Here is a 57,671-nt window from a genome sequence, read left to right on the forward strand (position 1 = left end):
TCACTCGATCTCCCCTCCCCACCTTTTTGTAAGCGTTTTCATTACAATTTTAACAAAAGAAGGAGAGAAAGACCTCCTTCTTAACTACTATATTCCTTCTGTCTCATCGAGTTCACTTTTCCTTCTTAGCCATTTCCTTGAAGTGTTCCTGAAAAAGCTGATCCGCCCATGCAATTGCCTGGCCGTACACTTCAAACACTTCCGTGAATTCCAGTCCCCAGTGAATTAAGTTGTCCTCCAGCCACTCAAAATCAGCCTCTTCCATGCTGACAGCGATATTTAGTACATGGCGGTACATATTTTCAAACCCCTGAAGCGCTTTTTTTATATCGGTGTCCAGTGGCAGCGATTCAATCACTTCACAGACAGGACGTTGAGTAATCACGTCTATCAGTGACATAAATCCTGTCAGGAAATATCCATCCGACTTTTCTTTCGTCCGCATCCTTATGGCAATTTGTTCACACATCTTAGCACGCACTAAACTTGTCTTCACAACCAATTGAGACTTGGAGGAGACAGGAGCTGCCTGTTCAATAGAAAGGACGTACAGCCATTTTTTTAATGTTTCTGTACCCAACAGCATAACCGCCTGCTTTATCGATTGGATCGGAACTCTAGTACGCTGTTGGGAAGAATTAATCAGCTTTAGAAGTTTATATGTAAGAGCGAGATCCTGTTCAAGAATCTGTGTCACTTTTTCAATATTAATCCCATAATCTGTATTGGATAATTCCTTAATCATTTGTACATATGCCGACGTATAAAACGGGACATCCACACCTTTAACGATATCCGGTTTACTAAAATAAAAGCCTTGAAACAGTTCAAATCCTTCTTCCAGACACCGCTGACGCTCTTCCGTTGTCTCTACCTTCTCGGCTAACAATGTGAGATTATACTCTTTCGCCAGCTGTATGATTTTTTTTCTGTTCTCATCTGTCACCAGGCGAATATCCACTTTCAATATATCCACATAATGAAGCACTTCATATAAAGAAGCACGATCAACATCAATGACATCATCCAGGGCAATAGAATACCCTTTTTGCTTAAGTTCCCGACATACACGGATTAAATCAAGACTAAAGGAAACATGCTCCAATATCTCAACAATGAGTTCTTCTGAATGGAAGTATTCCGGTACCTTATCAAGAAGCAGATCCTCAGTGAAGTTAATGAAGCAGGGTTTACGATTGGATAACCGCTCTAACCCAATCGTGACAAAACTATTCATTAATACTTCCGAAGTCGCTTGATTCGCATCCATAGGGATGAACCGGTTTTCTTTTCCGTTTCTATAGAGAAGTTCATAGGCAAAAACTGTATCATCTTCCCTCAAAATTGGCTGCCGCGCCACAAATACTTCCATTCTGTTTACCACCTTCGCCCTTAACTATCCACTAAAATAATTATACTACAAAGCAGCTTTACTTGTTAATTTCCTCAAAGAAAATACATGAAATGGTAAGGTCAGGAAAGACTGAGAGAAAAGAGCCATTCAGGAGGGATCATATGGAACAACATGAAAACTGGACGCAGCCAGAGCCACTGTGGAGAGAGAATGCATCCTTGCCGAGTTATGAAGCTTTAAAGGAGGACACGGCAACAGAAGTAGCCGTTGTAGGTGGAGGAATCACAGGAATTACGACTGCCTACTTATTAGCCAAAGCAGGAAAAAAAGTTACCCTGCTTGAAGCCGATGAACTATTGAATGGTACAACAGGACATACGTCTGCGAAAGTAACAGCACAGCATGGTCTCATCTACCATGAATTAATGAACCATTTCGGTGAAGAAGAAGCTTCCCTTTATTACCAAGCACAGACAGACGCCCTGGAAACGATGCAGGAATGGGTGGAAAAGTATGATATATCATGTGAATGGGTGAAAGAAGATGCCTACTTATTTGCCACTACGAAGCAGGGTGCCCATAAGCTTGAAAAGGAATTTGAAGCTTACCAGGCTTTAGGAATTCCAGGCCAGTTAAGCGAAGCCCTCCCTTTTCAAATGGACGCAACAAAAACTCTCTGCATGAATAATCAAGCCCGGTTTCATCCAATCAAATATTTAGCTGCATTACTTTCAGAGTTCATTAAACTGGGTGGGGAAATATTTGAGCACACCAAAGCTACGGATGTTAAAGAAGGGGATCGAATGGAAATTCAAACAGGAGAAGGATATACGGTTGCCTGTGAAAAAGTAATTTCCTGCAGTCACTTCCCTTTTTATGACGGCAAAGGATTTTATTTCAGCCGGATGTATGCAGAGCGTTCCTATATTATGGCGATTGAACCGGAAAAAGAAATACCCGATGGGATGTATTTATCCATCGACGAACCTAAGCGTTCCATTCGAACCGCCGAATATGAAGGAACCCCTATCTTATTGATAGGCGGAGAAAGTCACAAAACCGGCCAGGGAGTTGATACCTCGTTCCACTATCACGCTTTAGAGGAATTCGCCGCTGAAACCTTCGGGGTGAAGCGAAAACTATTCCAATGGTCGGCTCAAGATTTGACGACACTTGATAAAGTTCCATATATCGGCCCAATCACACGAAAAAATGACCGCATCTTCATTGCTACAGGATTCCATAAATGGGGGATGACAAGTGGAACATTGGCGGCCAAACTTCTCTGTGACTACATTACAGGAGAAGAATCGCTTTTCCATCAACTATTTAAGCCGACAAGGTTTAAATCAGATCCAAGTATGAAACAATTCATTTCCCAGAGCTTCGATGTAGCTACCCATCTTGTCGAAGGAAAACTTGAGTTAGTAGCCGACCGTCCTAATCGACTAAATAAGGGGGAGGGAAAAATTGTCCAGTGGAAAGGAGAGCGTGCAGGTGCTTATCGGGATGATAAAGGTCAACTCCATGTACTGGACACCACCTGTACTCATATGGGATGTGAAGTAGAATGGAACAGTGCTGAACATACGTGGGACTGTCCTTGTCATGGTTCCAGATTCTCCTATGATGGTTCTGTGGTTGAAGGGCCGGCGGATCAACCACTCATGAAAATTGCAATCGAAGAAAATTCAGAGGTACCTCCTCGGATTGAAGAGAATGAATTTGAGGAACCTCAGGATTCTCAATAAAAAAATGCATGGTCATCAGGCCATGCATTTTTTCTGCGTCTTCATCCAATCGGTGCTATAATGAATCGAACTGAATACTAAATATTGTAAGGAAAGGATCCTAAAAATGTTACATGAGCAGAAGATCGGTATCCTATATACCGCTGCTTCTTATATTCTGTGGGGAATACTCCCCGTTTATTGGAAGCTCATTCAGCAAATTTCAGCTTTTGAAATCCTGGCTCACCGCATTGTTTGGTCATTTGTATTTATGGGCATCATCGTCCTCCTTACAAAAAAACACAGAGAATTTGCTCTTGAATGCCGCTCCATCTTGAAAAGTAAAAAGCAGCTGATAGGCATTTCACTTGCTTCGGTAGCAATCAGCGTCAACTGGGTCACCTACATATTAGCAGTCAATACCAACCACGTTGTTGAAGCGAGCCTTGGTTATTATATTAATCCTCTTGTAAGCATCCTGCTTGGAATGATTGTTTTAAAAGAGACATTTTCCAAAGCTCAATGGCTGGCCTTCCTGCTCGCAGCGCTTGGTGTTCTCTACATGACAATAAACTTCGGTTCTGTCCCCTGGCTTGCGTTATTGCTGGCTTTCAGCTTCGGGTCTTACGGTTTATTAAAGAAGCTCGTCCCTTTAAATGCCATGTTTGGTCTGACTATCGAAACGCTTATCGTCACGCCGGTTGCTCTCCTTTTTCTTGTTCAACAGCAAAGTGGTCAGTGGTCATCCATAAGCTGGCTGTCACTTACTTCCGCTCTCGTCTTTGGTGCAGGTATTGTAACAGCTGTCCCCCTATTGCTTTTCTCTGCAGGGGCTAAACGCATTCCACTCTCAATGGTTGGATTTCTGCAATATTTTGCTCCAACAATTATGCTCATCATCGGTGTATTTCTATATGATGAACCATTTACGAGCGTTCATGTTGTATCCTTCACTCTGATCTGGTCAGGTCTTGCTGTCTACACGGTCACCAGGGTGAAACGGTTGAAAAAGTATGAAGCAAAAGCAAGCTGATGCAAAAAAGGCTTCCCTTACAGGAAGCCCTTTTTTGTACATATATTTAGTGAATACACAGGACAAGGAACATCCCACGCCTTTTCACCAACTTAAATAAGCCGCTGCATCCCGGCCGGATAAGTAAGCACTCTCAAATCTTGTACGGCCGGCTTCGTCGTTCGGTCTTAAAAACGCATCCCCGGCAACAACTAATCGTCCATCTCCCAGAACATCAATACACGATTCTTCGAGTACGTCTCTTGCCTGAGCATAGCGCCAGCGTTTCAACTGCTCGGATTCCATAACGTCCCAGTCAAAATAGGATTCTACCTTTTCCTTAATCAAAGACATTACGTAATCTTCTCCGTAATACTTTCTGGACCAGTCGCCTGTCATATATACGCTGACAATGGTGTCATCAGAGATTCCTTTCTTTTTATGGTCAACAATCCGCTCCACTCCCTCCGGAAGATTCTGATCTACATGACCATTCTCTGGTAGGTTTGTGGATTGTTGAAAATGATAGATCCCTACATAGGTCGGTTCAAAAACAATGCTTTTCAGCTGTTTTAGTGTAGGTGCTGACACATTCACCGGACTATTTTTCAATAGCTCTACAATTTGAGGCACCGGCATCGTCATCAATACTTTATCAGACTGCCACTCTGATCCATCTTCACTATAAAGTCGATATCCTCCATCAGTTTCTATCATCTTTACCACTTTTGTATGTAGGGAGGTTTGAATATCTCCTGCTAGATGTTTGGCTAGTCCATTCATTCCATCAATGGCTGTATACCGCGGATAATGATCGCCAAACCACTCCTTTATCCAGCCCTTGCTGAGCCAATCACGAACTTCTTCTTCTAGTTCTTCTGTTCTTACGGTGAAAAATTGAGCACCATGGTCCGCTTTTCCGTTAGCTACCCGCCTGGTTGCTAAACGGCCTCCTACACTCTTCCCCTTATCTGCCAATAGAATATTTGTGCGACCTTGTTTGATCAGGCGTCTTGCTGCTGTAATACCTGCTAAACCTGCCCCAATAACCGTAACTTCATAATGGTCCATCCTGACACCTCCATCTAACTTCATGTACGCGCTCTAAGAATCATAGAGGCGCATCTATCTACGCTTGCTCCGCTTCCACTACTTCTTCCAATATTGGATAAACCGCCTCGACCCCTTCCTCAGCTACCATACAGGCTACTCCAAGCGGCGTTTCCCAAAAGGAATCGGGGATGTATGGATTTTTCAACCCGGCCGGCTGGTAAAGGGAGCGATAAATACGGTTTAAATGACGCTGCGTTTCTTCAGGATCTCTTTCCCTTTCACCTCGAGCGAGTAAAAAGACATAGCGCATCGATTGAAAGAGGTTATCCCCCGGCATAAATGTGTATTCTTTAAAGAAATTCAACTGCTGTTCTGCTTTCTCTTTCAATCCGGACTTCACCGCCAAATCTTCCATGTGTTCAATTAAATGACGGTAAACTTGTTGAAAAACTCTTCTCTTTTCATCCTGCATGACTTTATCTGTATAAATTTCCTGTAGTTTTTGAAAGGCTGATTCTTTTGACCATTCCATAATTCCTCACCTCTTTACTACAAATTCGATCTTTTTCTTTTTAATCCTTCTTATACCCAAAGGTCTCTGCTTCCATTTCTACTGCTGTATAAAACAACGGGAATTCACTGGTGCTCTCTTCCAAGTGCATTCCTAGATGAGGGACGAGTTTATTCCAAACCATCGGATTCGCTGCAATGGATTGAAAAAGAGCGACTTCATTTACTGTCCATTTTTTCAAGGAATGGATATAATCCAGGGTTAATTGAAATCCTGGAAGAAGCTGCTGATCTCTTTTATCCTCAAACTCCTGCATCGCCTCTGACCAAGTCATACCTTCATCTATCTCTTTGATGGCATCGGCAAGGAGATAAGACTGCATAAACGCATCGTTTATCCCAAGTCCTGTACTTGGGTCCTTACTATGCCCAGCGTCCCCCACAAGTGCCCAGCCGTTTCCAAACGCTTTGCGGAAAAAATTAGGCATACCAGGGGTTCCGATAATTTTACTTTCGAGATGAGCTTGTTCCATTCTTTCTTTCATTCCATAAAACTGATGAAACATGAGCTCAAAGTTCTCTTTAGGAGACTTCATCATTTCTTTGAACTCATCAGGATGGATCTCAATTCCCAAACAGTCTCTCCCTTCTTCCATTGGAAAAACAAAACCAATCCGACCATCGTGAAGGAATATTTCTGTTGTAGGGGTCTGGAGAGGCCGGACTCCTTTATAGTACCCATATAAGACCGGACGTAAGGGATTCGTCTGATTGTATGTTTCAGCCTGAACCCAATGGGCGATGTTCGAGTTCTTGCCGTCCGCTCCTACAACAAGGTCACTATAAACATGATAGGATCTCCCCTTCTCCTCAATTCTGAGACCAATCACCTGATTCCCTTCCCACAAAAGCTCCCTTGCAGTAGTCTGGGATTTAAATGTGACAGAAGGATATTTCCGTGCCTCTTCAAGCAAAGCATAATCCAACTGGTCACGTTTAGGAATGATTGTATATGAAGCTCGAGGTCCTTCAATAAAACTTTCACCAATATAGGTCCGCATACGTTGTATTTTTCTTAAGCCAGTATCCTCAAGTTGGGAAAGGACCCCCAATTCTTCTAAGAATTTCGTATGAGACATAAAATGAGTGGACAAGGTATCACTTGGAAAACCTGCTTTATCTAATAATAGGACACGCTTTCCCATCCTTCCTAACCAATTAGCTAAGCTGGATCCAGCTACTCTGGCCCCTACGATGATGACATCGTATCTATTTTCCATAACCCCACTCATCCTCACTGTTCTTTTTACACCAATCATAACGGGTTTATCAGTAAAAGACTAGAAGGACCATCGTCTGATTACAATGGGAAAACCTTATCTGGGTGACGATAGTTGGGACACCTGATTACCTTCGGTCCACAAAAATGCATTAAAAAAACTCCCTCATAGGGAGTTTTTTGTTAATATGTTCTTTCTTCTTCAACTTCATGGTTTTGGTTTAAAATAGAAAGTTTGCTTGGTGTGTTATCTTTTGCAATTTCCTCCGCCTTCTCAATGGCTGTATCACGCTCATCAAAAAGATCAGTAGGAGCCACATCCTCAATTTTCACAAACCATCCGGTTACATCTTTATTTGGTACTACACTATATTGTTTCATGAAATTCACTCCTTCATCATAGACTTAACTATCCATTCCCATCAGCTGGGTAATTCAAACGTTCTTATAATTTTTCATTAATAATTGACAATAAGGAGGGTCCCCTTTATAATTTCAAACAAGTCAGATAATTAAATAGCATAACTCTTATCTAGAGCGGCAGAGGGACTAGGCCCTACGACGCCCGGCAACCTTCAAGGTCATACCTTGAAAAGGTGCTACATCCTACAGGTCAACAGATCTGAAAGATAAGGGGAGGTATAAATACATAAAGCCCTCTTCTTTCTTACAGAAGAGGGCTTTTCATATTTTTTACTTACCTGAAGGGATTCCTAGAACATATCTATTGAGGAGGAGTAAATGTATGACGTTACCTTACCACACATATGGCCCTGAAACACAGCTGCTTCACGGAGGACAGGAACCTGACCCTGCCACAGGTTCAAGAGCGGTCCCTATATACCAGACAACTTCTTACGTCTTTAATGACACAGAACACGCCCAAAATTTATTTTCCTTAGCTGAGCCGGGAAACATTTACACCAGAATCGGCAACCCGACCATTGATGTATTGGAGAAAAGAGTTGCCTTGCTGGAGGATGGCGTTGCAGCTGTTGCAACAGCTTCAGGGATGTCCGCCATCACAATGGCTGTTCTCAATGTTGCAGAAGCAGGAGATGACATTGTCGCATCCACCGATCTTTACGGAGGGACCTATAATCTATTTGTCCATACCCTTCCTCGTTATGGCATCCAGGTGAATTTCGTTGACGGCAATGACCCGGAAGCATTTGCAGAGGCCATCACCCCTAACACAAAAGCTATATTTGCAGAAACCATTGGCAATCCCAGTTTGAATGTCCTGGACATCGAAAAAGTGGCCGATGTCGCTCACGATCACCACATTCCATTGATTATTGACAACACTTTCGCTACTCCTTATATATGTAAACCTATAGCCTGGGGAGCGGACGTAGTCGTTCACTCCGCAACCAAGTGGATCGGCGGACACGGAACGGCTATTGGCGGAATTGTGGTAGACAGCGGGCGATTCGACTGGAATCACGAGAAGTTTCCTGGTTTTACAGAGCCTGATGAAAGTTATAACGGCATCCGCTTCTCAACAGATGTAGGACCTGCTGGTTTCGCAATAAAACTGAGGGTACAACTGCTCCGTGACATCGGCGCATGCCTCAGTCCGCAAAATGCTTTTTTACTACTACAGGGATTAGAAACGCTGCACCTCCGCATTAAAAAACATTCCGATCAAGCTTTGGAGATTGCGGAGTACCTCAAACAACATGGAGGAGTTGACTGGGTGAACTATCCTGGTCTAACCGATCATCCAACCCACCCCCTGGCTAAAAAATACTTGAATTATGGGTTCGGATCCATGGTCGTTTTCGGAATTAAAGGCGGACGCACATCAGGTCGTCAACTGATTGATCATACAACCATTTGGTCTCATGTCGCCAACGTAGGGGATGCCAAATCATTAATTATCCACCCAGCCTCTACGACACACCAGCAATTAAGCGAAGAAAATTTAATTAAATCCGGAGTATCAGAAGAACTTGTACGTTTGTCTGTGGGGTTAGAAGCAGCAGAAGATTTAATTAAAGATCTCGACGCTGCGATATCTCATGCTACCGGCGTAAGCAGACCCTATGGCAAAGAAAAGCATATAACAGAGACTATTTTATCCTCTTCCCTGGATCGCTCGAATGGAGATATTAGAAAGAAAACCATCGGTATAGTTCCTTCCTTGTCCAACGGCTTACAAAGCGAACGAGCCAAATTAGAACGGTTAGGTTTTAATGTAGAGGTTCTAACACAGGTAGAAGATGTACGAAATTACTCATCCGGCACATTTGATGTAATTTATTTTGAGGAGTTAAACAAAGAAGGCCTGCAAATCGTACAGTCTATTCAACCCGGCCTTATCTGGTCGAAGAAAGTTTATCCGGGTGAGGATGAGCAGGTCATATCAGGAGTAAGTCTCTATGAGACAATTATTGCGATCCGCTCTGGAGAAGACATTACAAAGTCTCTCATTACCGTATAAACAACAGAAAGGAGAATAAAAGCATGTCATTAAAGAATCCCACCAGCCAACCACTTGTAAGCAAAACGATTTCTATCGGTTCGTTTACTTGTGAATCAGGAGAACAATTAGAACAAGTCGAGCTGGCCTATGAACGGTTTGGTCCCCATGACGCGCCTGTTATTTTAGTGTGTCATGCTTTAACAGGGAATCACCTTGCCATTGGCTCCAGAGAGGAACCTGGCTGGTGGGCGGGTTTAATCGGAGAAGGCTGCCCAATAGATACTACAAAATATCAAATTCTAACATTCAACGTGCTGGGTGGATGTCACGGATCCACAGGTCCAGCCAGTGTCAATCCAAAAACAGGAAAAAAATACCGGCAATCCTTCCCTAAGGTTACAATCCGGGACATGGTTCATGCACAGCATAAAGCCCTGCAATTGCTTGGCATCAGAGGGGTTAAAGCTGTCGCAGGCGGATCATTGGGCGGCATGCAGACGTATGAATGGGGTTTACTTTATCCAGACTTTATGGAAGACCTGTTTATTCTTGCTGCCACCCCCTATTTAAGTGATTATGGAATTGCCTTCAATCACATCGGTGCACGCGCTATTAAAAGTGATCCGTCTTTTAAACAGGGAAACTATGAAACCAATCAGCAGCTGAATGGTTTCGAAATTGCACGAATGACAGGGATGGTGACCTATCGGAGCCGCACCTTATTTGAAAAAAGGTTCGATCGCTCGAACGAAGGCACATCTTATGACATACAATCCTATTTGGATTATCAAGGGGACAAAATAAAGCAACGGTTCGATGCTAACAGCTACCTTTATTTATTGGAAGCTATGAACAACCATGATATTGGCCGGGACCGCCAAGGCTGGAAAACAGCTGCCAAAATGTATAAAGCTACAGTCCATACGATAAGTTTTGAACATGACCTCTTATATCCGGAGCAGCTCATTCGAAAGTTTGCAGAATACCCACCCGATGCCTCCCACCATCACATACCGACTGATTATGGGCATGACGGATTTCTAGTGGAATTTGATAGGTGGAGCAGTATATTTTCCGATCAATTATAGATATAAAAAAAGAACCGCTTGTTTTCAAGCGGTTCTTTTCTATTCCATTAAATCACTGACAGCAACAAACTGATACCCTTTAGATGATAATTTATCCAAAAGGATCTTCACGGTCTCCACCGTATTATTTTGAAGTTCATGAAGAAGGACAATTGAACCGTCTTCCACTTGGGAAAGAATATCCTGCGCTATCTTCTCCGGACCTTGGCTGCTCCACTTCTCAGAGTAAACTGTCCAAGGTACAGCTTCCACTGAATGGTTATAAGAAGATACCGGTGCCTCTCCAAATGGTAGACGAATCAACTCTGTCTGTTTCCCGGTTACCAGCTTGATCATCCTCTGTGTGGAAGTGATCTGCTCTTCCACCTGATGTGCACCTAACCGACTCAGACGGGGATGATTCCAAGTATGACCCCCAATTTCATGTCCACTGGCCGCTACTTCCCGGGCCATATCAGGATAAAAACTCACTCTTTTACCAATCATGAAAAAGGACGCTCTTGCTTCATGACGATCCAGCAAGTCAAGGATTTCATCGGTGTATTCAGGGTGGGGACCATCATCAAAAGTGAGGGCTACTTTCTTACCTTCCTCATCTAATCGCTCCGATTCAAAGTTAGGTGTGGGTTCAAAAGCTTCCACAGATTTATGATCCTTCTCTATGTTTAATGATTTCACAAGATCTTCCACATATTGAGAACGCAGTAACGGGGTAACCTGCTCCATTTCTAGTAAGACTTTATCGTAAACGGATGGGCCGGAGGAATCGAGAAAAACAAGCAGACCTTCTCCCGTTATGGCTGTATTTTCAAACGTAGAAGCAGTTGCTTCTAAATCATCGGCTGCTGTTCCGCCCTTCATTTCTTCACTTTCAAGCTTTTGTATCGTCAATTCATACAAACGCTCTACATAATAGAGGTCATCTTTAAAAAGCTCCTCCATAGTCAGGAGCTCTCCATTTTGTTTATCGAAGTTCATAACCGTTTGACCAGTCATCAGTTCATCTTCTCCAACATCCATTGTTTCTGTAAAATGAACCACAAAGAAACGCTGGTCCTGATGAATGACATCAAAGTCAATATGCAGCTCGTGAGATTCTGTTTCTTCCGTGTTTTGTTTATTCTTATAACTTTCCTGTTTAAAGGAAGCCTTCTGCTGATTAACATAATCTACAATCGTCTGGTTTATCCGGTTATTCGGTGTCTGCGGATAATGGATTGTAATATGGTATTCCTTAAACTCTACAAGATCTGTTTCCATGGTAATATCGTACATCGGCTGTTCTTTTACTTTATCTTTTTCAGCTTCTTCATTGGCACTTGCAATGAAAGAGCATCCGGAAACAAATAATATGACCAACAATAATGTATATATAATAGGTTGTTTCATTCAATTCCCTCTTTACTCATAGTTACACAACCCATTGTAACACAAATGTAACAATCATTTAATTACTTCGATATATTCATTATTTTCAGTCAATTACAGATTCGTACGTACATCCCATAATTCCGGAAAGAATCTGTGATCGAGTACTTGTTTTAAATACCCTACACCAGAAGAACCTCCCGTTCCCTTCTTATGACCAATTATTCTTTCAACAGTCTTCATATGCCTATAACGCCATTGTTGAAGACTGTCCTCGATATCGACCAGCTTCTCGGCAAGCTGATACAGCTCCCAATAGTTCCCTACATGTTTGTACACCTGTTCCCAAGCAGCTTCCACCGATGAGTCCGGCTCATAATTCTTAGTAAAATCTCTGTTAAGGAGGTCGGTTTTTATCGGGAAACCAGCTTCTGAGAGTTTTCTGACTGCCGCATCATATAAACCAGGGGCCTGATAAGCTGACACAAGCTCTTTATACAATTCAGGGGTTTTTTTGTAGATTTTAAGGACGTGACTTGTCTTGTACCCTAAAACAAACTCTATCATCCTGTATTGATAGGACTGAAATCCAGATGCCTGTCCAAGTTGACCTCTAAATTCCTTATATTCAGCTGGAGTAAGAGTCGATAACACATCCCACGCCTGAATGATCTGCTTCTGTATACTTGACACACGGGCAAGCATCTTAAAAGCTGCCTGCATGTCATCCTGGCTAATAGCATCTATAGCCGCCTTTAATTCATGCAGAATCAGTTTCATCCACAGTTCACTCACCTGATGGATAATAATAAAAAGCATTTCATCATGATGAGAGGACAGTCGTTGTTGAGCATTTAAGAGGTCATCCAACTTTAAATACTCCCCATAAGTCATTCGGTTCAAAAAATCCGTATAAATACTTTCATTCTCATTGGAAGGATGCTGAGACACGACCTCTCCTCCTCTACTCTATAACCCCTCGTTCAGGGATATTGTTATAAGTCATCGGTAAAAATTCTGTATGCACTGCTCCTTCATACATAAGCAATGTACCAAACAGAGGGTGTTCGACATGGACATGGACGCGATATGCTTCTTCTTCCTCATCATAATGCTCATAGACGGAGGTTTGGGGCGCATTTACGACTAAGCTTCCATAAATATTAACAGCTTTTGAGTCCATATATAATCCCCCCTCAGAGGTTACATGAAGGTTTAGTTCAGTCTGCACGTTCCCTGATTTCCCTAAATCATCTACAATGCACTGCTTATCCTCATCATACCGCATAGCTGCATCAAATCCTCTGATGGAATATGGAAAAAAGAAGCGCCGAATCCAACTAACCGTTTCCCGCCCCTTCTCATCTGTATATACATAATTTTCAAGAGTAAAAGGGACATCTTTCCCTCTTTCGCCAAATACAAGATGATCTTTTATTCCAATCTGAAAAAGGGGGCGCAGGAGTGGATGTGCTCCTCTAATTTCCGTCATCCTTCCCTGACCAAGCATCATTAAATTCTGCTTGCTCGTAAGACCGTACTTTTTCTGCATTTCAGGATGAAGGCGATGAAACTCTTCGCCTAAGGCTTGGTGATAAATTGACTTCATATCTCTACTCCTTCCAAAAGACCAAAATTCTATTGTCTATATTCGTTCTCTATATCATGAGTTATGAATAAGAATTCATTTAGAAACCTTTTTCACATGATGTATGTAAAGGCATTATAGCATAAGTAACCGCTTTCTAATTAGAAAACAAGGAAAAGAAGACCTGCCATTTCAGCAGGTCTTCCCTCTATTACATGACCTCTTCTGCATCATCACTGATGGAATATCCTTTTTGCTGTTTCATTAACCACCCTTGTTTCTCTAATTGAGTGAACAGTTTCTGAATATGTTTCTCAGGCCAATTGGATAATAAGCCAAACCATCGCGTTTCGTGCAGATATAAGCTTCGAAGTTTATTTGTCGCTTTTCCGGCCAGCATTTGCACAAGGGTGTGAACGGGATAATCTGTACCATAGTAATAAATGAAATCAAGAATCTGCTGCGTATAAGCATAGGTTAATGAACGGCCTTTCACAGTAATGATTACATCATCATCATGATAGCGGACTTCTTCAAGTTTAACTTTTAACTCTTCAAGGACATGGCTTGTGATTGGGTAGACGTGTTCTGGTACAATAGTCTGCCACTCCGCGAGTTCTTTTAAGACCCTGACATCATCCATCTGTACCTTCGACAGCCACAGGAGTTCAGAACCATCCTTACGCTCAGGTATATACGTCCGGCTTAATTTGTCATACATGTACAAAAGAGGGTAGGATGTAAGCTCTTCCTGCTTCCTTTGGTACCTTTCTATTTGTTTAATGATGGTTAAGCTTTCATCTAGTGTTTTTCGTGCTGTATTTAATTGTTTCTTCAGAGCCCTCAGTTGACCTAACTGCTCTAATAAGCGCTCATTCTGCTTTGCAATATCATTGAATTGCTGCTCAATCGTGTGAATCCGTTTATTAGCCCGCTCCGTATCAAACTCTTCTGTAAAGCTTACGTCATTTTCATCTACATGATAATACAGACAGAAATCACAAACTTCACAGTAGCAGCAAATACAACGGCGGGCAGAATCAAACTCCAGAACTTTTTTATGAGAACAGCATTCCTGCGTCCCTCTTAACCAGTCCGCCGGCAGAGAACGAAAAGGCCGCATAACAATATCAACTCTGTGCCTCCAGTAAGCCACATCTTCCGGGTAGTTCAAAACAGAGAGTAAAGATGATTGATTCATCACCTCAACCGCATCAATCACTTCCCTTTTCTCATGGAATAATTGAACGAGCGGGTGTTTATGAAAAGCCTTGGCTATTTTAGAAAGCCAATATTCCCGGCTGTGTTGACTTATATGAGATAAAAACAGATAATCTTCCATTACTTCCCCTACATGCTGATTCAGCTGTTCAGAGGAAAGATGAGTGAAATCTGTCGGATATAAATAATCTTCTTTCATGGGTAGTCCATGTTCTTCCGGCAAGGACCTCCACAAGAATAATTCTGGGCGGAGCAAGTGTGGATGAATTGTCTCCTCTTTTTGAAAAGAAACAGGCAGGACAGCTTTTTCTGATAACCCCATATAGGAACGAATGGATGTAACGTCAAGATTCTGATTGTTTATTTGATCCTCGATCGCGTCGTTTAACCTGGATAGTAAACTGCGTTCAAATTTATGTCCGATGGAACGAATCTGTTTATTTTTCTTCCCTATCGGTGCAAGTACAATATACGGGTATCGTTGATCTTGATAAGCAATCCTCTTTGGCAGTCCCATAATGATTCCCCTTTAAACTAAGGATTTACTACTATTATAGAAAAAGTATTACAAAGTACCAATAAATATAAGTAAAATGGGCGTCAAACTGTCAAAATTTCCACGGAATACCCAATGAACAACCCTGTTTCAATGACTCCAGGGATGGCACTCAACTCTTTCTCCATGTCATTTGTAACATTTGTGACTTTCATATCCATTAATACATTTCCTCTTTCTGTAATGACGGGGCCGTCTTTCGATTCAGCCATTCGTAACTGGATATGATCAACAGGAAATTCCGCCAATTTCATTTCCACTAAATGAATAGCATCAGGATCCACTTCTACCGGAATAGCGAAGTTCTCCCCGAGTCGCCCGACATGCTTACTCTTATCTACTAAAATATACGTTTTAGGGGAGCTTGCCATCACGAGTTTTTCTGCAAATAACGCTCCACCCCTGCCTTTTATAAGACGATTCTGCTGATCGACTTCATCTGCTCCGTCAAATCCCCAGTCGGGCTTAGCGGAGAGGAGCGAGGTTGTTTTAAGTCCAAAGTATTGACAGTTCATTTCAGCTTCTTTTGATGTAGGAACTGCAAGTATATCCATCTCACCCCTGTGGACTCGTTCCGCGATTTTCTCCAGGGCAAGGAAAGAAGTAGATCCAGATCCTACGCCGATTGTATCCCCGTTCTTCACTAGATGACTGACTTGTTCGGCTACTTGTTCTTTTGCTTCCCGGTTGGAAATTTCGCCGGACCATGTGGGCTGTTTTGCTATTTGGTTCATCCATTCCACGTGTATCACCTCTATCTATTTGTATTCCCAAAACGATACCAAAACAAGCATAAGTATTAGAGAAAGTGTATCAGAAGCTGAAAGGGCATCACTACGTTTTTCTGTAAATTTTGTCATTTTTAATGAATTCTTCACGTAAAATTAATGAAATATCTTGTTTAAAGAAGGGATGTCCATGAAGAACATTTATTGGAAATTAATTATCTTCTACCTCATCCTAATTACAGCTTTTATACTAGTTACAATTCAACCATAAAAAAACCTCGACAGCCGCTGTCGAGGTTTTACTCTATCAAATCATGTTTAAATGCATAGATTACGGCTTGTGTCCGGTCGTCCACCTGCAGCTTTCCAAGAATATTGCTGACATGAACTTTCACAGTCTTTAATGCTATAAACAGTTGTTCAGAAATATCCTGGTTTGTTTTTCCCTCTGCCATTAATAAAAGCACTTCTTTTTCACGGACGGTTAGCTGCTCATGGAGATCCTGCACATTCGGATTGCGCATTTTGGTCATAATTTTACCCGTTACTTCAGGTTCCAATATAGACTGACCTTCATGCGTGGACCGTATGGCATTTGCAATTTCTTCTGCCTTGGATGTTTTTAACATATAACTTGTTGCCCCTGCTTCCAAGGCTGGATAGACTTTATCATCATCTAAAAAACTTGTCACAATAATAATTTTGGCATCCGGCCACTTTGCCACAATACGCTTCGTAGCTTCAATTCCATCCATCTGATCCATCACTAAATCCATAAGAATAACGTCCGGGCGGAGACTTAAGGATAATTCAACAGCTTCTTCTCCGTCATCAGCTTCTGCCACAACCTCAATATCAGGCTGAGCAGATAAGTAAGCAGACACGCCGATACGAACCATTTCATGGTCATCAGCAAACAAAACAGTGATCATTAGGCTTCCCCTCCTTGGTTACGATAGGGGACTTTCACTTCAAGCCTTGTCCCCTGTCCTTTTACGCTGACGATTTTTAACGTTCCCCCGATTTCAAACGCTCGTTCCTCCATATTCTGCAGCCCATAAGAACTTGCTTTTCCTTCTTTTACATCAAAGCCAGTCCCATCGTCAATAATACGAAGAATAATGAAACGATCACGTTCAATTAACATGACATTTAAGCTGGAAGCCTTGGCATGTCTGAGAGTATTCGAAACCGATTCCTGAAGAATTCTAAATAAATGATCCTCGACGCCTTTGTCTAACTTCATCGTTTCAATGGACCAATGGATATCCATCGGTACTTTTTGGGTTAACTCATCAAGCAGCTCTTGAGCTCCTTCAGCTAGTGATTTATCCTTTAGTGCCACAGGTCGCAAATGAAGCAGAAGGGCTCTCATTTCCAGCTGTGACTGGTGAATCATTTTCTCCACCATCTGCAATTGTTTAGGTGCGGAAACTCTGTCCGATTCTTCCGCCTGGTTAATAGCTGAGATCATCATAGACGCTGCAAATAATTGCTGGCTGACAGAATCATGAAGTTCCCTAGCCAACCGGTTTCTTTCCTGGACAACGACTTCCTGTAAGCTTTGTTCCCGCTCTTCTGCTCTCTCTGTTACCATACGTTGGGCAAGCTCCGTTTGTTTCACGATCTTAGCCTCTATCCGCTTCATTTTCTCTTCAATTTGATTAACCTCAAGTATTTCTGCCTCACCATAACTGAGTTGAGTTCCTTTTTCCAGCTCACTTAATTTATATTCAATTGTATACAGCTGACGACGCCAAAACCAACCTTGAAGGATCCCTGTTACCAATCCAGCAGAAAGTGAGACGACTAAAATTAAAAAACCGAATGGTAAATCCAAGACTTGCTGACTCCAGAGGTCCGCCCACGAATTTATGGGAAAAGCGAAAAAAGTAATACCTAAAAGAACAGCGGAGAATAGGAAGAACGTAAATAGACTGGAGAGCAGTTGTCTCTGCCATACATTCATATCCTCTTCACCTCAAGATCACCGGAGACAATGGAAGTAATGATTTTAACTCTTGGTTTTTTCGGACCATATTCAGAGGTTTGAAAAGATACAATCTGGTTGAACATGTTTGTTCTTTTATATTGAAAGATAGAAACTCTGCCTATAAGAGCACTATGATGAACATTTACTTCCACTTCATAAGGGATATAAATAATCATATTGCCGGCAAAATGTCGAATAGATATAACCGCTTCATCGTGAGGAAGAACGGTCTCGCTTAAGTCAATCACCCGGTCGCCAATTCCTCCGTGAATGTTAATATCTTTCCATTCATAGGAGTGATCCGGCGTGGACTGATTTCCGAAGAGCTTCTGGACCATCCATTGTTCACTCTTCGGTATTTCCTGTTCGTTGTCGACCACTAAAGGGGAGATATACTCTGGATTGTCTCTGGACTTTAAATAGTTTCTAATAAATATAAAAAGAACAGCTAGAACAAGAAAACGAACGGCAATCATACTGAGAATCGTGAAAATTAAACTGACCAACCCTATCCAAAACAGAATTTTACGCCATAAGGGTTTGTAATTTCTCCACCCTATGTAGATGAATACACCCGAAAATAATACCGAGAAAACGAGGCCGCCATTGAAAAAGACGATCTCTACTATCAGGAGGATCACCCCAATGATTAATATGGCATTGATGGTATTTGTCGAAAGTCTCTTAAACATAAGGGTCATCCTCCTTCCATGAATTCGTTCTTCTTTCATCAATAAAGGCGCAGAAAACTGCGCCTTTATCATATCATATATTTACTTTGCCGAAATTTCTTCCTGGCTCCTTATGTTCTTTTCAAGTTCATCCATCTTACTGTCAAACGTATTGTGGTAGTATGAACTATTCACCTTATACTCCAAGTCTTCTATATAGCGGTCAAGCTCATTAAATCTGGAATATGGCTTGTCCGACGCTTCTTCTATTACCCAGTTCATTTGATGATGGGCTCTGGCTATGTTTTCACGCCCCATCAGTTCCATACGTTTCAAGTGCATGTTCTTTAATTTGTGCTTCATCTCTTCATACTTCTGTTCGAGAGCTTCCAACTGCTCCATGCTTTCGGTTCTCGAAGCTTTCAGACGCTCTGCCCTTCCTTCATACTCCTGCTGTTCTTTTAAAGCAAATTCATACATGGACGCCTCGCCAGCCTTTTCAGCTACCCCTGCCTGGTGGCGGCGTTTATCTGCCATATCTTGAGCCTTCTGAAACTCACGCGTGAATTCATCTTTTAACCGGTACTGACGCTCCACAAGCTTTCTTACTCGTTCTGTCTCCCTTTCACTTTCACGTAAATACTGGTTCAGCATCACTATTGGATTTTTTTGCTCCTTTTGATCTAATACTTCATGCAGATCCGCCGTAATCGAGTCTTTTATTCGAGTAAATAAGTTAGCCATATAAAATTCTCCTTTTCCAATTTATTTGTTCATTTCTGCCCATTGACGCTCGAAATTAGTGAATGGATCGTTAGAATGCCCCTTTGACTCTCTTTCTCTGCTCGTCCATTTTTTATAAATCCAATAGAGAGCAAAAGCAGCTGCTACACCTACCACAGCGTATATGTTGGATACAGCTACACTCAGAATGATGAACCCTGCAATTCCCCAGCTGATCTTAGCAGCAGTCGAATCGTTTTTCATGAATTGTTTAAACACGATGTACAAGAGCCAGACACTCACACCCAGCAGGATCATCGGTCCAAGGTTCGCAAGTAATACGCTTAAAGCAATTAATCCGGCTATGAAAAGTAAGAACTTTTTCATTGTTTTTTCCCTCCTTACTCATTTCTTATCTTTATCATATCGGGGACTGGAAGACAGCGTAATGAGCCGGAGATATATTTTCATCTAAGACCAGAGGCTTAGATGAAAATACATCCCAGCTATTCTGCACTTACCCCGCTGCAGATCATGACAGGAGAGGGGATACACTCGAATAGAATAAAAGAAGGGCTGCCCCGTCGGACAGCCCTTCTTTTATTCTATAATTTGCAGTTCTTTCGGAGTTTTCGTTAAGGTAATAGCGCCTTCTTCAGTAATGAGTACATCATCTTCCAGCCGAACCCCTCCAATGGACGGATCATAAATGCCGGGTTCGATTGTATACGTCATCCCTTTCTTCAAGACTCCGTCATTCAGGTGACTCATAGAAGGATATTCGTGAACATTGATCCCTAAACCATGTCCAATTCTGTGAGGGAATTTATCTCCATAGCCTGCTTCAGTGATAATATCCCGCGCTGTTTGATCAAGGTCGCCAATTCGTGTTCCAGGTTTGCTGATAGCAAGAGAGGCCTCCAATGCCTCACGAACTATTTCATAGATCTCTCTCTGTTGTTCATTTACAGTTCTAAAAGCAAACGTGCGGGTGATGTCGGAAGTATACCCTTTCCAAACCACACCAAGATCAAAAAGGACAAAATCCCCTTCTTTCAAGCGGCGATCTCCTGGGTTTCCGTGAGGCTGACCGGATTTTTCCCCAAACAAAACCATTGTTGAGAAAGACATCTCAGCGACACCTTTTTTCTTTAATTCGTACTCGATAGAGGCCAGCACCTCCATCTCTGTAACTCCTTCACGAAGGGCTTCCGTTCCTACCCTTACACCGAAGTCAGCTAATTCCGCCGCTTCTTTCATAATGCTGATTTCATGATCATCTTTAATAACACGCATCTCGTTTAAGCGGCTTTCTATATCTTCAATTTCTATATCTTGGAATAAACCGAAGAAAGATTCACTTCTTCCGTAAGATAGAACTTGCTTTTCAATCCCTGCTTTCTGTACAGAAAGCAATTCTTTTTCTTCCATTCGTTCTTTAATCAGCTGCCATGGATTTTCATGGTCAGCATATCCTATGACATCATGCGTCCATCCGGCTTCCCGTAACTGGCCTTTTTCCATATTGGGAAGAACAGCAATCGGATCAGCCTCCGGGAAGACCAGTAATCCCAACAACCTTTCATGAGGATCTGTATGAAAACCTGTTAAATAAAAGAAGTTTTCCGTGGAATTGATAAAAGCAACATCCACACCACTCTCTTTTAATTCATTTGAGAACTCTTTCAACCTATGTTTCATAAAGACAATCTCTCCTCTCGTTTATCTTCTGCATTTATCATATAGGAATTAAATAGGCATTCCAAATCACACAAAAGTCAGAATAACCGAACAATGAAGTGAACGTTTTGCAACACTTCCTTTCATATCGTTTTCTTTTCCATAGGGGTTCGATATAATGACGGAAGATTAAGTCAGTATCATTGGAGGTAAAAGAGATGGACCGCACACGTTTTTTTGTACGAGTAGCCGCCCTTTACGCATTAGCCGGGGCCTTTATGGGCTCACATATGGCCGGCGGGGGCGGTTTACAGTTAAGCGCTATTCACGCTCATATTTTAGTTGTCGGCTGGCTGTCTTTATTTGCTTTTGGTATTTATTATAAGGTCTTCTCCATTCCCAAAGATTCCAAGCTTGCAACAGCCCATGTATGGACGTCTTTTTTCGGGGTTTTCGGTTTAACAACAGGGATGTGGCTGTATTACACACAGCCCATTGAAGGACTGGGCGCTTTTAACACCGTGTTTTTTATAGTAGGCGGCACTATCCTATTAATCGCTTTTCTATTGTTTGCGATCATGACCTTCGTTCACGGCGCGTTTATCTCAGAAGATCCATAAAAAAAGATCCGCTGGGCTGCGGATCTTTTTTTATGCGGCCTGACGAAGCTGCGTGCGATGCAGGAGAGTTCTCTCCAACCGAATCGCAAAATAGGCAGCTGCTACAGCGAGAGCGATATCTTTTATTAAGAACGGCACCATACTGGACCATGCCAAAGTAAAGCTTATACCTTCTCCACCAGCCCAGAAATTAAGCGCAAAATAAAACAAATTCACTCCAATAAAATAATTAATAAATATACCAGTAAGTGCTGCGATTATATATCGTGGCAGGTTCCTCTTAGACTCAGCAATCTTCCCTACAAAATAAGCTAAGATAACATAAGATACAATAAATCCAAATGTCGGTGACAACAGTGTTGAAATGCCGCCGCTAAACCCTGCAAAAATAGGAGCCCCGGCTAAACCAAGTAATGCATAGACGAAAACAGAGAAAAATCCCAGTCGGCTTCCTAAAATCAGACCTGCTAAAATGGCAAAAAAGGTTTGCAGCGTTAAAGGAACACCCAGCACTTGCAGGAATGGTAAGAACGCTGTGATGTTTGCACCAATAGCCATTAAGGCCACAAACAGACTTCCAATAGTAATATCGTAAGCGGATAAACGTGATCGTTTCATTCCATTTTTTCCTCCCTTTTCTTTTCTATTATTTAACATACTGGAGTGAACTTATAAATGTCAACCATAAAAATTATAGGTTAACAAAGAAGGAGACACGCTTTCATGTCTCCTTCTTTCTGTCTTACAACCCTAAACCAATGGATATTTGATTGGTATAACTTGTGTAGGCTATTGTCTGGTTGAGCTCCATGATTTGCTGTTCATCAAAACCCTGTTTTATTAAACGCTCTACATCCTCTTTACTTACCTCAACGGGCTTCGCTGTCAGTCGTTCTGCATAAATTAAAGCAGCCTTCCACTCGTCACTCATGGTGGAGGAAGAATAATCCTGCAGCCACTGTAAAACATCCTGCCTCTCTATATGAGCTTCCAGAAGCTGCGCATGACTTTTCGTACAATATTGGCATCCATTTTTCATCGAAACGAAGGTAATAACCGCTTCCCTTAAACCTTCCGAGAGGCTGGTGTTTTTAACCGCTTTTTGTAATGGCAGAAAAGCTTCATACGTTGATGGATCATTCGCCAGCAGACGGTCAAATAAGGTGGCCGGCTGTGGTACGTCACTTCTGATATCTAATTCTTTCATCTTCTTTTGTTTTATAGGGCGGATCCAAGTCATATCATTCACACTCTCACTAATTATTTGGTTATGATCACAACGTTTTTCGGCAATTTATTTCCCAGGTAATCAAACTAATTTAAAATTCGATAATTTCCCCAATCATCAGGAAGAAGCTGCTGATACTTTTTAGAAAGAAATCGATCATCAACGAGTTGAATGGATCCATAATCGTCTTCTGATCGTATCAATCTCCCACCTGCCTGAAGGACTTTATTCATTCCAGGGTACACATAAGCATAATCATAGCCATTTCTTCCTTTTCCATTAAAATAATTTTTTATTAATTCTTTCTCGAAACTACGCGGTGCTAGTCCAACACCAACTACAGCGACACCGTTTAATCGATCTCCCTTGAGGTCCACCCCTTCTGAGAAAATTCCACCAAGAACGGCGAACCCGACCAAATTACCTCCCGGTGAGAATTGAGAAAGAAAATCCTCTCTACGATCTTCATCCATCCCCTTTTCCTGCATCACAGCATCTACATCAGTAAGACGGCAAAAATGATGATAAATCATTTCCATGTACTGGTACGAGGAAAAGAAGAATAAGTGGTTGCCTTTATGATTCATTACCTGGTTGGAAAGACTTTTGGCTAAATCAGGTGCTGTTTGCTCCCTGCTTTTAAAGCGGGTGGATAAAGGATTAATGGTGAAGTCAATCTGTGATGAATCATATGGAGAAGGCAGCTGCAGAATATAATCCTTATTCGTGCCTCCCAGCATTTCCTTGTAATAGGAGAAAGGAGACAATGTAGCAGAGAAAAAGACACCGGAACGGAAAGCTTTCGTCGTTTCCTTAAGGACGTGAGAAGGATCCAGACAGAAGAGTTTAAGCTTAAAGTCATGGTTCTCAAGCTTCTGTGCGATATAGCGATAATGTTCATCCACATGTTCCAATATCCTTAAAAAGTTCTGCGACTCAAAATATAAGTCAGCAAGAGCCTTCGTCTGGTCCCCCTCCCTGTCCTCTTTCAAAACAGGTTCTGCCACAGCAATAAAGCGCTCAATATTTTCTTCCAATTCACCTGGAATTCCATCAAGACTGGCTTCCCTTCCTGTGAATTCCGACAGGCGGTTCAGGTCTGCTGCAACAGCTTGCGCTGCTTTTTGTATAGACTCATCTTTTTCATGCCATTCTTCGCCGACTGCTTGGAAAGCACTTCTATGAATGGCAGCTGAGTACATTTCCCTCGAACGTTCTACGAGGTTGTGTGATTCATCCACTAAAAGTGCGGTTCTTTTTTTACGGTCTGGTAAAAGACGTTTCAGGGAGACTCTCGGATCATAAATGTAATTATAATCTCCTATAACAACATCGACAACATCCGTGAGATCAAGGGAAAACTCAAAAGGGCAGACACGGTGCTTCCGTGCATACTGCTCGATAACCGGCCGGGTCATCTGGGTTTCATTCATTAAGATATCAACGACCGCTCCATTAATTCGATCATAATACCCGTCCGCAAACTCACAATATTCCGGCTGGCAGATCGTCTCCTCCTGAAAACAAATTTTATCTTTCGCTGTCAGCGTTACAGACCTTAATTGCAGACCGATATCTTTCATCCGCAGGAGTGCCTCTTCCGCCGTTGCCCTTGTAATGGTCTTGGCAGTTAAGTAAAAAATCCGCTCCATATCTTCCAACAGGAGAGCTTTAATAGCCGGAAATAACGTAGAGATGGTCTTCCCAATTCCTGTCGGTGCCTGCGCGAACAAGTTTCTTTTTTCTTCGATTGTCCGATAGACACTTCCTGCAAGCTTCCGTTGTCCATCCCGATAGCTTTGAAATGGAAATGCCAAATCTGGGATACTCTTATCCTTCTGCTTTCGAATATGCAGAAGAATTCTGGCATATGACAGGTATTCTCCGACCGTATCCTTCATAAATTCGGCAAGTTCTTCATAGGTATATTCATGTTGCAGTCTCTTTTTTTCTTTGGTTCTTTTTTGAACATATGTAAGTTGAACTTGAATCTTTTCAAGATTTTCCTTTGCCGCATACATAAAGGCATATCCTTTTACCTGCGCCCAATATACAGGATGCGTTAAGTCATCAATCTCATCCAACTCTCTTGCAGTCGATTTTATTTCATCGATGACTGGACCTTCCGGAGTCTGCAGTAAACCATCACACCGCCCTTGAATCGTAAGGTTTATACCCTCCTGCTGATACTCATACTGAAGAAAAACTTCCTTTTCGTCGCCTTCAACGTACTTCTCTTGTACTTCCTGATGGATGGCTGTTCCCTCTACTAAAGCTGTATTCGTCTGGAACCGCTCATCTATACTGCCGGTTCGATAGACATAAGAGACAAGTTCACGTACAGATATTGCTATATTCTCATTCATCATTAGCCTCCTAAAGGAATCTATTCAAACAAACATGACCCTCATCTTCGTATCCGCTCTTTCGTATGTCTATTGTATAACGTTCATGATATAATTGTGGATAAAACTTTTCCATTTCCCAATAAGTGAAAACCACATATAATAATATATAGATGAGAACCCTTCAGGAGGGATTAGACCGTGAAGAAATGGAGATGGGTTGCATCCGCTTTACTCTCCTTCATTATTGCTTTTTTCATTATAGCAGCGTTTGTTTATACACCCGAACAAAACAATACAAGCCAGCCGAAGCCTCCTGAAACGAATGAAAAGGCTGAAAACGTTCCTGATGAAGATAAACAAAAGAACCAGGAAAATCCTGAATCGGAAGAAGACTCAAATGGAACGGAAGACGCCACCTTGGGGGAAGGCCTGCGAGATGTGTTTACAAGCGTCATTGAAAGTGCTCGTGGTTTGTTTCTTAAAGAAGATCTTCAAATTGTAGCTGTGGGAGATTCGCTCACACAGGGAGTCGGAGATAAAACAGATAACGGCGGTTATATCGGAATTCTAGAAGACACGTTTCAAAGTAATACAGATGCAGATACGCTGGAATTGTTAAATTACGGAAAGCGCGGCAATCGAACCGATCAGCTGCTTAAAAGATTAGATGAAGAAGAAATATCCAAATCACTAAGTAATGCAGACTTAGTCCTCATTACAATTGGAGCAAACGATGTGATGAAAGTGGTCAAAAATAATTTTACAAACTTGAATTATGAAGACTTCGCCGAAGAACAAAGAGAATATGAAGATCGCCTTCACCAGATTATACAAAGAATACAGCGTTTAAACCCAGACGCCCCTATTTATCTAATTGGTCTATATAATCCATTTAATCAATATTTCAATAACATTCCAGAACTTGGACAAATTATGGAGGATTGGAATGTAACGAGTAAACAGGTACTGAAGGATTATGACAAAGCGACCTTCATCCCTATTCGTGATGTGTTTGAAGGGGAAGAAGAAGAGCTTCTGTGGGAAGAAGATCACTTCCACCCAAATGAACGAGGCTATAAGAAAATGGCCGAACGTGTATTGGAGTACATCCGAAAAGATATTGAACAATAACACAGGTGGAATGCAATGATGAAACGTTTACTGTTAAATAATAAATGGCGGACATCCTTTTGGATTCTCGCACTGGTTAACCTTGGGATTATCGCCTGGTTGGTGGCTCTGGTCTTTCTGCCCAGTTCTTACACCATTGTCAATGTGGAACAGAAAAAAGAAAGCTCCGATGCTGAATTCACCATCGTATCTACTAAAGAGAACATGGAACAGCTGGCAAATGAGTATTTGTCCGAGTTGTCGACACAGACCGTTTTCGACTATTCCGTCTCTCTAGATCGAAAGGTTACTTTGGCAGGGAATATCCGCGCGTTCGATCAGGTCATTCCTATTAAAGTAGAACTCGAACCCGTCGTTCAGGAAAATGGTGACCTCGTATTAAAGCAAGAAAAAATTTCTCTAGGGCAGCTGCCCTTACCTAACAAAAAGGTTTTGGAATTTGTAAAAGATAATTACAAGCTGCCTGAATGGGTTGTCGTAAATCCCAATGACGAAAACATTTATGTTGCCGTTACTCAAATGGAAACGGCGAGTAACTTTAATGTTAAAGTGGATCGTTTCAATTTAAATTCAAATCAACTTGCTTTTAAGATTACAGTACCTAAAAACTCATTCCAGTTTGCACAAAAGATGGTGGAGGATAATTTTTAATTTCATCCGTGCCTGTGCGTGATAGGTGAATGAAGCCGGCGCTTTATGATAAAATTATACCAATAGTCCTATTCTAAAAGGAAGTGACCTACATGCGTGTTGTAAATAATATATCTGACTTAATCGGGGATACTCCCTTAGTGAAATTAAACAGAGTGGCTCCTGAAGGTGGAGCAGATATCTATATGAAGCTCGAGAAATATAACCCAAGCGGAAGTGTCAAAGACCGCGCGGCATTCAAGATGATGGAACAGGCCGAACAGGACGGTCTTTTAAGAGAAGGTTCTACAATTATTGAGCCTACCAGTGGAAACACAGGGATCGGCATCGCTATGAATGCGGCTGCCAGAGGTTACCGCGCAATCCTCGTGATGCCGGATACGATGACCCAGGAGCGTATTAATCTCCTTAAAGCTTATGGAGCAGAAATTGTTTTGACACCAGGCGATGAAAAAATGCCTGGAGCAATAGCTAAAGCAAAAGAACTTGTGAGCGAAATTGAAGGAAGCTTTATGCCGATGCAGTTTGAAAACATGGCCAATCCTGATGCTCACCGTCATACAACCGCAGCTGAAATCATTGAAGCAATGGATGAACTAGGTAAACCTTTATCCGCTTTTGTTTCTACAGCCGGTACTGGTGGAACGATTACTGGCACTGGAGAAGAATTGAAAAAACGCTACAAAGACTTGACGATTCATGTGGCAGAGCCGCACGGGTCCCCTGTTCTTTCTGGTGGAAAACCCGGAAAGCACAAGTTAGTAGGGACAAGCCCCGGCTTCATCCCAAGCATTCTAAATCAGGATATCTACGACGAAATCTTCCAAGTAACGGATGAAGATGCTTATGACATTACTCGCCGTCTCGCTCGTGAAGAGGGACTCCTTTTGGGAACTTCATGCGGAGCTGCCTGCTGGGCGGCTATACAAGTAGCAAAACAAAGAGAACCTGGAGAGGTTATTGTCTGCATGGCGCCGGATACAGGAGAACGATATCTTTCTGGAGATCTTTTCCGCTTTTAAGAATAAACGTTTCCTTAATTGAATAAACAGGTTTCTCTGCTTAAGAAGCATGGAAACACATCCATCTATAAAAAGGAGTCCGGTTTCCCGAACTCCTTTTTATATTCGATATAAATCCCTGAACCTTAAATGCCACCCTAAGTGGAAAGATGATACACGAAAGATAATAACAAGGAAAAACAAGAGATATGTCTGAAAGAAGCTTTGAATATCTACAGCCCCAACCCCAACAGCCAGACCAGTCAGCAGAGCCCAAACGGCATAGATTTCCTGATGGAGCACCATCGGCCTTCTCTGTGCCAGCACATCACGAGTAACTCCCCCTCCCACTCCTGTCAAGACAGCTGCAAAAATCACTCCGCCTAATGGGAAGTCGTTTGCCATCGCAAAAGATGCGCCCTGTAATGCGAATGCGGATAACCCCACTGCATCAGGATAAATATTCCATCTATCCCATGCCATCACCCAGGTTTTTGGGAAGAAGTAAACAATGGCAATCGTTCCAACTGCTACATAAAACAGATATCCCTGTTCCCACACGTGCACGACTGGAACATCAAGAGCGATATTCCTTATAATTCCTCCAGCAAATGGAGTCGCAATCCCTAGAATAAATGTTCCAAATATGTCGTACCTCTCGTTTAACGCTACAATGGCTCCGCTAAAGGCAAAAGCGCTCACTGCTAATATGTTCAATATTTCCCACGTCATCTTCTGCCTCCCCCTCTTCATGTATCTTTTTCTATAAATTTTACTCTACTCTCTTTATCAAGCTGTGTAATACTAAGTCATTTTCACTTTTAATCTTTCAACTTGAATGATTATATCAGATTCTTCTCTTTCATAAGTATGAAAACTTCACCCTTTTTTGATAAAATCAATGATATCAGTTGAGTACCTAGTAAAAATTATGGTTAATTCTCTTTTTCGAGCTAAAACCTATAAGATTGTTATAGTATTCAATCTCGTTATTGGAATTACCATAAGGATATCCCAACGTTGAGAAGAATGATTAAATAGGATGTGAACAGGAATATGAGAAGATGGCTCATTAATATCAGGAAAGAACAACAACTTACCCAACAGCAAATTGCCGCTGGTGCACACATTGATCGTTCATATTACGCACAAATAGAAAATGGGACGCGGAACCCAAGTGTGGCCGTTGCTTCTCTAATCGCCTCTTATCTGCATATCAAACCCTCGCTCTTTTACTCAGAGCATTTAAGCGAACCGTTCGAAACCGCACTTGAGAATTCCCCGATTACAATTGCTCACTGTGACCTTGACCTCCGGTACACATGGATGTTCAACCCTCACCCTGACTTTAAAATGAATACAGTTATCGGAAAACGAGATGAGGATTTAGACTACAATGATGGCATCCAAGAGTTGATGAACTTAAAGGAGCAAGTCATATCAAAAGGAGTTACGATAAGAAGAACTATAGCATTTCCCCTTTCAGAAGGATTGATTAGATATGACGTCTTCGGACAACCGCTTTATAACACAGACGGCTTGATTATTGGTGCGGCTACAGCAGCTTCAAAAAAATAACCTTTCTTTTCAGTTAAAATCTCCGGCCTATTCGAGTGAATAAAACGTGTATGATCCTTCTCTCACTAGGGTAAAACAAAGGAGAGGTGATACCTATGAAACGCAACCATTGGATCATGCATCAAGACTGGGAGGATCTCGTTTTTATGCACTGGCCCATCCCAGCCAAAGCTCTGCGCCCGTTTATCCCCCGCGCGTTAGAAATTGATGAATATGACAATACAGCCTGGATCGCTATTGTCCCTTTCCGCATGCGAAATATCCGCTTTAGAGGGCTACCACCTATCCCTTTTAACAATGAGCTGCTGGAACTAAACGTAAGAACCTATGTAACTTACAAAGGTGTCCCCGGAGTCTATTTCATTACTTTAGATGCCAATCACCCTCTTGGGGTTTTTTTAGCGAGAAAAGCATTCGGTCTTCCTTATGTACATGCAAAAATGCGTATGAAACAAAGCGATTCACATATCCATTTTACAAGCTGCCGCACTCACAACGGCTATCCTCCTGCCCATTTTCATGCTGGTTTCCAAACGATATCGGACCCCATGCATGCCCGGCCGGGATCATTGCTTTACTGGTTAACTGAACGCTATGCACTCTGGGTCGTGCGTGGATCCAGTGTTTATAAAGGCCCTATCCTGCATAGTCATTGGAGACTGCAAAAGACTGAGGCGGATATCTCTGTCAACCACTTGGTGGACTTCCTTCCCCCTTCCATATTTAAGGAAGAACCAATCACTTACTACTCTAAATCTTTACAGACGCGTATCTTCCCTTTTGAAAAGCAATCGTAAAATCTTTTTTGAAACACCACTATTACCCGCCATTAGAAAAATTCCAGTTCTAGTTTTATTGATAGCTAATTTGAGGAGGAACGACTATGCAGTTAAAAGGAATACATCACGTTTCTGCCATAACAGCGAACGCAAAAAACAATTATGACTTCTATACAGAAGTTTTAGGAATGAGATTAGTAAAGAAAACGGTGAATCAGGACTCTCCTTCCATGTATCATCTTTTTTACGCTGATGAAAAAGGTCGTCCTGGTACAGATTTAACCTTCTTTGAAATACATCGTGCCGGCAACACCTACCCCGGCACAAGAAGTATATCCACCACCTCTCTAAGAGTTAAGAGTGATGAGGCTTTATCTTACTGGGAAAACCGTTTCGAAACATATCAAGTTGAAAAAGAACCGATAAAAGAAAGATTCGGAAGGCAGACGTTATCATTCAGAGATCCTGAAGGACAGCGTCTCAGGCTGGTTTCCGATGAGACTAATGAAGGGGTTCCGGCGGGGAGACCTTGGTCACACTCTCCCGTTCCGGCATCTTATGGGATCCTGGGCTTAGGCCCTATTCATCTTACTGTAGCTAACCTTGGTAAAACAGAAGAGGTTTTAACAGAAGTACTGGGCTTCCGTAAGAAAGGAACCTATGAAGAGTGGTCTGTCTACGAAACTGGCGAAGGAGGAACAGGTGCAGAGGTCCATGTTGAAGAAAGAACAGATATGCAGCCTGAGAAACCAGGCAGAGGAAGTGTCCACCACACAGCTTTCCGGGTTGCAGATGAGAACGAGCTGAAAAAGTGGAAGGATATTATTGATGCCTCCGGCTATCCTAATTCAGGATTAGTGGATCGCTATTATTTTAAATCCTTATATTTCAGGGAAGCCAACCACATTCTTTTCGAATTAGCAACGGACGGACCCGGATTTGCAACTGATGAAAATCTGCATCAACTCGGTGAGACCTTGGCACTTCCACCTTTTCTTGAACCTAGAAGAAAAGAGATAGAAGACCGCCTTTCCCCTCTGGACACCAAAAAGGACTTCTGAGGAAAATCACTAGGATTCACTTTCTATACAGCAGGTAAGCTGAACAGAAAATAACCCGCCACCGCTATACTTTATAGCGGTGGCGGGTTATGCTTACGAATTCAATCGATCTTTGACCCAGTTTATAAGGCCGCCTTTCTGCATAATTTCTATTTGACGGTCAGAAAGAGCGTGCTCCAATTTTAACGTTTTCCCCTTATCCTTCACTTCCACCTCAATCTGTGGAGATTTTTTAATCTTATCTCGTAACCCTTTAAACACAAGGACATCCCCTTGGTCCAATTCATTTAAATCGTTCGGATCAGTAAAAGTAAGAGGAAGAACACCGAAGTTCGCAAGGTTCTGCCAGTGGATTCTAGCGAAATCCTCGACGATTGCGACTTTCATACCTAAATATTTAGGTGCAAGAGCAGCGTGTTCACGACTTGAACCCTGCCCGTAGTTCGCACCAGCCACCACAGCATGGCCGCCTTTATCTTTTTGTTCTATCGCCCGGTCATAATAAGTATCGTCAACGATTTCAAACGTGAATTTACTAATTTCAGGCAGGTTACTTCGATAAGGAAGAACTCTAGCGCCACCTGCCAAAATTTCATCCGTGGATATATCATCACCCATTTTCAATAAGATCGGCAGTTCCAAATCATCAGGTAACTCTTCCATTTCAGGGATGGAAGCAACATTTGGTCCTTTCACAAGATCCACTTGTTTTGCATCATCCAATGGCAATGGAGTGTCCAGCAACTTCGTATCTACTGTCGGCTTGTCTAATTCTTGAACAGACGGATAGTCAAAGCCAGCTTTTCTCGGGTCTGTAATTTCACCGGATAGAACGGAGACAGCCGCTGTTTCTGGACTACATAAAAATACGCTGTCTTCTTTAGTTCCAGATCTTCCCGGAAAGTTCCTCGGCGTAGTTCTTAAGCTGTTTCTACCTGTCGCAGGAGCCTGCCCCATTCCTATACATCCATTACAACCGGCCTGATGAAGCCTCCCACCCGCTTGCAGGAAGTTAGCAATATGACCTTCTTGGGAAAGATCAATTAACATCTGCCTTGAAGTAGGATTCAGGTCAAATGATACACCATCCGCAATATGTCTTCCTTCAACAATTTTGGATGCAATTGCAAAGTCTCTATATCCGGGATTGGCTGATGATCCAATATACGATTGATAAATAGCCTCCCCTTCCAATTCTCCCACAGGTACAACGTTACCTGGACTGGAAGGTTTCGCTACCATTGGTCCAATCTCTGACAAGTTCAGTTCATCGTGGACATCATACGATGCACCATCATCTGCTTTCAGTTCAACCCATTCATCTTCACGTCCCTGGAGTTTCATAAAGCGTTTTGTTTCCTCGTCAGAAGGAAATACGGTGCCTGTTGCGCCTAATTCTGCTCCCATATTGGCGATAACATGACGATCCATAGCCGTTAGGTTTTTAAGTCCTGGACCATAGTATTCAAAGATGTGATTAACACCACCCTTCACGCCATGTCTGCGGAGCATTTCTAAAATTGCATCTTTAGCACTTACCCAGTCAGGGAGAGATCCAGTTACTTTTACCCCCCATACTTTAGGCATTTTCACATAAAAAGGTTCTCCTGCTATGGCCATCGCCACATCAATTCCTCCAGCTCCCATAGCAAGCATTCCCATACATCCGTTTGCACATGTATGACTGTCAGAACCCAGCAATGTCTTTCCCGGTTTAGCCAGTCGCTGCATATGAACAGGGTGGCTGACTCCATTTCCAGGACGGCTGAAATGCAATCCGAACCTTTTGGCTGCACTCTCCAAAAAAAGGTGGTCGTCAGGGTTCTTGCTGTCTTCTTGAATTAAATTATGATCCACATATTGCGCAGAAGCTTCTGTTTTTGCACGCTCAATTCCCATAGCTTCCAACTCCAGCATGACCATTGTACCTGTTGCATCCTGGGTAAGCGTCTGATCAATTTTCAAACCAATTTCTGACCCAGGAGTCATCTCTCCTTCGACTAAGTGGTCCTTAATTAATTTCTGTGTGACATTATAAACCACACTTATTCCTCCTTATTATCGAGTGATCGATGTACCTCATGATGATGATACATTTACTATTCAAACATTACCCTTTATGCCTTGAAATTACTCATATTATCCATTTATATCCTAATATCATCCATAATCCAGCACCACCTGTGAAAGTCACCATTGCAAATCCATCTTAAAGGGACAAAAATTTCATAACTTGGGAAACTATCTAAATTTGTTGAAAATAGTAGGACGAACATGTATTCTAAATATAGATTTAAAAGAGGAAACACTCTGACAAATCGACAGTTGATCAACTAGGTGTGTGAAAAATGGAATATGGAAAAGTACTTCGATTCCATCGAGTGAAGCAGGGGTTAACTCAAAACCAGTTAGCTGATGGAATAATCTCGCCAGCGTATTTGTCGAAGATTGAGAATGATCAAACCGTTCCTGCATTCGAAGTCCTGGAACTTCTGTATGAACGTCTTGGACTTGATTTTCATGATTCTTCTTACAACCATCCTTCTAAAGAGAAGTTAAAAGGATGGTATGAGATGATTGTGTTTAAGCACAAAGAAGAAGCTAGAAAATTGAAGGAAGAACTCATTCAACAAAAAGACATGCTGAATAATCACCATTTGTATATCTTTTACGAACTGTTTCGCATTCGCCATCTCCTTTTAGAAAACGAGGTGGAGAAGGCTTATGAAACTTGGAGAAATATCAGGCAGCATGAGGATACATTTGATGAAGAGATGGAGTATTATTTTCACCTGACTTCGGGACTTGTATGCTATTACAAAGGTGATTTTGAAGAATCCTATCTAGAGTTGATGGAAGCAAAAAATTACAGTATATCTATCAATATAGAGGACTGGGAGAAAAGTGACCTTTACTACCTTCTGGCGCTAAGTGCAAGTCAAGCCAATAATATATCAGCTTCTATCTTCAATGCTGATCAAGCATTAACCATTTTTCAAAAACAATACAACTTATTAAAAAGCGCAGATTGTCACATTTTATTAGGGATCAACTATGGAAGATTAAAGAATTATGGGAAAGCACTTGAAAACTATCATCTGGTTAGTAAGATTGCTTCTCAGACAAAAAACTATTATCAACTTGGCTTAGTTCACCATAATATCGGTGTTATTGAGTCACGAAGAGGCAATTTTGATTCAGCCCTCATGAATTATAAGAAAAGCTTATCTTACAGATCAGGAATAGCATCTGTACATGAGATATTCGAAACTATATATTGTTTGATTTTTGAGAACTATAAAATTGGAAATTATGATGAATGTAAAAAATGGATTGTAGAGGGTTCATCTCACTTGAACTCATCAACCAAAGAAACAACCACTGCTAAAATTCATTTAACTATCTATTCTAAGTTAATCAATGAGGATAACGATACGGGTGAATACCTTGAGAGTATCGCAATACCCCACTTCTTGGAAAAGAAACAGCATAGATTCGTCATTCGATATTCTATGATTGTTGCAGATATTTTTGAAGCTGAAAGAAGCTATAAGAAATCATCTAAATATCTTAGGTTAGCAATTGATTTATTAAATAAATACTCTAATTTAGGAGGAATGGTATTATGAAAAAACTCATTGGTTTCATTGCTATACTAGGAGTTGTTTTGTCCTTAACAGCAGACCTTTCTTATACGAATACAGCGGACGAAGCTCATCCTAGACCACTAATTGTAGATCAATTTTAATTTACGTGTTAATGTATTTTTCTATATAATTAACACCTCCCCTAATCCTATACCTATACAAACTTTCGCCTCTACTACCTTTTAGTAGAGGTCTTTTTTTATACCAAAACACGGCCTTACAAAGTAAGGCCGTGCATTTATATTAGGATTGAACCGATGTAAACTTTTCATTCCAGGATGAAAAGCCACCTTGGAGATTGAGAACACCTTTATAACCATAAGCTTGAAGCAGACTCGCTGCAATAGCTGATCTCATTCCAGACTGGCAGTGAACAATGGGGGTACGACCGGCGGGAATTTCGTCTAAACTCTCTTTGAGTTTGCCGAGCATGATATGATAAGCTCCCTCAATATGACCCTGTTCCCATTCTCCTGCATTTCGAACATCAATAATGACGTAATCCTCATGATCTTTATACTTATCGTTCAACTCTTCCGGTGTAATAGATGGATACGTCTCTAGTTCATTCGCTTCTTCTAAATCAGCTGTCTCGATATAACCGATTAATTGATCTAACCCAATTGCTTCAAGCGAGCGTTTCACATCATTTACTTTCGCTTCAGGGGCTACAACTATAATATTCTGATCGTAATTGACAATCCAGCCAGCCCAGTTGGCAAAAGAACGATTAAAAGGAATGTTGATGGTTCCGTGTAGGTGACCGCTGGCAAAGTCTTCTGATGACCGTACATCCAAGATAACGAAAGAATCCTCTAAATAATGCTCTACTTGATCCAAGGACACTTTTTTTATATTTCTTTCTTTTTCAAGAGAAGGACCTTCTTTATTTAACTTTTTCATCATAGAGAAATACTTTGGAGGTTCAGGCTGACCTTCCAGCAGGTCTTCAGTGAACTTCACTTGGTCATTATGCTGCAGAGCCCAGTTGTTTTCTTTTTCATAACCAACAGTAGAGGAAGGAACAGCTCCAAGCGATTTCCCACAAGCGCTCCCCGCTCCGTGTCCCGGCCAAACTTGCACATATTCAGGAAGACTTTTAAAACGTTGTAAAGACTGAAACATTTGTTCAGCCCCTTCGTTTGCCGTACCTTCTTCACCTGCAGATTTCTCCAACAGATCTGGACGGCCGACATCCCCCACGAAGACAAAATCCCCTGTGAGAATCCCCATCGGCACACGAGCCCCTCCTCCTTCATCAGTTACAAGGAAAGAAAGACTTTCTGGAGTATGGCCCGGCGTATGCATGACGTCAATCCTGATATTTCCTACATAAAAATGCTGACCATCTTTCACAAGTTCATGGTTGACTTCATCCAAGTATTGATACTTCCAATCGTCATTCCCTTCATCTGAAAGATATAACGTAACTTCCTTTTCATTAGCTAACTCCCTTGCTCCTGAAAGAAAGTCCGCATGGATATGAGTTTCGGCAGCTTTTGAAAGGTGAAACCCTTCTTTTTCCACTGTCTCATAATAAGGCTGTAAGTCCCTCGCAGGATCAACCACCAGTGCTTCTCCTGTTTTCTGACATGCAATCATATACGACATCTGTGCTAACTGTTCATCAAAATAAGATTTAAAAAACATAATTGAATCCCTCCAAATATTTAAGAAATCTGTTATATGTAACATACCCACACACGTATATACAAAACATAGAAATCCTTCTTATCTTCCCCTTCTTTTCATATTTTTTATGCGCAATAAAAAAGAAGCAGTCCACATGATTCTGGACTACTTCTCATTAATATAATTGATGAATGTTTCGTATGGGGTTTGGTGCTTAAGTGAATTAAAGATAAGTTCTTTATTATTATGTTCATTTACTTCCACTGCATCAATTTGGTCATAATTTTTATTCTCGATGGTATATTCAATTATCGTTTTTATTTCTGTCATCATCCCTAGAATCTTACGGCTGCTTGTTTTTGTATAGACGATCTCCTTATCAGCCTTCAATAGTTCCTCTTCCAGACTCTTATCTATTCCCAGCAATTGAAACAGCTGTCGGAGTGAACCCTTGATAACAGAATCAAAATGTTCAAACTGTGGCGTTTCCAACCCAAATAATGTGAGGTTAAGGCCCGTCGCATCGTTGAACAGGATGAGACACTTCTTGTTTTGCAAAGTCACAATATTGGCATGCCATTTATATATATCGGAGACATGTTGATACTTCTCTATATCTTGAATTGGATAATTTAATTCATTTTGTAGTTTTTTTGTTGCTCCAATAACGAACAATCTTTCCACCTCTTTAAATTGTTGACATACCTATATTTTAACGTGGAATACTAGAAAAACAAAGAAGAACCCTTATTCAGGGTCCCCTTTGTTCTATACTTTATTACGTCTTGCAAAATCAACGAATTGAAATTTATCCGGGCGATGTCGGGATTCAGTAAATTGAAAAGCTGTCGTATCGGACAAGTAGACGTAACTACGGATGACTACCACCTGCTGATGACCATTCAGATCCAAAAAGGCTTCATCCTCTTCGGTAACCGCTTCTACCACTATTTCTTTCTTAGCAAAACTGATCTCTAAACCGAGGTCCCGCTCAATATAATCATAAAGGGAACGCTCAGCTTCCTCTTTTGTCAGACTCGGAATAAGATCTTCCCGAATATAGTCTTTATCCAAAATGATTCGTTCGCCTGAGATTTCACGCGAGCGTACAAGTCTCCATAACAACGTATTCTTCTCGCAATTTAACTGTCTGCAGACATCTTCTGCCCCTTTTACCAACGTCAGCTCATGGACGTTTGTCCGAAACTCCTGCCCCATTTGATCTGCTAATTCTTTAAAGCTCGTTAAACCAGAAACGGGAAATTTAAACTTATTCCGATCCAGCACGACCGATCCTTTCCCACGTACTTTCTGAATGTAACCATTTTGGGAAAGCAGGTTTAACGCTTTTCGAATCGTCTCTCTTGAAGTATTAAACTGAGAACATAAATCATGCTCAGACGGCAGTGTTTGGCCTGCTGTGTATTGCCCTTTTTGTATGAGTTGAACAAGTTTGTTAAAAATGGTCTCATACTTATTCTTCACGATTGAACTCCTCCATATTAATGGTCAGTTATATGATAAACCACAGATTCATATGGGCGAAGCTTGACATGCTGGTAATCTTCCGAGGAATCAGAATAGTTGCTCAGCAGAATTTCAGCTTTTCTTTCTGTGTGAATATCCTCAGGAAGTGTAAATGACGTATGATCACCATAGAAGTTATTTACAACTAATAACTTCTCACCGTTCCACTCACGCAAGAAGGCAAATACCTGGTTATGATCCGGCGTCAACAGTTTATAATCACCATGGGTAATGATGTCATATGATTTTCTAAGCTCAATCAATTTCTGGTAGTGATCGAAAATGGAATTCTCTTTCTCCATCACTGCTTCCGCGTTGATTTCTTTATAGTTATCAGCCACATCGATCCATGGTGTACCATTCGTAAACCCTGCATGGGAATCTGCACTCCATTGTACAGGGGTACGAGAATTATCCCTGGATTTTTGCTTTAAGATTTCAATAATCTTGTTTTCATTTACACCCTCACCCTTAAACTCTTCATACATATTCAGAGATTCCACATCACGATAGCGATCGATATGATCAAATTTCGGATTGGTCATACCAAATTCTTCACCCTGATAAATATACGGGGTCCCCTGCATCATATGAATGGTCGTTGCAAGCATTTTACCTGATTCATCCGGGTAATTCACGTCGTCTCCAAATCTAGAGAGCACACGGGGTTGATCATGATTACACCAGAACAAGGCATTCCATCCGTTCCCTTTGTTCATTTCATACTGCCATTTAGAAAGTATCTGCTTCAACTCATGAAAGTCAAAGTCTGCGACTGTCCATTTCTCGCCATTTGGATAGTCAACTTTTAAATGATGGAAGTTAAATGTCATACTCAGTTCATTACGCTCCGGAGCTGTATACTTAATACAGTGATCTATGGTTGTGGAAGACATCTCTCCAACAGTCATTAGATCATAAGGATTAAATACCTCCTTGTTCATTTCCTGCATGAATTCATGAACACGCGGACCATCTGTGTAAAATTTGCGCCCATCTCCCGGGGCAACGCTCCCATCATCATTAGGGAACTCTTGATCTTTAGAAATAAGATTGATGACATCCAGACGGAAACCATCCACCCCTTTTTCCGCCCAAAAACGCATCATGGAATAGATATCTTCACGCACCTGCTTATTCTCCCAATTCAAGTCTGCCTGTGTTACATCAAACAAATGCAGGTAATACTGGCCTGTTTCCTCATCGTACTTCCAAGCATTCCCTCCAAATTTAGATTTCCAGTTCGTCGGTTCTTCACCATTAACAGGGTCTTTCCAAATATAGTAATCCCGGTAAGGGTTATCCTTGGATTTCTTGGATTCCTGGAACCACTCATGCTCTGTTGATGTATGATTAACAACAATATCCATGATCAGTTTCATTCCACGTTGATGAGTTTCTTCTAATAAACGCTCAAAGTCCTGCATTGTTCCATATTCATCATGAATGTCATAGTAATCACTAATGTCATACCCATTATCGTTCTGCGGAGATTTATACATTGGAGTAAGCCAGAGGACATCGACTCCAAGCTCCTTTAAATAATCTAGTTTTTCAATGATTCCCTGGATATCACCTACGCCGTTTCCTGTCGTATCATTAAAACTCTTCGGATAGATTTGATATACGACAGCTTTTTTCCACCAAGGTTGTTCAATCATTGTAGCACCACCGTTTCAAATTTTTATACGTCTTTCTTTCGTTTTGCATAGAGGTATGTTCCAACCAGCGGAAGGACAATAACGATTACCATACCGACTGCAAAATCGAACCAATATTCAGCTACGATGGAGAAAATACCCGGCACACCACCTACACCGATAGAGTTTGCTAACACTCCTTGAGCAGAAATATAAAGGCCTGCAATTGCTGAAGAACTAATTGCAATGATAAACGGATATTTAAACCGCAGATTGACACCAAATAAAGCCGGCTCAGTTATTCCTAACCACGCAGAAATACCTGAAGAAAACCCAAGCCCTTTTAATTTATCGTCTTTGGAAGCAAGCCAGATCGCAAAGGCGGCTGAACCTTGCGCAATGTTTGAAAGAGCAAGCATAGGCCACAGGAAGGTCGTACCTGTGCTTCCTACCAGCTGGATATCGACAGCAAGGAAAGTATGGTGCATACCTGTAATAACGAGAAGACCATACAAACCGCCATAAATAAATCCGCCCAGCCATGCAAATGTATCAAATACAGAAACTAGTCCATCTGTGATCCAGTTACCAATAGCAAACGTAATTGGTCCAATAATAATGAACGTTAAAAATCCAGTTACCAGCAAAGCAATAGGTCCAACAAATAAAAGCTGAACGCTGTCAGGAATTCTATTACGCAGGAATAGTTCAATCTTCGTTAATATATAGGAGGCAACAAGCACAGGTAAAACTTGTCCTTGATAACCAATTTTCTCTACCGTTAAGCCGAATAAATCCCAAGTAGGAACAGTACCTTCAGCTACAGCATCCCCATAAGCCCAGGCATTTAGCAAATCCGGGTGCACAAGAATTAAACCTATGACGATACCTAGAATTGGACTTCCTCCGAATTTCTTTACAGCTGACCAGCCAATAAGACCAGGCAGGAAAACAAAGGCGGTATTGGCAATAATAATAATCATATTAGCGATGCCTGACCATTGCGGATAAACATCAATAATGGACTGGTCATCCCAGAAAATTCCCTGCGCCGTTAAGATATTGTTAATACCAAGGAGTAAACCAGCCGTTACAATCGCTGGTAAAATCGGAATGAAAATATCTGCTAATGTCTTAATGGCTCTCTGTACCGGATTCATCTTGTCTTTTGAGGCTTCTTTTACTTCCTCTTTAGAAGATTCACCGACTCCTGCAAGTGCCACAAACTCTTTATAAACTTTGTCTACAGTTCCCTGCCCAACCACAATTTGAAATTGACCGTTCGTTGAAAAAGAACCTTTAACTGCATCAATATTATTTAACCTTTCCTGATCCACAATACCTTCATCATGTAAAGCTAATCGAAGACGAGTGACACAGTGAGTAGCAGCTGAAAGGTTTTCCTTACCACCGATGGCTTCAAGTATCTGCTCAGCTTGTTGCTTATGGTTCATGTTTATACCTCCTAGGTGTTTTTACTTTTTCTTAACAGTCATTAACGAGGTTTGTCCTGCATTTACAGTGGCATCTTCCGAGACGTGGACGGAAAAATCATCACTATTGGTTATGATGATCGGAGTCACTGTACTTTTTGCCTTCTCCTTGACTAATTCGACGTCAAAAGTAATCAGTTTGTCTCCTTGTTTCACCTTATCCCCCTGAGCTACATGTGCTTCAAACCCTTCTCCTTCCATAGCTACGGTTTCTAAGCCGATGTGAATCAGCACTTCTGCTCCGCTCTTCGTCTCCAAACCAACAGCATGTTTGGTGGGGAACAATTGTACAACAGTTCCTTCTACCGGGCTAAGCACGGTTCCTTCAGCTGGATCAATAGCAATCCCTTCCCCCATCATTTTCTGTGAAAAAACCGGGTCCGGTACTTCTTCCAGGGCTACCTTTTGACCTGTTAACGGTGCAGTAAGGTTCATTTCTGTATCTTTATTTCCAAACAATTTTTTAAACATATGTGTTCCTCCTTAAACGCTTTCAATATGTGTGTTTAACTTGTATATACATGATTCGAATATGATTATAATCTGTATATACAAGTTTTGCAACCGTTAACAAGCTTTCTTTATTAATGGATTCCCTTTCTCAAATATAGAAAACTACAATTGGTTATATTTTCTAAACTGTACGTCCCTTTACCATGTATCACTTGCGGTGATACGATTCAATCACTACATTAAACCTCAGGGGGTACCATGTATAAGCATGAAAGCTGCTTAAAATACAGGTGAAGACACTAAAACAAGTGGCAGAACGCCTGCCACAGGTAATGTCTAAGAAAAATCGGAGAAAATAAATGAAAAACGAACCTGATGTTGTAATCACGTACGTTTTTAGAGGTGATCAATGGTGAATAACAAAACTGGTCAGCCAGGCGTCAGGGAAAACCTGGCTCAATTTACTTTATTAATTATCATTAATCTATTTGTTGGTTCTATGGTGGGCTTGGAAAGGACGATTTTACCCATAATCGGAGAAGAACGTTTTGGATTAGTCTCTTTAAGTGCTGCCCTCTCCTTTATCATCAGCTTTGGTTTTTCAAAAGCAGTGGTGAACTTCTTTGCAGGAGATTTAGCTGATCGAATGGGGAGAAAGAAAGTCCTTCTTATAGGATGGGGGATTGGATTACTTGTCCCAATTTTAGTGATTGTCGCTCATGCTTGGTGGGTGATAATTGTAGCCAACATTCTTCTTGGTATGAACCAAGCGCTTACTTGGTCAATGACCGTGAATATGAAAATAGACCTGGCAAAATCAAGCCAGCGGGGTTTGGCAGTTGGTTTTAATGAATTTGCCGGATATACGGGGGTAGCAATTATGGCAGCTGTCTCAGGCTATATTGCCTCTACTTACTCATTAAGTCCAGAACCCTTTTATATCGGTATTCTCCTTGTGATTATTGGATTTATACTATCGCTCATTACACAGGATACGAGTAAGCACCTTAAAGTACAGGCTGAACAACAAACAGAGGAATTGGGGTCTATTTCTACCTGGGAAGTCTTCAAGCGTACCACATGGAAAAACCCTGATTTATCAAGTAACAGTTTAGCTGGATTGACGACTAACTTAAAAGACGGGATGGCTTGGGGACTTTTTCCAATCTTTTTCGCTTCAGGGGGCCTGAGTGTTGGGCAGATCGGCACAGTTGTTGCTGTGTACCCGGCAGCATGGGGGTTATTTCAACTATTCACAGGGGTCTGGAGTGACAAGGTAGGACGAAAAAAACTGATCGTATCAGGGATGTTTGTCCAAGCTTTATCCTTATGGTTGATGTTATTGGTTGATACCTTTCTATTATGGATAATATGTGCTGCAATTCTAGGGATAGGAACAGCGATGGTTTATCCAACGATTATCGCTTCTATTAGCGATGTAGCTCATCCAGAATGGCGGGCGACATCCATGGGTGTTTATCGATTCTGGCGGGACAGTGGATATGCATTTGGTGCATTAATCGCAGGAATAATTGCAGACCTAGTGAATGTCGATTGGGCTGTCGGGCTTGTGGCTGCCCTCCCGTTTATTTCCGGCCTCATAGCATGGAAAAAATTGAAGGAAACGCTTCATGCACGTGCTTAATGAAACTTCTCAATACTTTTTGGCCAAATAGTTTATATTTTCAGCTTATTCCGCTTATCTAAATGGAAAGCCCCCTTTAACTTCTTAATAAATTGGACAGAGGTTATCAAAGGACCACATTATATAAAAGATAAAGAAGCACGCTTATTATTAAAGCGTGCTTCTTTATTTTTACTCTGCTGTTCTATTAAAGTACTTACAATCTACCTGCCCTTCATTCAGTTACTTGTTGGAATCCGATAACTTCAACGACGGAGAATGAATGTGATATATTTAGAGTATCGAAATAAATAGGAAGAAGGGATATTTATCCTTACGAAAGAAAAACAAGCAAAGAAAAATTTATGGATTATGTGGTTTGCCAACTTCTTTATTGCCGGCAGTATTACAATGGTCCTTCCTTTTCTATCCTTATATATAGAAGAGCTCGGAAACTACACAGACGCCTATGTACAAACCTGGTCCGGCTTGGTGTTCGGGGTCACTTTTGTCTCCGCCTTTATATGTTCTCCCATTTGGGGGAAGATCGGTGACAAATACGGACGTAAAAATATACTAATCTTGTCGGCCTCCGGTTTAGCTTTGTCCGTATTCCTTATGGGTTTTGTCACATCGGTATGGCAGCTCTTCTTCCTGCGGTTATTTATGGGTGTATTTACAGGTTTTATTCCAATGTCGCAGGCACTCATTTCTACGCAGACACCTAAGAATATAGCCGGACAAGTATTAGGAACATTACAAACAGGAAGCATTACCGGAAGTTTATTAGGCCCTATGCTGGGAGGATTCATTGCAGATACGATAGGATACGCTTCAACTTTTCAATACGTTTCCATTACTGTCGCTTTATCCGCCGTTATTGTTTACTTTGGTATTCATGAACAGAGAGTACAGAAAGAAAATGATCAGGAAAAGACAAGTTACCGATCAAGAGAAGTGATTGCTCATATTCTGAATCACCCTGTTCTTTTAATGGTTATGATGATTTCCTTACTTGTACAAATCGCTCATTTCAGCATCCAGCCAATTCTATCCTTATTTGTCGGGGACTTGCATGGCCCGGAAAACCTGGCTTTATTTTCAGGGATTGCTTTTTCCGCTGCCGGACTCGGAAATTTAATGATGGCAAGACGCTGGGGCAGAGTTGCAGATCAAGTTGGATATATAAAAATACTGGTCATCCTTCTTTTTATGGCGGGGATTGTTTACCTGCCGGCTGCTTTTGTGACAAACATCTGGCAGCTTGTAGTTCTGCGTTTTCTCTTAGGCGTTTCAATCGGAGGCATCATCCCAGTTCGGACAGCTTATATCAGGCAGGAAGCACCTGTTGCTATGCAGGGTGAAGTATTGGGGTATAACACAAGCCTCCGCTTCTTAGGAAACATTATCGGTCCTTCTATGGGCGGGGTGATTGCCGGTTCTTACGGGTTCTCTGCCGTATTCTTTGTAACAAGTGCCCTGTTACTGACCTCTGGAGGGCTTATGTTTTTCATGCTTAATAAAAGTCAATCAGCAGTGAAACACGCAGCCAGCCATTAAATGGAAGAACCCCTCCCCTTATGCTAATATAAAGTTAAAACAAAACGGGGGAGATCAAGTGAAGCGAGCGTTAATCGTTATTGATTATACCAATGATTTTGTAGCAGATTCCGGATCCTTAACTTGTGGCAGACCAGCGCAGGACCTAGAGGAGTATATTACAAATTTAAGCAGAGAGTTTCTTACACAGGAGGAGCTTGTTGTTTTAGGAGTGGATGTCCATGACACAGATGATCCCTTCCATCCTGAAACAGAGCTGTTCCCTCCCCACAATATCCGCGGCACAGAAGGACGGCGGCTATACGGGGAACTACAGGACTTTTACGAAAAGAATCAAGCTCATCCCCACCTTCTTTACATGGATAAAACTCGTTACAGTGCATTTGCGGGTACGGATCTCGATATCAAATTGCGGGAAAGAGGGATTACAGATCTTCACCTCGCAGGCGTATGCACGGATATATGTGTCCTCCATAGTGCTGTTGATGCCTACAACCTTGGCTACTCCATCCATATTCATCGTAACGGAGTTGCAAGCTTTAACGATTCCGGTCACACCTGGGCCCTCTCTCATTTCGAACAGGCCCTTGGAGCAGAAATTATATAACGAGAAAGGCTTCCGTTCCAGTCAGATGGACGGGAGCTTTTTTCGTTCGCTTTATTTTTATAAAGGGAGAAGATGTGATATAGTATTTCGGGTGTCTAAAAAATGAAATTTAAAAGGAAGGCGTGATGAAATGACATCAGCACCTCGCCCTTCAAATGAATACTTTCGAACAGTTTTCATACTGAGTGCTTCCGTCCTTATCGTTGTTATGAATACAACCATGTTTAATATCGCACTGCCAAATATATTGAGAGATTTCTCGCTCCAACCTTCAGAAGGAGCATGGATTGTTTCTGGTTATTCTATTGTTTTAGCCATTTTCACCATTACATTCACGCGGTTATCTGACTACCTTCCCATTCGGAAACTCTTGACCATAGGCATCCTCATTTTCAGTCTATCCTCTATTTTAGGATTCTTCGCAGATTCTTACCTCTGGCTGCTCATTTCAAGACTTTGTCAGGCAGCAGGTGCCGCTGCTATACCAGGGCTGTCTATGGTTTTTGCCGGCCGTTATATCCCTATGGTACGACGCGGGAGTGCCTATGCTTTAATCGCTTCTGCCACATCCTTAGGATTCGGGTTAGGACCGGTGGTCGGTGGAATGATTACGGATTACCTTAATTGGAACTACTTATTTATTGTCACCATTATGGTCATCTTCTTTATTCCAGTCCTGTACAAATTTATGCCTTCAGAAAAAGCGACACGGGGACGCTTTGATGTCATAGGTGCTTTACTATCCGGGAGCAGTGCAACTCTTTTCCTCCTGTATTTCTCTACCTTTACGACCTATTTTTTACTAGGAGGATTTCTGTCAGCCATCCTTCTCTGGTGGCGGATCAATAAATCAAAGGCTCCTTTTATCCAGCCTGAACTTGTATTAAACAACCAGTATAGAAAGATTATTCTAATGAGTTATCTTGGGTTCACCCTGCATTTTGCGGTTCTTTTTTTGATGCCTATTATGCTTGAACAAGTGTACGGTCGCGGAGCTGCCGCAATAGGATTGATTATATTTCCCGGAGCGATGCTTTCTGCTGTTGCAGCCATCTATGTAGGCCGCTTGATTGATGCGTACGGGAATATTAAAGTTTTGTTATTGTCACAGGCCTTACTTATGACCTCGGCCCTTGTGTTTTTCTTTTTCGCAGGAAAAAGCCCTTATATGATTATGTTTGCTTATATGTTCACAAGCTTTGGCTTCTCGAGCCTGTCTTCAAGCTCAACAAACGAAGTATCAAGAATCTTACCTAATGAACAAATTGGAGCAGGTATAGGCTTGAAACAACAGATTCAATTTATTGGGAGTGCTTCAGGGTCCGTCCTCGCAGGTATATTATTAGAATTGAAGACCCAACCTTATACTGCAGGAGACTTCACCCTTCCATTCGGTACATTAATTCTATTAATGACCGTATCGACATTGTCCCTTTTCCTATATACTCGAAAGATTCAGCAAGTGGAAGTTGTTCAAGAAAATGACATTTGAATTTCTTCTTTAAATCGAATATGATGGAGTATGGAAAAATTTTAATTAAAATGAACTATTGATATAAATATAGGAGGAATCACTTATGAGCTCAAAAGATTACCGAGTTCTACTGTATTATAAGTATGCTGACCTTCCTGACTATGAAGAATATTGCCAAAATCATCTGAATTTCTGTAAAGACCTTGGTTTGAAAGGACGTATTATCGTTTCTCATGAAGGGATTAATGGAACAGTTTCAGGTACAGTTGAGCAAGTCGAGGAATATATGAACTACGTACGCTCTGATGAACGCTTCGCTGACATTCACTTTAAAATGGATGAGCATGAAGGACACGCTTTTAAGAAAATGCATTGCCGCGTTAAGCCGGAACTCGTCAACTGGAGCATTGAAGATGACGATATTGATCCGAAGACATTTGGTGGTAAACACTTGAAGCCAAAAGAGTTCAACGAAATGTTGAAGGATGAAGATACAATCGTAATCGACGGCCGGAATGAGTATGAATACCGTATCGGTCATTTCAGAAATGCTATTCAACCAGACGTGAATCATTCCCGTGAATTTCCTGAATGGGTAGCAGAAAATGCAGATCAATGGAAAGATAAGAAAGTACTGACTTACTGCACCGGCGGCATTCGTTGTGAAAAGCTCACAGGAATTTTGAAGAAGAATGGTGTAGAAGATGTGTATCAGCTTGAAGGTGGGATTACCACATACGGCAAAGATCCTGAAGTCAAAGGTGAACTTTTCGACGGAAAGATGTATGTGTTTGATGAACGTATCTCCGTACCCATTAATAAAGTTGAAGAGACAGTGATTGCCAAGTGTGAACATTGCGGCAAAGCAGAAGATCGTATGATTAACTGCAGTAACCCTGTATGTAATCGTCAATATGTCTGTTGTAAAGAATGTGAAGAAGAACAGCACGCTGCATGTACAACTGAATGTAAAGAACATCCTGAAAATCGTTGGGATGCTGTACGAAAGAAACAGATTGATAAGTACGATCGCATGCACGGGTAAATTAAAATCTCTCCCGGACTTTTAGTCCGGGAGAGATTTTTTATATGTTCTCTTAATTTTTCACTCGGTGGGCTGCATGGTAAGTGGATCCGATTCCTCTTTCAAATGACAACGCATAGCGGATGGCACTTGTAACAAAAGACTTTGCCCGGCGTACCGCATCCTCAACCGGAGTCCCTTTTGCAAGTTCTGACGTAATCGCTGCTGAAAACGTACAGCCTGCTCCGCTTGTATGGATTGTATTAATACGTTCTGATTCCAGCTCAACAATTCCACTTCCGTCATAGAGGATATCAACGGCTGCATGATTTTCAAGTGCGCCACCTTTAATAAGAACATACTCCGGACCAAGGTGGTACAAGTCTCTCGCCATTGTTTTCATATCCTCCGGGGTTTCAGGCACAGGGCTGTTTAACATGCGTGCTGCTTCATGGAGATTTGGAGTAGCAATGGTCGCTAAGGGCAATAACTCTTTTGTCAGTGAATCAATAGCTTCATCCTGCAGCAGCTGTGAACCCATCTTACCAATCATGACAGGGTCAACTACTATATTTGAGACACCTGACTCTTCGATCATCTCAGACGTACGTGTAATAATTTCTTTTGTAAACAGCATCCCTGTCTTTAAAGCATCTACCCCCACATGCTCCAGGGCAGCATACACCTGCGCTTCAATGGATGGTATGGGCTGCGTGAATATTCCCTTCTCCGTCCTCTGATTGTTCGCAACTATAGCTGTAATGGCACTCATTCCATATACATTAAATTCTTGAAATGTTTTTAAATCAGCTTGAATCCCTGCACTTCCTTGAGCAGCAGAGCCTGCTATGGTTAGTACTTTTGGTATGCTCACTAATCTCGTACCCCTCTCTCATGATCTATCTTGAATTGTATCAGAAAATGGAAGGGTGAATCTATTTACCCTCTCACATAAACCTGTAAAATAAACAGAAAGGAGACTTGAAGATGAAACCTTTTACAGAGCAGACTTTATCGATTATTCAAAGAATCCCGTCCGGACATATTATGACTTATGGTCAAATTGCTAAGTGTGCAGGTAACCCCCGCGCTGCAAGACAGGTAGCACGCATCCTGCACAGCATGAGTGAAAAACACCAGCTGCCCTGGCACCGGGTAGTGAATGCTAAAGGGAACATTTCCTTTCAAGATGCCAATCGTAGAAAAGAGCAGAGAACCCTTCTGGAACAGGAAGGTATTGCTGTAATCAATGGCAGGATCTCATTAGAAGAGTACCAATTCTGTTGTGAAATTCCTTTTGAATGAGAACAAACATATTCCATTAAAGAAGGATGTCGATATAGTTATGTATGAAATAAAACCATTTCCAGACCTTTCATGGTCATTATCCCGACACAAAACGATGCTTACTTGTTTAAGAAAATATGCGTACGACTATTATGTGTCTCACAATGGCTGGTTAAGTCAAGCTGACACATTATCCAGACAGGCGTACCGGTTAAAAAAGATGACAAACCTGGAAATGCATTTTGGGAGCATTGTTCACGACCTTATTTATCAGGCCATTCAACGATGCTTGAAGAATCAATCCATCCCCAGTCAGGAAGATTTTATCGATGAAGTCAGGCACCACTTGAATCGTGGCTTTATTGAATCAACGAAGAAAGAACACCTATGGCAGAATCGACCGAAGCACTATACGATGCTTCATGAGATTTATTACAGCCAGACAGACACACTGCCGGAGTCAAAGGTTAGAAAAATTACGGACAGACTCCAGAGGACGGTGAAAAATTTCTATTCCAGTCAAACCTTTACGGATGTAATAGATAAAGAAAATATGCGCTTTATCGAATCAGAAACCTTTCGCTTTATGAAAACGGAGGGCATTAAACTATTCGTCGTTATGGACCTGGTTTACAAAGATTTAAAACGGAATAAATGGATCATTGTAGACTGGAAGACAGGTAAATCTTCTGAAGAAGACCGTAATCAGCTTGCTCTTTACGCACTCTATCTCCAACAGAAGCACAATATTGAATCTCTTGATGACATAGTGATACGAAATGAATACCTGGTAAGCGGCGAACACATTGAGCATCAGCTCACAGAGCAGGACTTAATTAATGTCCAGCACCTTTATCAAATGAGTATAGAGCAGATGAAACTTTATTTAGAGGACCCGGCACAAAACAAACCTCTTCCAATTGAGCAGTTCCCTATGCAGGATGATCCAAGAACGTGTGCCCGCTGCAACTATCAGGAACTTTGCTTTCCATCATAAAACCGATCCTTATGTTTGAGACCTCTCATTAAAGGCTAAATGAATAGTGGAAAACAATTCATAAGGAGTCGTGATTACACATGAAAGTACTTGTAGCAGGAGCAAATGGACATACTGGTCGTTTAGTTATTCAATATCTAAAAGCAGATGGACACGAGCCCTATGGCTTAATACGTAAAGAAGATCAGAAAGCAACGATAGAAAAGCTCGGCGGAACCCCTGTTTTAGCTGATCTTACCAAAGATGTAGGCTATGCGGTTAAGGGTATGGATGCCGTTATTTTCGCTGCAGGTTCCGGAGGCAGCACCGGCCCTGAACAAACGGAAGCTGTCGATCGTGACGGTGCTATTAACCTGGCGAAAGCGACAGAGAATCTTGGCATTAAAAAGTTTGTTATGCTGAGCAGCATCGCAGCAGGTGAGCCGGACCGTGGTCCAGAAGAGTTAAAACATTACCTGAAAATGAAAGGCGAAGCAGATGAATTTCTGAAATCTACCGAACTTGATTATACAATTGTGCGTCCAGGTGCACTCACTCATGATGAGGGTACAAGTAAAATTGAAGTCGGTGATACCGTAGAAGAAGGTTCTGTTGCTCGTGCAGATGTTGCCAAAACATTGATTGCATCTCTGGAAGAACCGAATGCTTACCATAAGACATTCGAAATGATTGCCGGTGATACACAAATTGAAGAGGCCTTAAAATCACTCTAAAAGCAAAGCCCAGCCTTATAAGGCTGGGCTCTATTTATTATCATATCCACTCCCTGCAGGAAATAATAGACATTGAATGGATAGGTATTTTGATATAATGTATGTAATTGGTGCTTTAAAGGAGTAGTGAGATATGAAAGGATCGTTAATTAAACAACATCGCAAATTTAAGAATATGACACTCGAAGAACTTGCATCAGGAATTTGCTCTGTATCCTACTTGAGTAAAATTGAACACGACACCATGAACGCCAGTGAAGAAATTTATCGTCTCCTTGGGGAACGATTAAATATTAAATTAACAGATATCAACCAGGACTTTGATGAACAAATTTACGAAGACCTTCTCAATTGGCATGAAGCTTCTCAAATGAGAGACTTCTCTTTAATGAATGAACTACAAAATAAATGTGAGGAAGCCTTGAACGATAATAAAAACACGGAGCTGACTAACCTTTATAAAATCATTGAAGCACGCCATGATATGACCAAAAACAGAAAACCCGTCCCCTCAAGAATGCTTAAAGAACTTCAAGATACTTATGAAGATGCTTCCAATGAATTTAAATTTTTCTTTAATAAAACCATAGGTGTTCACCACTTATTTCTCTCCAATTTAAGAGAGTCCTTACAGCATTTCAACTTAGCAAAGGAATTAATGGATAAACTTCCCTTTCATGAAGGAGAGATCTTTTTTCACTTAGCCTTAGCCTATTCGAAAACCAGGTCTTTTGTAGAGTCTACCCACTATGCCTTCGTTGCTTTAGAAATGTACACTAAATCACTGCATTACTCTCGGATGGTAGATAATTACATTATTATAGCAATCAATTACAATTCTCTTGGGGCGCACCATATTGCGGAAGAATACCTCTTAAAGGTATTAAAAGTAGCTAAACACGAACTCCCATCCAGTGACAAACGTCGTATCTATCACAACTTAGGCATTAACTACACGAATCAGGAAAAGTATAAAAAAGCTTATAGCTACCTTCTAAAAGCCTATGAAATTGATACAAAAGAATCCATGTTTAAGTCCAGTACCATCTACCTTCTTGCTCTCAATCGTTATCACAGCGGGGATATAGATTTATGTTGGGAATACATTCAAGAAGGAAAAGAAGAATCCCAAAAACATAATTTCTTAAAGTATCAACATAAATTTTTCATCCTAAGCCATATGGTCATGGAAAAAACTTCCGATGTAGACTTCATTAAAAAGCTGGAAGAAGAAATCATTCCGGACTTCCGAAAACTCAACGAATATAAAGATTACAAAGAGTTCGTGGAAATGCTCGCTGATTTATACTATGACAAGAGAATGTATAAGAAAGCAGCCATGTACTACAAAGAAGCTAATGATTATCGAGAAACCCAGAAAAAAGATTTGTTGTAAAAAAGGAAGGAAGCTTGTGGCTTCCTTCCTTTTTTACATCTTCAATATGTTCTTTTCCCAGTTTTTAAATTCCAGCTCATTAAACTTTTCTTCCATTTTTCTTTCATCCACGTAAAATAAAGCTTCTTCAAGAGAGCAATCGACGTCTGCTTCACAATGAATGGCAGCCAGTCTTCGTGATAAGTGCAGCATGTCTAAGTTTTCTTCAATCTTAGATCTTTGTCCCTTAGTTAACTCACTTAAGTTGTCCAATATCCCTTCAATTGTTCCATATTTGAGAAGAAGTTTAAGAGCCGTCTTCTCTCCGATCCCTTTTACTCCCGGGTAATTATCACTACTGTCCCCCATTAAAGCTTTTAAGTCAATCAGCTGTTGAGGAGTAATGCCCTTCTCTTCTGTAAAGGAATAATCCTGGTACTCTGCGTAGTTCCCGTATCCTTTTTTGAGCAGCACTACATGAACATTTGGCTGTAACAACTGCAATAAGTCCTGATCACCTGTCAGAAGAAAAACTTGGGAATGTTCACTGTAAATTCTGCTCAGTGTTCCCATACAATCATCCGCCTCATACCCTGCTTGTCCTACATTAGGGATATTTAGTGATGCCACTACTTCTTTGGCCAAGTCAAATTGGGGAACCAGTTCCTCAGGCGGCTGACCGCGATTGGCTTTATAATCTGGAAATAAATCATTGCGGAACGTTTTGCTGCCCATATCCCAACAGCAGATCACGTGGGTAGGCTGGTACGTGTCAATGGCCGCGAATAGGTGTTTCATCATACCGTAAACCCCATTAGTTGGAGTCCCCTTGCTATTAATCATATAATAATTGCTCATCGCTGTAGCATAAAAGGCACGAAAAAGAAGCGCCATGCCATCCACAAGCAATACTCTATTTGTCGTTGTCATCTTCATACTCCTTTACTTTTGAATACCCCTATTATAACAATGTTTTGATCTTGTTCGAACCTCAATTTCTTCTAAACTTTTCTGTAAATTGACAATATTCCGTTTAAATGGTACCTTCAAATCGAGCGTGTTTCATTAATTGAGCTTTATTATGTAAGCGTTTGCAGTATTTATATTGAATAGGAGGATGTAAAATGGTCTACTCATTTCCAAACACACAAGGATCTAAGGTACAGTTTAAAGACCGCTATGACAACTTTATTGGTGGCGAATGGACAAAGCCTGTAAAGGGGCAGTACTTTGACAATGTCACTCCTGTAACGGGACAGGTTTTCTGTCAGGTTGCTCGTTCTACAGAAGAAGACATTGAGCTTGCCTTGGATGCTGCACATAAAGCAAAAGATACATGGGGCAAAACATCCGTTACAGAACGTTCGATCATTTTAAATCGAATTGCAGATCGTATAGAAGAAAACTTAGAAGAACTGGCTATTGCGGAAACGTGGGAAAATGGGAAAGCTGTACGTGAAACATTAAATGCTGACATTCCCCTGGCTGTTGATCACTTCCGTTACTTTGCTTCTGTTATTCGATCTGAAGAAGGCACCATAGGAGAGATTGATAACGATACGGTCGCTTATCACTTCCAAGAACCCCTTGGCGTCGTAGGACAAATCATCCCTTGGAACTTCCCTCTTTTGATGGCTACCTGGAAAATGGCTCCTGCTCTTGCAGCTGGAAATACCATTGTTTTAAAGCCGGCAGAGCAGACACCGTCATCTATCCTATACTTACTTGAGATCATTGAAGACTTGCTTCCTGCAGGAGTACTTAACGTGGTGAATGGCTTCGGTTTAGAAGCTGGGAAATCGTTAGCACAGAGTCCTCGAATCAATAAAGTGGCCTTTACAGGTGAAACGACCACAGGCCGCATGATTATGCAATATGCCTCTCAAAATATTATCCCAGTCACACTTGAGCTTGGTGGTAAATCACCGAACATCTTCTTTGAAGACGTTATGCGTGAAGATGATGATTTTCTGGACAAAACAATCGAAGGCATGGTTATGTTCGCTCTGAATCAGGGAGAAGTTTGTACATGTCCTTCCCGCGCATTGATTCAAGAATCCATTTATGACGAATTTATGGAGCGGGCGATTAAACGCGTAAAAGAAATCAAAGTAGGCAATCCACTTGATCCTGAAGTCATGATGGGGGCCCAGGCATCCTCCGAACAACTTGAAAAGATTCTTTCCTATCTTGAAATTGGAAAAGACGAAGGAGCGGAATGTTTAGTAGGAGGAGCCCGCAACCAAATGGAAGGAGATTTCAAAGACGGGTATTATGTCCAGCCGACTGTATTTAAAGGGAACAATGATATGAGAATTTTCCAAGAAGAAATCTTCGGTCCTGTCTTATCTGTGACAACATTTAAAGACAAGGAAGAAGCTATGAAAATCGCCAATGATACACTATACGGACTTGGGGCCGGAATATGGACAAGGGATATGAACACAGCCTATCGATTTGGCCGTGGTATAGAAGCAGGACGTGTCTGGACAAATTGTTACCATGCCTACCCTGCTCATGCGGCATTTGGCGGATATAAGATGTCCGGGGTCGGCCGGGAAAACCATAAGATGATGCTCAGCCATTATCAGCAGACCAAAAATATGCTTGTCAGCTACAGCCCGCAAAAATTAGGGTTCTTTTAATCTGAACCCACCTTCTGTACACCATATTCGATCCAGAAAGGAGCGGAAAGAAAATGGTTGAACGGGTAAAGGCAACAAAAGCAGCACTTGATTTAATTGATCGATTAAAAGATAAACACGGTCCCCTCCTCTTCCATCAATCTGGCGGGTGCTGTGATGGCAGCTCTCCAATGTGTTATGAAGAAGGTGACCTTATCATTGGAAGTCAGGATGTTTTGCTGGGTAAGATTGGAGAAACCCCTTTTTATATGAATCAAAGACAGTACGACTATTGGAAACATACTCAGTTAATCATCGATGTTGTGGATGGACGCGGAGGAATGTTTTCTCTTGAAGGCGTCGAAGGAAAGAGGTTTCTGACTCGCTCACGTGCCTTTACTTCGGAAGAATACGAAGAATTAAAAGCATCAGAAACGCTGTAGTATAGAGAGCCCGTCGAAGAATCACGGGCTCTCCTTTATTGTTTTTGTATTCGCTTATAAACATGTACTCTTTTGGTTTTTTTACATCCTGTCTTTTCGAAGACCTTGAGCATAGGTTTATTGCGCACACTGGTGGCACCTATACTATAGGCAGCCCCAAACGTTTCCTTTAATATTTTTAATCCTTTCCGGTACAATGGAGCACTCTTTTTCTTTCCACGGGCTTCTTTAAGCAGTCCAAAATAAAAAAAACGCCCCTCTTCATTCGTACCCGGCTCAATATGCGGCATAACCACACCTACAGGTTCACCCTTCTCATATGCTATGTTACATGTATCTATGTAGGAGGAGCCTAATTCTTTTTTCACACTCTTCATCTGTTCATTCATATTCAATGATTGCGGAGCATTTAAAGATCCTTCCATGGTTTGTCTCCAAATTTCTTTAAAGGTATCTTCTTTCACTTCCGCCAGCGATTTTAATGAAAAATTTCCTTCTTCCTCTATTTCATTCTGCAAGTCATTTACCACAAACTGCACTTCATCATGAATCATAAATCCATTTCCCCTTAAATACTCTCCCGCTTCTTCCGAGAGTCGCCTGTCAGCGAGAATCGTCAGATATTTGGCGGCTGTTATTTCAGAATCATTCAGCAGGGCCTGGACAAGTTCAATAAATTCCTTTACTTTCAATTCTTCTGTATCTTCAACAGTAATAGAATTCCCGCCTTTCACAAATTTAACGGATGCATACAATGGATGTTCCATCTTATCGTCCTTTCTTTTTTGATTGAACAAATTTGGGGAATACTCCATAAGGGAGAAGAACCATTTATTATCACGGTTCTTTCCGTTTTATTGTATCGTATCGGGCTCCATCAAGACCTTTCGCTTTCCATAATATGCTGTATCAGGTTACGATAAAAGAAAGGAGTGTTGTAAAAATGAACCATGAAATTCAATTAGTAGAAAGACCAACCGCTGCTCCCTCTCATGAGCATATAAAAATTGTCGAAACGGAAAAACCAGAGCCGGCACAAGGAGAAGTACTTGTGAAGCTCCTATACGTTTCTGTAGATCCCTATATGCGTGGAAGAATGAGTAATGCCAAATCCTACATCGCACCGTTTCAATTAAATGAACCAATGGAAGGCGGCGTTGTTGGTGAGGTCGTTCAATCAAAAGCGGATTCCTTAAGTGAAGGTGACATTATTACAGGTATGCTCCCATGGCAGGAGTTTACAACCGCTAAAGCAGATACCCTGAGAAAGATTGACCCGGAATTAGGACCGATCACGACTTCTCTTGGTATTCTGGGAATGCCGGGCTTAACTGCCTACTTCGGTTTAATGGACATCGGCCAGCCTAAAGAAGGAGAAACACTAGTCGTTTCAGGTGCTGCAGGCGCTGTCGGATCAACAGTGGTACAAATCGGAAAAATTGCAGGCTGCCATGTTGTCGGTATCGCAGGCTCCGATGAAAAGACCGCGTATTTAAAAAATGAACTTGGTGTAGACGAAGCCATCAACTATAAAACAGAAGATGTACCCTCTCGATTAGAGGCTGCCTGCCCTAACGGTGTGGATGTCTACTTTGATAATGTCGGAGGAGAAATTTCGGATGCGGTTTACCCACTTCTCAATAAATTTGCCCGCATAGCTCAGTGTGGAGCCATTTCCTCTTATAATGTTCCAAATGCACAAGGTCCAAGGATGCAATCTTATTTAATTAAATCAAGTGCTCTGATCAAAGGCTTTACAGTCGGCGATTATCAGGAACGCTTTAACGAAGGTTTCAATCATTTATCTAAATGGTTAAAAGAAGGAAGACTCACGTACGAAGAAACCATCACTGAAGGATTCGAGAACATTCCTGACGCTTTCTTCGGTTTATTCGAAGGTACAAATCTCGGGAAACAATTAGTAAAAGTATCCGCGCCTTCTAACAGCTAAATAAAAACGGGTCGGGATGAAGTTCATCCGGGCCCGTTTCTTTTTCTATATTTCCTATTCACTATTAAAAATGTTCAACTTAAAGAGCCACTCCTAAAATGATGAAATGAATTATTTCTTAAGATTCTATGTGGATATAGACGCCTATCTCTTTTAACGCCTGGTGTAAACCGGACTTGGTATGAATCCGCTTAAAATCTACTCCAAGATCAACAACCGCT

Annotated in this window: 57 protein-coding genes and 1 riboswitch (2 of these 58 cut by a window edge); of the genes, 25 read left to right on the forward strand and 32 right to left on the reverse strand. The window is 41.4% G+C overall.

Going from position 1 to position 57,671, the window contains the following annotated elements; genetic code table 11:
* Both megL and LC036_RS09910 read right to left on the reverse strand, forming a co-directional pair.
* Positions 1 to 4, reverse strand: partial view of a methionine gamma-lyase gene (gene megL / locus LC036_RS09905; RefSeq protein ID WP_226581642.1) — the 5' portion only. It extends 1,178 nt beyond the left edge of the window; only the first 4 of its 1,182 coding nucleotides appear in the window; the start codon lies at positions 2 to 4; the stop codon falls past the left edge of the window.
* Positions 5 to 112: 108 nt separating this feature from the next.
* Positions 113 to 1,372, reverse strand: a complete 1,260-nt coding sequence (locus tag LC036_RS09910) for an EAL and HDOD domain-containing protein (protein ID WP_226581645.1) — start codon at positions 1,370 to 1,372, stop codon at positions 113 to 115.
* A gap of 143 nt (positions 1,373 to 1,515) precedes the next feature.
* Here LC036_RS09910 and LC036_RS09915 point away from each other — a divergent pair, with 143 nt between their 5' ends.
* Entirely contained in the window at positions 1,516 to 3,105 is a 1,590-nt protein-coding gene (locus LC036_RS09915; protein ID WP_226581647.1) for an FAD-dependent oxidoreductase, read from the forward strand.
* Between the two features lie 106 nt (positions 3,106 to 3,211).
* On the forward strand, positions 3,212 to 4,117 hold the full coding sequence (rarD, locus tag LC036_RS09920) for an EamA family transporter RarD (RefSeq protein ID WP_226581649.1): 906 nt from the start codon (positions 3,212 to 3,214) through the stop codon (positions 4,115 to 4,117).
* Positions 4,118 to 4,201: 84 nt separating this feature from the next.
* Here the strand turns inward: rarD and LC036_RS09925 are convergent, their stop codons facing one another.
* The 4 genes from LC036_RS09925 to LC036_RS09940 form a co-directional block, all read right to left on the reverse strand.
* Positions 4,202 to 5,167: an NAD(P)/FAD-dependent oxidoreductase gene (locus tag LC036_RS09925; RefSeq protein WP_226581651.1), complete on the reverse strand. Its 966-nt coding sequence runs from the start codon at positions 5,165 to 5,167 to the stop codon at positions 4,202 to 4,204.
* A 58-nt stretch (positions 5,168 to 5,225) separates the two neighbouring features.
* Positions 5,226 to 5,681, reverse strand: coding sequence for a hypothetical protein (locus LC036_RS09930; RefSeq protein WP_226581654.1), 456 nt, complete (start codon positions 5,679 to 5,681; stop codon positions 5,226 to 5,228).
* A gap of 40 nt (positions 5,682 to 5,721) precedes the next feature.
* Positions 5,722 to 6,939 (reverse strand): NAD(P)/FAD-dependent oxidoreductase, encoded by a 1,218-nt coding sequence (locus LC036_RS09935; RefSeq protein WP_226581656.1) that lies wholly within the window; start codon positions 6,937 to 6,939, stop codon positions 5,722 to 5,724.
* Between the two features lie 182 nt (positions 6,940 to 7,121).
* The gene (locus LC036_RS09940) at positions 7,122 to 7,319 is read right to left on the reverse strand and encodes a DUF2188 domain-containing protein (RefSeq protein ID WP_226581657.1); all 198 of its coding nucleotides are present in this window, start codon (positions 7,317 to 7,319) and stop codon (positions 7,122 to 7,124) included.
* Between the two features lie 144 nt (positions 7,320 to 7,463).
* Positions 7,464 to 7,574: riboswitch (SAM riboswitch) on the forward strand.
* Positions 7,575 to 7,683: 109 nt separating this feature from the next.
* Between LC036_RS09940 and LC036_RS09945 the strand changes: the two genes are divergently transcribed.
* Complete coding sequence (locus LC036_RS09945) at positions 7,684 to 9,384, forward strand: O-acetylhomoserine aminocarboxypropyltransferase/cysteine synthase family protein (RefSeq protein ID WP_226581659.1); 1,701 nt, start codon at positions 7,684 to 7,686, stop codon at positions 9,382 to 9,384.
* Between the two features lie 23 nt (positions 9,385 to 9,407).
* The gene (metX, locus tag LC036_RS09950) at positions 9,408 to 10,454 is read left to right on the forward strand and encodes a homoserine O-acetyltransferase MetX (RefSeq protein ID WP_226581661.1); all 1,047 of its coding nucleotides are present in this window, start codon (positions 9,408 to 9,410) and stop codon (positions 10,452 to 10,454) included.
* Positions 10,455 to 10,493: 39 nt separating this feature from the next.
* Here metX and LC036_RS09955 read toward each other — a convergent pair whose 3' ends face one another.
* The 11 genes from LC036_RS09955 to LC036_RS10005 form a co-directional block, all read right to left on the reverse strand.
* Positions 10,494 to 11,843, reverse strand: a complete 1,350-nt coding sequence (locus LC036_RS09955) for a polysaccharide deacetylase family protein (protein ID WP_226581664.1) — start codon at positions 11,841 to 11,843, stop codon at positions 10,494 to 10,496.
* Between the two features lie 93 nt (positions 11,844 to 11,936).
* The gene (gene kynA, locus LC036_RS09960; RefSeq protein WP_319004455.1) at positions 11,937 to 12,773 is read right to left on the reverse strand and encodes a tryptophan 2,3-dioxygenase; all 837 of its coding nucleotides are present in this window, start codon (positions 12,771 to 12,773) and stop codon (positions 11,937 to 11,939) included.
* Positions 12,774 to 12,786: 13 nt separating this feature from the next.
* The gene (locus LC036_RS09965) at positions 12,787 to 13,431 is read right to left on the reverse strand and encodes a DUF4166 domain-containing protein (protein WP_226581666.1); all 645 of its coding nucleotides are present in this window, start codon (positions 13,429 to 13,431) and stop codon (positions 12,787 to 12,789) included.
* 190 nt (positions 13,432 to 13,621) lie between these two features.
* Positions 13,622 to 15,148: an RQC-minor-2 family DNA-binding protein gene (locus LC036_RS09970; protein ID WP_226581668.1), complete on the reverse strand. Its 1,527-nt coding sequence runs from the start codon at positions 15,146 to 15,148 to the stop codon at positions 13,622 to 13,624.
* An 83-nt stretch (positions 15,149 to 15,231) separates the two neighbouring features.
* On the reverse strand, positions 15,232 to 15,921 hold the full coding sequence (gene rpiA / locus LC036_RS09975; RefSeq protein WP_226581670.1) for a ribose 5-phosphate isomerase A: 690 nt from the start codon (positions 15,919 to 15,921) through the stop codon (positions 15,232 to 15,234).
* Positions 15,922 to 16,214: 293 nt separating this feature from the next.
* Positions 16,215 to 16,847: a response regulator transcription factor gene (locus LC036_RS09980; protein ID WP_226581672.1), complete on the reverse strand. Its 633-nt coding sequence runs from the start codon at positions 16,845 to 16,847 to the stop codon at positions 16,215 to 16,217.
* Positions 16,847 to 17,884 (reverse strand): sensor histidine kinase, encoded by a 1,038-nt coding sequence (locus tag LC036_RS09985; protein ID WP_226581674.1) that lies wholly within the window; start codon positions 17,882 to 17,884, stop codon positions 16,847 to 16,849. The genes LC036_RS09980 and LC036_RS09985 overlap by 1 nt, the downstream gene beginning before the upstream one ends.
* Positions 17,881 to 18,600: a cell wall-active antibiotics response protein LiaF gene (gene liaF, locus LC036_RS09990; protein ID WP_226581676.1), complete on the reverse strand. Its 720-nt coding sequence runs from the start codon at positions 18,598 to 18,600 to the stop codon at positions 17,881 to 17,883. The genes LC036_RS09985 and liaF overlap by 4 nt, the downstream gene beginning before the upstream one ends.
* 81 nt (positions 18,601 to 18,681) lie before the next feature.
* Positions 18,682 to 19,323: a PspA/IM30 family protein gene (locus LC036_RS09995; protein ID WP_226581679.1), complete on the reverse strand. Its 642-nt coding sequence runs from the start codon at positions 19,321 to 19,323 to the stop codon at positions 18,682 to 18,684.
* A 21-nt stretch (positions 19,324 to 19,344) separates the two neighbouring features.
* Complete coding sequence (locus LC036_RS10000; protein WP_226581681.1) at positions 19,345 to 19,689, reverse strand: flagellar basal body rod protein; 345 nt, start codon at positions 19,687 to 19,689, stop codon at positions 19,345 to 19,347.
* A 213-nt stretch (positions 19,690 to 19,902) separates the two neighbouring features.
* Positions 19,903 to 21,003 (reverse strand): M24 family metallopeptidase, encoded by a 1,101-nt coding sequence (locus LC036_RS10005; RefSeq protein WP_226581682.1) that lies wholly within the window; start codon positions 21,001 to 21,003, stop codon positions 19,903 to 19,905.
* Between the two features lie 197 nt (positions 21,004 to 21,200).
* Between LC036_RS10005 and LC036_RS10010 the strand changes: the two genes are divergently transcribed.
* Entirely contained in the window at positions 21,201 to 21,602 is a 402-nt protein-coding gene (locus tag LC036_RS10010) for a hypothetical protein (RefSeq protein WP_226581684.1), read from the forward strand.
* A 30-nt stretch (positions 21,603 to 21,632) separates the two neighbouring features.
* Here LC036_RS10010 and LC036_RS10015 read toward each other — a convergent pair whose 3' ends face one another.
* The 3 genes from LC036_RS10015 to LC036_RS10025 form a co-directional block, all read right to left on the reverse strand.
* Positions 21,633 to 22,220 (reverse strand): biotin transporter BioY, encoded by a 588-nt coding sequence (locus LC036_RS10015; protein ID WP_226581686.1) that lies wholly within the window; start codon positions 22,218 to 22,220, stop codon positions 21,633 to 21,635.
* 124 nt (positions 22,221 to 22,344) lie between these two features.
* Entirely contained in the window at positions 22,345 to 22,842 is a 498-nt protein-coding gene (locus tag LC036_RS10020; protein ID WP_226581687.1) for a carboxymuconolactone decarboxylase family protein, read from the reverse strand.
* Between the two features lie 74 nt (positions 22,843 to 22,916).
* Positions 22,917 to 25,196, reverse strand: a complete 2,280-nt coding sequence (locus LC036_RS10025) for an ATP-dependent DNA helicase (RefSeq protein ID WP_226581689.1) — start codon at positions 25,194 to 25,196, stop codon at positions 22,917 to 22,919.
* 180 nt (positions 25,197 to 25,376) lie between these two features.
* On the opposite strand from LC036_RS10025, the gene LC036_RS10030 reads away from it, so the two are divergent.
* The 3 genes from LC036_RS10030 to cysK all read left to right on the forward strand — a co-directional run bounded on the left by LC036_RS10030 (position 25,377) and on the right by cysK (position 27,982).
* Positions 25,377 to 26,309 carry an SGNH/GDSL hydrolase family protein gene (locus LC036_RS10030; RefSeq protein ID WP_226581691.1) on the forward strand — a complete coding sequence of 311 codons (933 nt, stop codon included), beginning with the start codon at positions 25,377 to 25,379 and terminating at the stop codon, positions 26,307 to 26,309.
* Between the two features lie 18 nt (positions 26,310 to 26,327).
* The gene (locus tag LC036_RS10035; protein ID WP_226581693.1) at positions 26,328 to 26,960 is read left to right on the forward strand and encodes a YpmS family protein; all 633 of its coding nucleotides are present in this window, start codon (positions 26,328 to 26,330) and stop codon (positions 26,958 to 26,960) included.
* A 92-nt stretch (positions 26,961 to 27,052) separates the two neighbouring features.
* Entirely contained in the window at positions 27,053 to 27,982 is a 930-nt protein-coding gene (gene cysK, locus LC036_RS10040) for a cysteine synthase A (protein WP_226581695.1), read from the forward strand.
* Positions 27,983 to 28,081: 99 nt separating this feature from the next.
* Here the strand turns inward: cysK and LC036_RS10045 are convergent, their stop codons facing one another.
* Positions 28,082 to 28,693: a trimeric intracellular cation channel family protein gene (locus LC036_RS10045; protein ID WP_226581697.1), complete on the reverse strand. Its 612-nt coding sequence runs from the start codon at positions 28,691 to 28,693 to the stop codon at positions 28,082 to 28,084.
* 324 nt (positions 28,694 to 29,017) lie between these two features.
* Here LC036_RS10045 and LC036_RS10050 point away from each other — a divergent pair, with 324 nt between their 5' ends.
* The 3 genes from LC036_RS10050 (at position 29,018) to LC036_RS10060 (ending at position 31,379) form a co-directional block, all read left to right on the forward strand.
* Positions 29,018 to 29,539, forward strand: coding sequence for a helix-turn-helix domain-containing protein (locus LC036_RS10050; protein WP_226581699.1), 522 nt, complete (start codon positions 29,018 to 29,020; stop codon positions 29,537 to 29,539).
* Positions 29,540 to 29,634: 95 nt separating this feature from the next.
* Positions 29,635 to 30,336 (forward strand): YqjF family protein, encoded by a 702-nt coding sequence (locus LC036_RS10055; protein ID WP_226581701.1) that lies wholly within the window; start codon positions 29,635 to 29,637, stop codon positions 30,334 to 30,336.
* Between the two features lie 86 nt (positions 30,337 to 30,422).
* A complete protein-coding gene (locus tag LC036_RS10060) occupies positions 30,423 to 31,379 on the forward strand; it encodes a ring-cleaving dioxygenase (protein ID WP_226581702.1) in 957 nt (318 codons plus the stop codon).
* A gap of 93 nt (positions 31,380 to 31,472) precedes the next feature.
* Here the strand turns inward: LC036_RS10060 and LC036_RS10065 are convergent, their stop codons facing one another.
* Complete coding sequence (locus LC036_RS10065) at positions 31,473 to 33,422, reverse strand: aconitate hydratase (RefSeq protein WP_226581705.1); 1,950 nt, start codon at positions 33,420 to 33,422, stop codon at positions 31,473 to 31,475.
* Between the two features lie 338 nt (positions 33,423 to 33,760).
* On the opposite strand from LC036_RS10065, the gene LC036_RS10070 reads away from it, so the two are divergent.
* Both LC036_RS10070 and LC036_RS18495 read left to right on the forward strand, forming a co-directional pair.
* Complete coding sequence (locus tag LC036_RS10070) at positions 33,761 to 35,008, forward strand: helix-turn-helix domain-containing protein (RefSeq protein ID WP_319004456.1); 1,248 nt, start codon at positions 33,761 to 33,763, stop codon at positions 35,006 to 35,008.
* On the forward strand, positions 35,005 to 35,127 hold the full coding sequence (locus LC036_RS18495; RefSeq protein ID WP_264188233.1) for a hypothetical protein: 123 nt from the start codon (positions 35,005 to 35,007) through the stop codon (positions 35,125 to 35,127). Before LC036_RS10070 ends, LC036_RS18495 begins: the two co-directional genes overlap by 4 nt.
* A 142-nt stretch (positions 35,128 to 35,269) precedes the next feature.
* On the opposite strand, the gene LC036_RS10075 is transcribed toward LC036_RS18495, so the two are convergent.
* The 6 genes from LC036_RS10075 to LC036_RS10100 form a co-directional block, all read right to left on the reverse strand.
* Complete coding sequence (locus LC036_RS10075) at positions 35,270 to 36,676, reverse strand: MBL fold metallo-hydrolase (RefSeq protein ID WP_226581709.1); 1,407 nt, start codon at positions 36,674 to 36,676, stop codon at positions 35,270 to 35,272.
* A gap of 147 nt (positions 36,677 to 36,823) precedes the next feature.
* Positions 36,824 to 37,333, reverse strand: coding sequence for a DUF6933 domain-containing protein (locus tag LC036_RS10080; RefSeq protein ID WP_226581711.1), 510 nt, complete (start codon positions 37,331 to 37,333; stop codon positions 36,824 to 36,826).
* A 93-nt stretch (positions 37,334 to 37,426) separates the two neighbouring features.
* Complete coding sequence (gene treR / locus LC036_RS10085) at positions 37,427 to 38,143, reverse strand: trehalose operon repressor (protein ID WP_226581714.1); 717 nt, start codon at positions 38,141 to 38,143, stop codon at positions 37,427 to 37,429.
* A 17-nt stretch (positions 38,144 to 38,160) separates the two neighbouring features.
* On the reverse strand, positions 38,161 to 39,846 hold the full coding sequence (treC, locus tag LC036_RS10090) for an alpha,alpha-phosphotrehalase (RefSeq protein ID WP_226581716.1): 1,686 nt from the start codon (positions 39,844 to 39,846) through the stop codon (positions 38,161 to 38,163).
* 23 nt (positions 39,847 to 39,869) lie between these two features.
* Positions 39,870 to 41,279 carry a PTS system trehalose-specific EIIBC component gene (gene treP, locus LC036_RS10095; RefSeq protein ID WP_226581718.1) on the reverse strand — a complete coding sequence of 470 codons (1,410 nt, stop codon included), beginning with the start codon at positions 41,277 to 41,279 and terminating at the stop codon, positions 39,870 to 39,872.
* Between the two features lie 21 nt (positions 41,280 to 41,300).
* Positions 41,301 to 41,789 (reverse strand): PTS glucose transporter subunit IIA, encoded by a 489-nt coding sequence (locus tag LC036_RS10100; RefSeq protein ID WP_226581720.1) that lies wholly within the window; start codon positions 41,787 to 41,789, stop codon positions 41,301 to 41,303.
* 391 nt (positions 41,790 to 42,180) lie between these two features.
* On the opposite strand from LC036_RS10100, the gene LC036_RS10105 reads away from it, so the two are divergent.
* The 5 genes from LC036_RS10105 (at position 42,181) to LC036_RS10125 (ending at position 48,081) form a co-directional block, all read left to right on the forward strand.
* Complete coding sequence (locus LC036_RS10105) at positions 42,181 to 43,416, forward strand: MFS transporter (RefSeq protein ID WP_226581722.1); 1,236 nt, start codon at positions 42,181 to 42,183, stop codon at positions 43,414 to 43,416.
* A gap of 351 nt (positions 43,417 to 43,767) precedes the next feature.
* The gene (locus LC036_RS10110; protein ID WP_226581723.1) at positions 43,768 to 44,955 is read left to right on the forward strand and encodes an MFS transporter; all 1,188 of its coding nucleotides are present in this window, start codon (positions 43,768 to 43,770) and stop codon (positions 44,953 to 44,955) included.
* A 58-nt stretch (positions 44,956 to 45,013) separates the two neighbouring features.
* On the forward strand, positions 45,014 to 45,562 hold the full coding sequence (locus LC036_RS10115) for a cysteine hydrolase family protein (protein ID WP_226581725.1): 549 nt from the start codon (positions 45,014 to 45,016) through the stop codon (positions 45,560 to 45,562).
* Between the two features lie 130 nt (positions 45,563 to 45,692).
* Complete coding sequence (locus tag LC036_RS10120) at positions 45,693 to 47,054, forward strand: MFS transporter (RefSeq protein WP_226581727.1); 1,362 nt, start codon at positions 45,693 to 45,695, stop codon at positions 47,052 to 47,054.
* An 85-nt stretch (positions 47,055 to 47,139) separates the two neighbouring features.
* Positions 47,140 to 48,081: a rhodanese-related sulfurtransferase gene (locus LC036_RS10125; protein ID WP_226581729.1), complete on the forward strand. Its 942-nt coding sequence runs from the start codon at positions 47,140 to 47,142 to the stop codon at positions 48,079 to 48,081.
* Between the two features lie 52 nt (positions 48,082 to 48,133).
* Here the strand turns inward: LC036_RS10125 and thiD are convergent, their stop codons facing one another.
* The gene (gene thiD, locus LC036_RS10130; RefSeq protein WP_226581732.1) at positions 48,134 to 48,934 is read right to left on the reverse strand and encodes a bifunctional hydroxymethylpyrimidine kinase/phosphomethylpyrimidine kinase; all 801 of its coding nucleotides are present in this window, start codon (positions 48,932 to 48,934) and stop codon (positions 48,134 to 48,136) included.
* 113 nt (positions 48,935 to 49,047) lie between these two features.
* On the opposite strand from thiD, the gene LC036_RS10135 reads away from it, so the two are divergent.
* The 4 genes from LC036_RS10135 (at position 49,048) to LC036_RS10150 (ending at position 52,453) form a co-directional block, all read left to right on the forward strand.
* Positions 49,048 to 49,365, forward strand: coding sequence for an MGMT family protein (locus tag LC036_RS10135; protein ID WP_226581734.1), 318 nt, complete (start codon positions 49,048 to 49,050; stop codon positions 49,363 to 49,365).
* A gap of 40 nt (positions 49,366 to 49,405) precedes the next feature.
* A complete protein-coding gene (locus LC036_RS10140; protein WP_226581736.1) occupies positions 49,406 to 50,344 on the forward strand; it encodes a PD-(D/E)XK nuclease family protein in 939 nt (312 codons plus the stop codon).
* Between the two features lie 80 nt (positions 50,345 to 50,424).
* A complete protein-coding gene (locus tag LC036_RS10145) occupies positions 50,425 to 51,057 on the forward strand; it encodes an SDR family oxidoreductase (RefSeq protein WP_226581738.1) in 633 nt (210 codons plus the stop codon).
* A gap of 133 nt (positions 51,058 to 51,190) precedes the next feature.
* The gene (locus LC036_RS10150) at positions 51,191 to 52,453 is read left to right on the forward strand and encodes a helix-turn-helix domain-containing protein (protein ID WP_226581741.1); all 1,263 of its coding nucleotides are present in this window, start codon (positions 51,191 to 51,193) and stop codon (positions 52,451 to 52,453) included.
* Positions 52,454 to 52,486: 33 nt separating this feature from the next.
* Here the strand turns inward: LC036_RS10150 and LC036_RS10155 are convergent, their stop codons facing one another.
* The gene (locus LC036_RS10155) at positions 52,487 to 53,362 is read right to left on the reverse strand and encodes a 5'-3' exonuclease (RefSeq protein ID WP_226581742.1); all 876 of its coding nucleotides are present in this window, start codon (positions 53,360 to 53,362) and stop codon (positions 52,487 to 52,489) included.
* 194 nt (positions 53,363 to 53,556) lie between these two features.
* On the opposite strand from LC036_RS10155, the gene LC036_RS10160 reads away from it, so the two are divergent.
* Together LC036_RS10160 and LC036_RS10165 are read left to right on the forward strand one after the other, a co-directional pair.
* A complete protein-coding gene (locus LC036_RS10160) occupies positions 53,557 to 55,077 on the forward strand; it encodes an aldehyde dehydrogenase family protein (RefSeq protein WP_226581744.1) in 1,521 nt (506 codons plus the stop codon).
* A gap of 53 nt (positions 55,078 to 55,130) precedes the next feature.
* Positions 55,131 to 55,499 (forward strand): DUF779 domain-containing protein, encoded by a 369-nt coding sequence (locus tag LC036_RS10165; RefSeq protein WP_226581747.1) that lies wholly within the window; start codon positions 55,131 to 55,133, stop codon positions 55,497 to 55,499.
* A gap of 35 nt (positions 55,500 to 55,534) precedes the next feature.
* Here LC036_RS10165 and LC036_RS10170 read toward each other — a convergent pair whose 3' ends face one another.
* The gene (locus tag LC036_RS10170) at positions 55,535 to 56,314 is read right to left on the reverse strand and encodes a hypothetical protein (RefSeq protein ID WP_226581749.1); all 780 of its coding nucleotides are present in this window, start codon (positions 56,312 to 56,314) and stop codon (positions 55,535 to 55,537) included.
* 128 nt (positions 56,315 to 56,442) lie between these two features.
* On the opposite strand from LC036_RS10170, the gene LC036_RS10175 reads away from it, so the two are divergent.
* Positions 56,443 to 57,450, forward strand: a complete 1,008-nt coding sequence (locus LC036_RS10175; protein ID WP_226581750.1) for an NADP-dependent oxidoreductase — start codon at positions 56,443 to 56,445, stop codon at positions 57,448 to 57,450.
* Positions 57,451 to 57,568: 118 nt separating this feature from the next.
* On the opposite strand, the gene LC036_RS10180 is transcribed toward LC036_RS10175, so the two are convergent.
* Positions 57,569 to 57,671 carry the 3' end of an STAS domain-containing protein gene (locus LC036_RS10180; protein ID WP_226581752.1) on the reverse strand. It continues 716 nt past the right edge of the window, so 103 of the gene's 819 nt are visible here — the last part of the coding sequence; its start codon lies off the right edge, out of view — the gene reads right to left on this strand; the stop codon is at positions 57,569 to 57,571.

The sequence above is a fragment of the Halobacillus litoralis genome (genome assembly GCF_020524025.1).
In the GTDB taxonomy this organism is placed as follows: Bacteria; Bacillota; Bacilli; order Bacillales; family Halobacillaceae; genus Halobacillus; species Halobacillus litoralis_D.

Excerpts from the sequence above, each read along its gene's own strand:
- LC036_RS09930 (WP_226581654.1), bottom strand. The coding sequence starts at position 5,681 with ATGGAATGGTCAAAAGAATCAGCCTTTCAAAAACTACAGGAAATTTAT.
- LC036_RS10160 (WP_226581744.1), top strand. The coding sequence starts at position 53,557 with ATGGTCTACTCATTTCCAAACACACAAGGATCTAAGGTACAGTTTAAA.
- rarD (WP_226581649.1), top strand. The coding sequence starts at position 3,212 with ATGTTACATGAGCAGAAGATCGGTATCCTATATACCGCTGCTTCTTAT.
- LC036_RS10000 (WP_226581681.1), bottom strand. The coding sequence starts at position 19,689 with ATGAAAAAGTTCTTACTTTTCATAGCCGGATTAATTGCTTTAAGCGTA.
- LC036_RS10105 (WP_226581722.1), top strand. The coding sequence starts at position 42,181 with ATGGTGAATAACAAAACTGGTCAGCCAGGCGTCAGGGAAAACCTGGCT.
- LC036_RS18495 (WP_264188233.1), top strand. The coding sequence starts at position 35,005 with ATGAAAAAACTCATTGGTTTCATTGCTATACTAGGAGTTGTTTTGTCC.
- LC036_RS10015 (WP_226581686.1), bottom strand. The coding sequence starts at position 22,220 with ATGAAACGATCACGTTTATCCGCTTACGATATTACTATTGGAAGTCTG.
- LC036_RS10045 (WP_226581697.1), bottom strand. The coding sequence starts at position 28,693 with ATGACGTGGGAAATATTGAACATATTAGCAGTGAGCGCTTTTGCCTTT.
- LC036_RS09970 (WP_226581668.1), bottom strand. The coding sequence starts at position 15,148 with ATGGGACTGCCAAAGAGGATTGCTTATCAAGATCAACGATACCCGTAT.
- LC036_RS09910 (WP_226581645.1), bottom strand. The coding sequence starts at position 1,372 with ATGGAAGTATTTGTGGCGCGGCAGCCAATTTTGAGGGAAGATGATACA.
- treP (WP_226581718.1), bottom strand. The coding sequence starts at position 41,279 with ATGAACCATAAGCAACAAGCTGAGCAGATACTTGAAGCCATCGGTGGT.
- LC036_RS09945 (WP_226581659.1), top strand. The coding sequence starts at position 7,684 with ATGACGTTACCTTACCACACATATGGCCCTGAAACACAGCTGCTTCAC.
- liaF (WP_226581676.1), bottom strand. The coding sequence starts at position 18,600 with ATGTTTAAGAGACTTTCGACAAATACCATCAATGCCATATTAATCATT.
- LC036_RS10120 (WP_226581727.1), top strand. The coding sequence starts at position 45,693 with ATGACATCAGCACCTCGCCCTTCAAATGAATACTTTCGAACAGTTTTC.
- LC036_RS09995 (WP_226581679.1), bottom strand. The coding sequence starts at position 19,323 with ATGGCTAACTTATTTACTCGAATAAAAGACTCGATTACGGCGGATCTG.
- LC036_RS10125 (WP_226581729.1), top strand. The coding sequence starts at position 47,140 with ATGAGCTCAAAAGATTACCGAGTTCTACTGTATTATAAGTATGCTGAC.
- LC036_RS10150 (WP_226581741.1), top strand. The coding sequence starts at position 51,191 with ATGAAAGGATCGTTAATTAAACAACATCGCAAATTTAAGAATATGACA.
- LC036_RS09915 (WP_226581647.1), top strand. The coding sequence starts at position 1,516 with ATGGAACAACATGAAAACTGGACGCAGCCAGAGCCACTGTGGAGAGAG.
- LC036_RS10110 (WP_226581723.1), top strand. The coding sequence starts at position 43,768 with ATGTGGTTTGCCAACTTCTTTATTGCCGGCAGTATTACAATGGTCCTT.
- cysK (WP_226581695.1), top strand. The coding sequence starts at position 27,053 with ATGCGTGTTGTAAATAATATATCTGACTTAATCGGGGATACTCCCTTA.
- LC036_RS10075 (WP_226581709.1), bottom strand. The coding sequence starts at position 36,676 with ATGTTTTTTAAATCTTATTTTGATGAACAGTTAGCACAGATGTCGTAT.
- LC036_RS09935 (WP_226581656.1), bottom strand. The coding sequence starts at position 6,939 with ATGGAAAATAGATACGATGTCATCATCGTAGGGGCCAGAGTAGCTGGA.
- LC036_RS10055 (WP_226581701.1), top strand. The coding sequence starts at position 29,635 with ATGAAACGCAACCATTGGATCATGCATCAAGACTGGGAGGATCTCGTT.
- LC036_RS09955 (WP_226581664.1), bottom strand. The coding sequence starts at position 11,843 with ATGAAACAACCTATTATATATACATTATTGTTGGTCATATTATTTGTT.
- LC036_RS10165 (WP_226581747.1), top strand. The coding sequence starts at position 55,131 with ATGGTTGAACGGGTAAAGGCAACAAAAGCAGCACTTGATTTAATTGAT.
- LC036_RS09940 (WP_226581657.1), bottom strand. The coding sequence starts at position 7,319 with ATGAAACAATATAGTGTAGTACCAAATAAAGATGTAACCGGATGGTTT.
- LC036_RS09965 (WP_226581666.1), bottom strand. The coding sequence starts at position 13,431 with ATGAAGTCAATTTATCACCAAGCCTTAGGCGAAGAGTTTCATCGCCTT.
- LC036_RS10010 (WP_226581684.1), top strand. The coding sequence starts at position 21,201 with ATGGACCGCACACGTTTTTTTGTACGAGTAGCCGCCCTTTACGCATTA.
- metX (WP_226581661.1), top strand. The coding sequence starts at position 9,408 with ATGTCATTAAAGAATCCCACCAGCCAACCACTTGTAAGCAAAACGATT.
- LC036_RS10050 (WP_226581699.1), top strand. The coding sequence starts at position 29,018 with ATGAGAAGATGGCTCATTAATATCAGGAAAGAACAACAACTTACCCAA.
- LC036_RS10140 (WP_226581736.1), top strand. The coding sequence starts at position 49,406 with ATGTATGAAATAAAACCATTTCCAGACCTTTCATGGTCATTATCCCGA.
- LC036_RS09985 (WP_226581674.1), bottom strand. The coding sequence starts at position 17,884 with ATGAATGTATGGCAGAGACAACTGCTCTCCAGTCTATTTACGTTCTTC.
- LC036_RS10145 (WP_226581738.1), top strand. The coding sequence starts at position 50,425 with ATGAAAGTACTTGTAGCAGGAGCAAATGGACATACTGGTCGTTTAGTT.
- LC036_RS10100 (WP_226581720.1), bottom strand. The coding sequence starts at position 41,789 with ATGTTTAAAAAATTGTTTGGAAATAAAGATACAGAAATGAACCTTACT.
- LC036_RS09925 (WP_226581651.1), bottom strand. The coding sequence starts at position 5,167 with ATGGACCATTATGAAGTTACGGTTATTGGGGCAGGTTTAGCAGGTATT.
- rpiA (WP_226581670.1), bottom strand. The coding sequence starts at position 15,921 with ATGAACCAAATAGCAAAACAGCCCACATGGTCCGGCGAAATTTCCAAC.
- LC036_RS10020 (WP_226581687.1), bottom strand. The coding sequence starts at position 22,842 with ATGACTTGGATCCGCCCTATAAAACAAAAGAAGATGAAAGAATTAGAT.
- treC (WP_226581716.1), bottom strand. The coding sequence starts at position 39,846 with ATGATTGAACAACCTTGGTGGAAAAAAGCTGTCGTATATCAAATCTAT.
- LC036_RS10155 (WP_226581742.1), bottom strand. The coding sequence starts at position 53,362 with ATGACAACGACAAATAGAGTATTGCTTGTGGATGGCATGGCGCTTCTT.
- LC036_RS10035 (WP_226581693.1), top strand. The coding sequence starts at position 26,328 with ATGAAACGTTTACTGTTAAATAATAAATGGCGGACATCCTTTTGGATT.
- LC036_RS10135 (WP_226581734.1), top strand. The coding sequence starts at position 49,048 with ATGAAACCTTTTACAGAGCAGACTTTATCGATTATTCAAAGAATCCCG.
- LC036_RS10175 (WP_226581750.1), top strand. The coding sequence starts at position 56,443 with ATGAACCATGAAATTCAATTAGTAGAAAGACCAACCGCTGCTCCCTCT.
- LC036_RS10025 (WP_226581689.1), bottom strand. The coding sequence starts at position 25,196 with ATGAATGAGAATATAGCAATATCTGTACGTGAACTTGTCTCTTATGTC.
- LC036_RS10170 (WP_226581749.1), bottom strand. The coding sequence starts at position 56,314 with ATGGAGTATTCCCCAAATTTGTTCAATCAAAAAAGAAAGGACGATAAG.
- LC036_RS10060 (WP_226581702.1), top strand. The coding sequence starts at position 30,423 with ATGCAGTTAAAAGGAATACATCACGTTTCTGCCATAACAGCGAACGCA.
- LC036_RS10005 (WP_226581682.1), bottom strand. The coding sequence starts at position 21,003 with ATGAAACATAGGTTGAAAGAGTTCTCAAATGAATTAAAAGAGAGTGGT.
- LC036_RS09980 (WP_226581672.1), bottom strand. The coding sequence starts at position 16,847 with ATGATCACTGTTTTGTTTGCTGATGACCATGAAATGGTTCGTATCGGC.